The 57671-nt window shown below is 33.3% G+C and carries 56 protein-coding genes, 1 tRNA gene and 1 pseudogene (1 of these 58 running past the window's edge); 40 read left to right on the top strand and 18 right to left on the bottom strand.

Annotated elements, in window-relative coordinates; genetic code table 11:
- Nucleotides 1-720: pseudogene (locus tag AAC084_RS11695) on the top strand (TonB-dependent receptor); it begins 2058 nt to the left of the window's first position.
- Between the two features lie 191 nt (nt 721-911).
- Here the strand turns inward: AAC084_RS11695 and AAC084_RS11690 are convergent.
- Nucleotides 912-1262, bottom strand: coding sequence for a 4Fe-4S dicluster domain-containing protein (locus AAC084_RS11690; protein WP_339840378.1), 351 nt, complete (start codon nt 1260-1262; stop codon nt 912-914).
- An 89-nt stretch (nt 1263-1351) separates the two neighbouring features.
- Here AAC084_RS11690 and AAC084_RS11685 point away from each other — a divergent pair, with 89 nt between their 5' ends.
- The 8 genes from AAC084_RS11685 (at nt 1352) to AAC084_RS11650 (ending at nt 8841) form a co-directional block, all read left to right on the top strand.
- Complete coding sequence (locus AAC084_RS11685) at nt 1352-2416, top strand: acyl-CoA reductase (protein ID WP_339840377.1); 1065 nt, start codon at nt 1352-1354, stop codon at nt 2414-2416.
- 71 nt (nt 2417-2487) lie between these two features.
- Entirely contained in the window at nt 2488-3552 is a 1065-nt protein-coding gene (gene serC, locus AAC084_RS11680) for a 3-phosphoserine/phosphohydroxythreonine transaminase (RefSeq protein ID WP_339840376.1), read from the top strand.
- Nucleotides 3553-3614: 62 nt separating this feature from the next.
- Entirely contained in the window at nt 3615-4565 is a 951-nt protein-coding gene (locus AAC084_RS11675; protein ID WP_339840375.1) for a D-2-hydroxyacid dehydrogenase, read from the top strand.
- A gap of 68 nt (nt 4566-4633) precedes the next feature.
- Nucleotides 4634-5266, top strand: a complete 633-nt coding sequence (locus AAC084_RS11670) for a DUF937 domain-containing protein (RefSeq protein WP_339840372.1) — start codon at nt 4634-4636, stop codon at nt 5264-5266.
- A gap of 65 nt (nt 5267-5331) precedes the next feature.
- The gene (locus tag AAC084_RS11665) at nt 5332-5802 is read left to right on the top strand and encodes a DUF6146 family protein (protein ID WP_339840371.1); all 471 of its coding nucleotides are present in this window, start codon (nt 5332-5334) and stop codon (nt 5800-5802) included.
- A gap of 30 nt (nt 5803-5832) precedes the next feature.
- Nucleotides 5833-6150: a DUF6787 family protein gene (locus AAC084_RS11660; RefSeq protein ID WP_339840370.1), complete on the top strand. Its 318-nt coding sequence runs from the start codon at nt 5833-5835 to the stop codon at nt 6148-6150.
- A 53-nt stretch (nt 6151-6203) separates the two neighbouring features.
- On the top strand, nt 6204-6530 hold the full coding sequence (locus tag AAC084_RS11655; RefSeq protein WP_339840368.1) for a hypothetical protein: 327 nt from the start codon (nt 6204-6206) through the stop codon (nt 6528-6530).
- 49 nt (nt 6531-6579) lie between these two features.
- Complete coding sequence (locus AAC084_RS11650) at nt 6580-8841, top strand: TonB-dependent receptor (protein ID WP_339840366.1); 2262 nt, start codon at nt 6580-6582, stop codon at nt 8839-8841.
- 77 nt (nt 8842-8918) lie between these two features.
- Here AAC084_RS11650 and AAC084_RS11645 read toward each other — a convergent pair whose 3' ends face one another.
- From AAC084_RS11645 to folE, 4 genes are all read right to left on the bottom strand, one after another.
- Entirely contained in the window at nt 8919-9365 is a 447-nt protein-coding gene (locus AAC084_RS11645) for a monoheme cytochrome C (RefSeq protein ID WP_339840364.1), read from the bottom strand.
- Entirely contained in the window at nt 9365-10585 is a 1221-nt protein-coding gene (locus AAC084_RS11640; protein ID WP_339840362.1) for a sulfite oxidase, read from the bottom strand. Before AAC084_RS11640 ends, AAC084_RS11645 begins: the two co-directional genes overlap by 1 nt.
- A 54-nt stretch (nt 10586-10639) precedes the next feature.
- Nucleotides 10640-10939: a hypothetical protein gene (locus AAC084_RS11635; protein ID WP_339840360.1), complete on the bottom strand. Its 300-nt coding sequence runs from the start codon at nt 10937-10939 to the stop codon at nt 10640-10642.
- Between the two features lie 84 nt (nt 10940-11023).
- On the bottom strand, nt 11024-11623 hold the full coding sequence (gene folE / locus AAC084_RS11630) for a GTP cyclohydrolase I FolE (protein ID WP_339840359.1): 600 nt from the start codon (nt 11621-11623) through the stop codon (nt 11024-11026).
- A 231-nt stretch (nt 11624-11854) separates the two neighbouring features.
- Between folE and AAC084_RS11625 the strand changes: the two genes are divergently transcribed.
- From AAC084_RS11625 to AAC084_RS11610, 4 genes are all read left to right on the top strand, one after another.
- Complete coding sequence (locus AAC084_RS11625; protein WP_339840357.1) at nt 11855-12535, top strand: ABC transporter ATP-binding protein; 681 nt, start codon at nt 11855-11857, stop codon at nt 12533-12535.
- Between the two features lie 11 nt (nt 12536-12546).
- Nucleotides 12547-13104, top strand: a complete 558-nt coding sequence (locus AAC084_RS11620) for a CPBP family intramembrane glutamic endopeptidase (protein WP_339840355.1) — start codon at nt 12547-12549, stop codon at nt 13102-13104.
- The gene (locus AAC084_RS11615) at nt 13101-13865 is read left to right on the top strand and encodes a TIGR02757 family protein (RefSeq protein WP_339840354.1); all 765 of its coding nucleotides are present in this window, start codon (nt 13101-13103) and stop codon (nt 13863-13865) included. Before AAC084_RS11620 ends, AAC084_RS11615 begins: the two co-directional genes overlap by 4 nt.
- Nucleotides 13866-14009: 144 nt before the next feature.
- Nucleotides 14010-15494, top strand: coding sequence for a carboxypeptidase (locus AAC084_RS11610; RefSeq protein ID WP_339840353.1), 1485 nt, complete (start codon nt 14010-14012; stop codon nt 15492-15494).
- A gap of 9 nt (nt 15495-15503) precedes the next feature.
- Here the strand turns inward: AAC084_RS11610 and AAC084_RS11605 are convergent, their stop codons facing one another.
- Nucleotides 15504-15959, bottom strand: coding sequence for a hypothetical protein (locus AAC084_RS11605; protein WP_339840352.1), 456 nt, complete (start codon nt 15957-15959; stop codon nt 15504-15506).
- Between the two features lie 149 nt (nt 15960-16108).
- Between AAC084_RS11605 and AAC084_RS11600 the strand changes: the two genes are divergently transcribed.
- Genes AAC084_RS11600 through AAC084_RS11585 form a run of 4 tightly spaced genes read left to right on the top strand, consistent with a single transcriptional unit; the run spans nt 16109 to nt 19318 of the window.
- Nucleotides 16109-16531, top strand: a complete 423-nt coding sequence (locus tag AAC084_RS11600) for a hypothetical protein (protein WP_339840351.1) — start codon at nt 16109-16111, stop codon at nt 16529-16531.
- 13 nt (nt 16532-16544) lie between these two features.
- Nucleotides 16545-17234: an SGNH/GDSL hydrolase family protein gene (locus tag AAC084_RS11595; protein WP_339840349.1), complete on the top strand. Its 690-nt coding sequence runs from the start codon at nt 16545-16547 to the stop codon at nt 17232-17234.
- 30 nt (nt 17235-17264) lie between these two features.
- Nucleotides 17265-17696 (top strand): nuclear transport factor 2 family protein, encoded by a 432-nt coding sequence (locus AAC084_RS11590; RefSeq protein ID WP_339840348.1) that lies wholly within the window; start codon nt 17265-17267, stop codon nt 17694-17696.
- A 56-nt stretch (nt 17697-17752) separates the two neighbouring features.
- A complete protein-coding gene (locus AAC084_RS11585; RefSeq protein ID WP_339840347.1) occupies nt 17753-19318 on the top strand; it encodes a M28 family peptidase in 1566 nt (521 codons plus the stop codon).
- A 128-nt stretch (nt 19319-19446) separates the two neighbouring features.
- Here AAC084_RS11585 and AAC084_RS11580 read toward each other — a convergent pair.
- Nucleotides 19447-19522: transfer RNA gene (locus AAC084_RS11580), tRNA-His, on the bottom strand.
- Between the two features lie 203 nt (nt 19523-19725).
- On the opposite strand from AAC084_RS11580, the gene AAC084_RS11575 reads away from it, so the two are divergent.
- Nucleotides 19726-21726, top strand: coding sequence for a tetratricopeptide repeat-containing sensor histidine kinase (locus tag AAC084_RS11575; protein WP_339840346.1), 2001 nt, complete (start codon nt 19726-19728; stop codon nt 21724-21726).
- Nucleotides 21727-21930: 204 nt separating this feature from the next.
- Nucleotides 21931-24021 carry a tetratricopeptide repeat-containing sensor histidine kinase gene (locus AAC084_RS11570; RefSeq protein ID WP_339840345.1) on the top strand — a complete coding sequence of 697 codons (2091 nt, stop codon included), beginning with the start codon at nt 21931-21933 and terminating at the stop codon, nt 24019-24021.
- On the opposite strand, the gene bshB1 is transcribed toward AAC084_RS11570, so the two are convergent.
- Both bshB1 and AAC084_RS11560 read right to left on the bottom strand, forming a co-directional pair.
- The gene (bshB1, locus tag AAC084_RS11565) at nt 24018-24734 is read right to left on the bottom strand and encodes a bacillithiol biosynthesis deacetylase BshB1 (protein WP_339840344.1); all 717 of its coding nucleotides are present in this window, start codon (nt 24732-24734) and stop codon (nt 24018-24020) included. The genes AAC084_RS11570 and bshB1 overlap by 4 nt on opposite strands.
- Before the next feature lie 26 nt (nt 24735-24760).
- Nucleotides 24761-25921, bottom strand: a complete 1161-nt coding sequence (locus tag AAC084_RS11560; protein WP_339840343.1) for a PLP-dependent aspartate aminotransferase family protein — start codon at nt 25919-25921, stop codon at nt 24761-24763.
- 148 nt (nt 25922-26069) lie between these two features.
- Here AAC084_RS11560 and AAC084_RS11555 point away from each other — a divergent pair, with 148 nt between their 5' ends.
- Nucleotides 26070-27335 (top strand): M14 family metallopeptidase, encoded by a 1266-nt coding sequence (locus AAC084_RS11555; protein WP_339840342.1) that lies wholly within the window; start codon nt 26070-26072, stop codon nt 27333-27335.
- Between the two features lies 1 nt (nt 27336).
- On the opposite strand, the gene ccsA is transcribed toward AAC084_RS11555, so the two are convergent.
- Complete coding sequence (gene ccsA, locus AAC084_RS11550; RefSeq protein ID WP_339840490.1) at nt 27337-30522, bottom strand: cytochrome c biogenesis protein CcsA; 3186 nt, start codon at nt 30520-30522, stop codon at nt 27337-27339.
- 138 nt (nt 30523-30660) lie between these two features.
- Between ccsA and AAC084_RS11545 the strand changes: the two genes are divergently transcribed.
- From AAC084_RS11545 to galK, 8 genes are all read left to right on the top strand, one after another.
- Complete coding sequence (locus AAC084_RS11545) at nt 30661-31425, top strand: DUF2520 domain-containing protein (RefSeq protein WP_339840341.1); 765 nt, start codon at nt 30661-30663, stop codon at nt 31423-31425.
- Nucleotides 31409-31936, top strand: coding sequence for an HAD-IIIA family hydrolase (locus tag AAC084_RS11540; protein ID WP_339840340.1), 528 nt, complete (start codon nt 31409-31411; stop codon nt 31934-31936). The genes AAC084_RS11545 and AAC084_RS11540 overlap by 17 nt, the downstream gene beginning before the upstream one ends.
- Nucleotides 31937-31938: 2 nt before the next feature.
- The gene (locus AAC084_RS11535; protein ID WP_339840339.1) at nt 31939-32526 is read left to right on the top strand and encodes a Maf family nucleotide pyrophosphatase; all 588 of its coding nucleotides are present in this window, start codon (nt 31939-31941) and stop codon (nt 32524-32526) included.
- A 30-nt stretch (nt 32527-32556) separates the two neighbouring features.
- A complete protein-coding gene (locus AAC084_RS11530; RefSeq protein ID WP_339840338.1) occupies nt 32557-33504 on the top strand; it encodes a septum formation inhibitor Maf in 948 nt (315 codons plus the stop codon).
- 4 nt (nt 33505-33508) lie between these two features.
- Nucleotides 33509-34087, top strand: a complete 579-nt coding sequence (locus tag AAC084_RS11525) for a mechanosensitive ion channel domain-containing protein (RefSeq protein ID WP_339840337.1) — start codon at nt 33509-33511, stop codon at nt 34085-34087.
- Nucleotides 34088-34167: 80 nt separating this feature from the next.
- Complete coding sequence (locus AAC084_RS11520) at nt 34168-36699, top strand: PIG-L family deacetylase (RefSeq protein ID WP_339840336.1); 2532 nt, start codon at nt 34168-34170, stop codon at nt 36697-36699.
- A 111-nt stretch (nt 36700-36810) separates the two neighbouring features.
- Nucleotides 36811-38547 carry a sodium:solute symporter gene (locus tag AAC084_RS11515; protein WP_339840335.1) on the top strand — a complete coding sequence of 579 codons (1737 nt, stop codon included), beginning with the start codon at nt 36811-36813 and terminating at the stop codon, nt 38545-38547.
- Nucleotides 38548-38573: 26 nt separating this feature from the next.
- Nucleotides 38574-39731: a galactokinase gene (galK, locus tag AAC084_RS11510; RefSeq protein ID WP_339840334.1), complete on the top strand. Its 1158-nt coding sequence runs from the start codon at nt 38574-38576 to the stop codon at nt 39729-39731.
- 72 nt (nt 39732-39803) lie between these two features.
- On the opposite strand, the gene AAC084_RS11505 is transcribed toward galK, so the two are convergent.
- Together AAC084_RS11505 and AAC084_RS11500 are read right to left on the bottom strand one after the other, a co-directional pair.
- Nucleotides 39804-40649 (bottom strand): DUF2911 domain-containing protein, encoded by an 846-nt coding sequence (locus AAC084_RS11505; RefSeq protein WP_339840333.1) that lies wholly within the window; start codon nt 40647-40649, stop codon nt 39804-39806.
- Nucleotides 40650-40740: 91 nt separating this feature from the next.
- A complete protein-coding gene (locus AAC084_RS11500) occupies nt 40741-41997 on the bottom strand; it encodes a hypothetical protein (protein ID WP_339840331.1) in 1257 nt (418 codons plus the stop codon).
- 174 nt (nt 41998-42171) lie between these two features.
- Here AAC084_RS11500 and AAC084_RS11495 point away from each other — a divergent pair, with 174 nt between their 5' ends.
- The 3 genes from AAC084_RS11495 to AAC084_RS11485 are packed head-to-tail and all read left to right on the top strand — an operon-like array spanning nt 42172 to nt 44673.
- Nucleotides 42172-42669: an SRPBCC family protein gene (locus AAC084_RS11495; protein WP_339840330.1), complete on the top strand. Its 498-nt coding sequence runs from the start codon at nt 42172-42174 to the stop codon at nt 42667-42669.
- Complete coding sequence (locus AAC084_RS11490) at nt 42670-43359, top strand: SDR family oxidoreductase (protein WP_339840329.1); 690 nt, start codon at nt 42670-42672, stop codon at nt 43357-43359. It begins immediately after the preceding gene.
- Entirely contained in the window at nt 43360-44673 is a 1314-nt protein-coding gene (locus AAC084_RS11485) for a deoxyribodipyrimidine photo-lyase (protein WP_339840328.1), read from the top strand.
- 3 nt (nt 44674-44676) lie between these two features.
- Here AAC084_RS11485 and AAC084_RS11480 read toward each other — a convergent pair whose 3' ends face one another.
- Nucleotides 44677-45726, bottom strand: a complete 1050-nt coding sequence (locus tag AAC084_RS11480; protein WP_339840327.1) for a DUF6340 family protein — start codon at nt 45724-45726, stop codon at nt 44677-44679.
- A 264-nt stretch (nt 45727-45990) separates the two neighbouring features.
- On the opposite strand from AAC084_RS11480, the gene AAC084_RS11475 reads away from it, so the two are divergent.
- The 4 genes from AAC084_RS11475 to AAC084_RS11460 all read left to right on the top strand — a co-directional run bounded on the left by AAC084_RS11475 (nt 45991) and on the right by AAC084_RS11460 (nt 49388).
- The gene (locus tag AAC084_RS11475; protein ID WP_339840325.1) at nt 45991-47418 is read left to right on the top strand and encodes an amidohydrolase; all 1428 of its coding nucleotides are present in this window, start codon (nt 45991-45993) and stop codon (nt 47416-47418) included.
- Nucleotides 47419-47502: 84 nt separating this feature from the next.
- Nucleotides 47503-47946 (top strand): VOC family protein, encoded by a 444-nt coding sequence (locus tag AAC084_RS11470; RefSeq protein WP_339840324.1) that lies wholly within the window; start codon nt 47503-47505, stop codon nt 47944-47946.
- 29 nt (nt 47947-47975) lie between these two features.
- A complete protein-coding gene (locus tag AAC084_RS11465; RefSeq protein ID WP_339840323.1) occupies nt 47976-48974 on the top strand; it encodes a pirin family protein in 999 nt (332 codons plus the stop codon).
- Nucleotides 48975-49388, top strand: a complete 414-nt coding sequence (locus AAC084_RS11460) for a hypothetical protein (protein WP_339840322.1) — start codon at nt 48975-48977, stop codon at nt 49386-49388.
- On the opposite strand, the gene murA is transcribed toward AAC084_RS11460, so the two are convergent.
- The 3 genes from murA to AAC084_RS11445 all read right to left on the bottom strand — a co-directional run bounded on the left by murA (nt 49378) and on the right by AAC084_RS11445 (nt 51733).
- A complete protein-coding gene (gene murA / locus AAC084_RS11455) occupies nt 49378-50685 on the bottom strand; it encodes a UDP-N-acetylglucosamine 1-carboxyvinyltransferase (RefSeq protein ID WP_339840320.1) in 1308 nt (435 codons plus the stop codon). The genes AAC084_RS11460 and murA overlap by 11 nt on opposite strands.
- A gap of 16 nt (nt 50686-50701) precedes the next feature.
- Nucleotides 50702-51364, bottom strand: a complete 663-nt coding sequence (locus AAC084_RS11450; protein ID WP_339840319.1) for a DUF4290 domain-containing protein — start codon at nt 51362-51364, stop codon at nt 50702-50704.
- A gap of 81 nt (nt 51365-51445) precedes the next feature.
- The gene (locus AAC084_RS11445; RefSeq protein WP_339840318.1) at nt 51446-51733 is read right to left on the bottom strand and encodes a DUF493 family protein; all 288 of its coding nucleotides are present in this window, start codon (nt 51731-51733) and stop codon (nt 51446-51448) included.
- An 87-nt stretch (nt 51734-51820) separates the two neighbouring features.
- Here AAC084_RS11445 and AAC084_RS11440 point away from each other — a divergent pair, with 87 nt between their 5' ends.
- The 5 genes from AAC084_RS11440 to AAC084_RS11420 all read left to right on the top strand — a co-directional run bounded on the left by AAC084_RS11440 (nt 51821) and on the right by AAC084_RS11420 (nt 56345).
- The gene (locus AAC084_RS11440) at nt 51821-52390 is read left to right on the top strand and encodes an ATP-binding protein (protein WP_339840317.1); all 570 of its coding nucleotides are present in this window, start codon (nt 51821-51823) and stop codon (nt 52388-52390) included.
- Nucleotides 52383-54278: a RecQ family ATP-dependent DNA helicase gene (locus tag AAC084_RS11435; protein ID WP_339840316.1), complete on the top strand. Its 1896-nt coding sequence runs from the start codon at nt 52383-52385 to the stop codon at nt 54276-54278. Before AAC084_RS11440 ends, AAC084_RS11435 begins: the two co-directional genes overlap by 8 nt.
- A 1-nt stretch (nt 54279) precedes the next feature.
- A complete protein-coding gene (gene fmt, locus AAC084_RS11430; protein WP_339840315.1) occupies nt 54280-55227 on the top strand; it encodes a methionyl-tRNA formyltransferase in 948 nt (315 codons plus the stop codon).
- Nucleotides 55228-55401: 174 nt separating this feature from the next.
- Nucleotides 55402-55674, top strand: coding sequence for an HU family DNA-binding protein (locus AAC084_RS11425; protein ID WP_027066835.1), 273 nt, complete (start codon nt 55402-55404; stop codon nt 55672-55674).
- Nucleotides 55675-55784: 110 nt separating this feature from the next.
- On the top strand, nt 55785-56345 hold the full coding sequence (locus AAC084_RS11420; RefSeq protein WP_339840313.1) for a YqgE/AlgH family protein: 561 nt from the start codon (nt 55785-55787) through the stop codon (nt 56343-56345).
- Here the strand turns inward: AAC084_RS11420 and AAC084_RS11415 are convergent.
- Together AAC084_RS11415 and AAC084_RS11410 are read right to left on the bottom strand one after the other, a co-directional pair.
- Complete coding sequence (locus AAC084_RS11415; RefSeq protein ID WP_339840312.1) at nt 56342-57190, bottom strand: aminotransferase class IV; 849 nt, start codon at nt 57188-57190, stop codon at nt 56342-56344. The genes AAC084_RS11420 and AAC084_RS11415 overlap by 4 nt on opposite strands.
- 52 nt (nt 57191-57242) lie before the next feature.
- On the bottom strand, nt 57243-57626 hold the full coding sequence (locus AAC084_RS11410) for an START-like domain-containing protein (protein WP_339840311.1): 384 nt from the start codon (nt 57624-57626) through the stop codon (nt 57243-57245).
- Nucleotides 57627-57671: the final 45 nt, after the last annotated feature.

Genomic DNA, 57671 nt, shown 5'->3' with positions numbered 1-57671 from the left:
GATAGAATTGTATTAGGTTCTGAAATTGGCCCTAGTGGAGATGCAACAAACCCACTTGATATTCTTTTAGCGAATAACAACTTAACTGATGTAAGTTTCTTTTCAAATGCGATAGATACTAAAACTTCTGGTATTGATGTTGTTCTTGCTTATAAAGGAATAGAGATAGGAGAAGGCAATCTTGATTTGAATTTATCAGGAAACTACACAATTCAAAACGAAAGAGATGGCGATGTAAAAGATGTACCATTAGTAGCAAACTCTGGACAGTCTGTTGTTAATGAAACTCAAGAAGCTTTATTCTTTACTTCTAGACCAAAAACAAAGTGGATTCTAGGTGCTAATTATGACATCAACAAATTCGGTTTTTCCTTGAATAATACATACTTTGGAAAAACAACCTTTCAACAACAAGGTTTAGATAATAATTTATTCACCGAATTCACTCCAAAAATTGTAACTGATTTAGGTATTAACTTTAGTGCTACTGATAAATTGACCCTAGCATTAAACATTAATAATTTATTGAATGTTCTACCTGAATGGAGTTTCCAGTCTAAAAATGCTGCTGGTGATGCTATTTTAGCAGACGCAGCTCAGACTCAAAACCAGTCTAATCTAATTACCTTTAACCAACGTTATTCGCAAATGACGTATGATGGTTATCATTTTAGCCAATTAGGTACAATGTTCAACCTTTCGTTGAATTATAAGTTCTAGTTTGATTTAGTTTGTTTGAAAAAAGCTACCTATTTGATTAGGTAGCTTTTTTTTTATGCTTTTAAGTAAATGAGAGTATATTCTAAAAACTGCGCTGTAAATTATAAGAAAACAATGCATCTATAATTTAAGAATTATAAAAAACCACAGCAAAACTGAATAGATATTAATTCAATAATATAAAAACAACCTTATTCAGGGTGCATAAACTTTTGCTTAGCTAAGAGCACTTCTTCGGTCTCTACATGATCATCATCTGGTACACAACAGTCAACAGGGCATACAGCGGCACATTGTGGTTCTTCATGAAAGCCCACACATTCTGTACATTTATCTGGTGATATATAGTAAACTTCATCACTTATGGGTACTTGTACTTCATTTGCGTCTACTTCTTTACCATTAGGCAAAACTACACTACCTTCTAAAGAAGTGCCATCGCTGTAACGCCATTCATCAGCCCCTTCATAAATTGCGGTATTCGGACATTCTGGTTCACAAGCCCCACAATTAATACATTCGTCAGTTATTATAATTGCCATAATTTCTTCTACATTAAAATGCCCAAAAAAGAACGGGCATGCTTATTTTTGCACAAAGGTAATTCCTAGTGAATTAGTATACAAATATAATGACCCATCGTAACCTTACCATAGAAGCTTTTGTTAAACTTGGAGATTTTCTAAGAACATTTTGTGAATATATCACCTCAGGCACCAATTCTGAATTAATAAATAACGCGTGGATTACTTCATTTGAGGCTGAAATAGAAATGGCCCAACATTATAATGGATGGTTTACAAAAGAGAATTGCATTCATGCCTTTCGAGAATGGGGGAATTTATTAACTAAAGAAAATTTAGAGAATTGGTTAAAAGATTATGACTTAACCACTAATAAAGAAAAAATTGTTGCTCTTATTATGGCTGGTAATATTCCACTAGTTGGGTTTCATGACCTTTTATGTGTATTAGTTACGGGCAATAAAGCATTGGTAAAGTTATCTAGTAACGACCAAAAGTTAATTCCTTTAATTATCGATTATGTAAAAAGTATAGAGCCATACTTTGAAGGAAGGGTGATTTTCACAAACGAAAAACTTGACCATTTTGATGCCGTGATTGCAACTGGTAGTAACAATACGGCAAGATACTTTGAATACTATTTTGGTAAAAAACCTAATATCATTCGAAAAAACAGGAATTCTGTTGCCGTTTTAACTGGTAAAGAATCTAAAGATGAGTTAATTGCTTTAGGTGAAGATATTTTTAGATACTTCGGTCTTGGTTGTAGAAGTGTATCAAAAATGTTTATTCCGGTCAATTATGACATTGACACTTTCTTCAAGGCAATGTTTCTTCATAACGACATTATAAATCATAATAAATATGCCAATAATTATGATTATAATAAGGCGGTTTACCTCATGAGCGAATTTAAAATATTGGATAACGGTTTCCTTGTTTTAAAGGAAGAAGAAAGCTACGGTTCCCCAATTGCATCACTATTCTATGAGCATTATGAGAATGTAGAAGAATTGAAGTCAAAACTCATATCAGAAGAAGATAAAATACAATGTATTGTATCCTCAGGGTTTATAGATGATGAAATCTCATTCGGTGAAACTCAAAAACCATCTTTAAATGATTATGCTGATGGAATCGATACAGTTAATTTCCTGTTGAGAACATCCTAGAATTAAATACCATTCTGTATCGCAAAATCTTCAAAAAATACTGACATTTGTATCCTTAATTAACATTCAAAATGAAAAAGCATAATTTTAGCGCAGGCCCTTGTATTTTACCGAAAGAAGTATTATTAAAGGCTTCTGAAGCCGTTATGGACTTCAATGGTTCTGGACTTTCACTTATTGAAATTTCACACAGAAGCAAAGATTTTGTTGCTGTAATGGAAAACGCAAGATCATTAGCATTAGAATTGCTTGACCTGAAGGATAAAGGTTACCAAGCACTTTTTCTACATGGTGGCGCAAGTCTTGAATTTTTAATGGTAGCCTATAATCTTTTAGAAAATAAAGCGGGTTATTTAAATACTGGCACATGGAGTGACAAGGCAATTAAAGAAGCTAGGTTATTTGGAGAGGTTGTTGAAGTTGGCTCCTCTAAGGACGAAAATTTTAAATATATACCTAAAGGATATTCTGTACCTGAAGGTCTTGATTATCTACATCTTACTTCAAACAATACTATATTCGGAACTCAATTCAAGAAGTTTCCAAAAACGGATGCTCCATTAGTGTGCGACATGAGTTCTGATATATTCTCAAGAAGTTTAGATTTCTCTCAGTTCGATTTAATATATGCTGGTGCTCAAAAAAATATGGGTCCTGCAGGTGTAACTTTAGTAATCGTTAAAGAAGATATTTTAGGGAAAGTATCAAGAAAAATTCCTTCTATGTTAGATTATCAAGTACATATTAGTAAAGACAGTATGTTTAATACACCTCCTGTTTTTCCTGTTTATACTTCGATGCTTACCTTAGAATGGCTTAAGAATCTTGGTGGTATTGCTGCCATTGAAGAGATAAATGAAAAGAAAGCCAGGTTATTATATTCTGAAATCGACTTAAACCCTGTCTTTGAAGGGTATGCCAATATTGAAGATCGTTCATTAATGAATGCAACTTTTAATATAACCAACGAAAGTTTGAAAAGTACTTTCGAAAACATGTTGAAAGAAGCAGGAATTAACGGGTTAAACGGTCACCGGTCTGTTGGCGGGTATAGAGCTAGCATGTACAATGCACTTCCATTAGAAAGCGTAGGCGTATTGGTAGACGTAATGAGTGAAATGGAACGAAAAGGATAGTTAATAAACTGTTTATCACCCCATTCCCTATTTCATTCAATCATTAAACAATAAATAAAATTATGAAGATTTTAGCTAATGATGGTATCTCCACAAATGGCATTGCCGCAATGGAAAAGGCCGGATTTGAGGTATTAACTACCACTGTGGCTCAAGAGCAATTAGCCCATTATATAAATGAACATAAAATAGATGCTTTATTAGTTCGTAGCGCCACTAAAGTTAGAAAAGAACTAATTGATGCTTGCCCTACCTTAAAGCTAATTGGTCGTGGAGGTGTTGGTATGGACAATATAGATGTTGCCTATGCAAAATCTAAAAATATTCATGTAATCAATACTCCTGCAGCATCATCAGAATCTGTTGCAGAATTGGTATTTGCTCATCTTTTTGGAGGTGTTAGATTTTTATATGATGCCAATAGAAATATGCCTTTAGAAGGAGATAGTAATTTCAAAGAATTAAAAAAATCCTATTCAAAAGGAACTGAACTAAGAGGAAAAACACTAGGCATTTTTGGTTTTGGAAATATTGGTCAAGCTACTGCAAAACTTGCCATTGGTGCCGGAATGAATGTAGTTTATTGCGACCCAGAGGTAGCGAGTTCAAATATTGAACTTTCATTTTTTGACGGACAAAAAGTAAACTTTGCCCTGAATAATACTGATAAGTCTGAATTAATAAGAAATGCTGACTATATATCTTTACACATACCTGAACAACAAAACTACGTACTTGGTAAAGAGGAGTTTTCTCAAATGAAAAAGGGTGTTGGTATTGTAAATGCAGCTCGAGGTGGTGTTATTGATGAAGTTGCCTTAGTAGAAGCATTAGAAAATGGTACGATTTCTTTTGCAGGTCTTGATGTGTATGAATCAGAACCTAACCCAGAAGTAAAGATTCTTATGCATCCGAGCATATCTCTTTCTCCACATATTGGTGCTGCCACTTTAGAAGCGCAAGAGAGAATTGGCTCAGAATTAGCTGAGCAGATTATAACATTATTAAAATAGGTGCTTTATAACATATTTTACTAACTCTTTTCGTATTTTACAGCATAAACATTAAATTAACTATTATAATGGCAGGATTATTAGATTTATTAAACAGCCCAATGGGCAAACAATTAATTAGTGGTGTTGCAGGTCAAACAAATCAACCTGAAAACAAAACCGCTGATGTATTGAGCATGGCTATGCCCTTAATCTTAGGTGCAATGAAAAAGAATGTTTCTTCCCCAGAAGGTGCTCAAGGCTTAATGAGCGCTCTATCAGGAAAACATAATGGAAGTATCTTAGATAACTTAGGTGGTCTATTTGATGGTGGTGTAGATGACAATGTAATGCAGGACGGTGCTGGTATCTTAGGACATATTTTTGGCGGTAAACAAGCAAATGTTGAAAATGCCCTAAGTCAAAAATCTGGACTTGATGCAGGTTCAATAGCTCAAATACTTAAAATTGCCGCTCCAATTGTAATGGGTATGATTGGTAAACAAACAGCGCAAAGTAATGTAAGTGATGGATCTGGCATGAATGCTTTATTAGGTAGTATGTTAGGTGGGCAACCACAAGAAAACCAAAGTTTGATTACTACACTCTTAGACGCTGATGGCGATGGTAGTATTTTAGACGACGTTGCTGGCATGGTAATGGGAAGTAACAAAAAGTCAGGTGGCTTAGGTGGCCTATTAGGAGGTCTTTTCGGTAAATAAACGATTTTTATAATTTAACATAAGCCGCTTGCTAACGCAAGCGGCTTTTTTGTATCTTATATTTCATGAAAAAGTGTACTAATTACGAAGCAATATTTAGTTTGATTATCGCCTGTTTTTTTGCACTCACCCTAGTTAATTGTGGTGCAACAAAAGAACCGCTATCTATTTCCAGTGATGAAAAAATAGCATTTGAACAAATAGAAGGTGATACCATAACTATTTCTAGTGATAAAACTGAATATGAAATTATAATCATTGAACCCGGTTTTAATACTTGGTTAAATTCAATAGCCAAACCAGAAGGCTATTACTCACAGAGTTTTCTTGAAAATCGAAATTATTTAATGGTCTTGGAATGGAATCGAAGAGTATTACAACCGATGCGTTATAGCTCAAATTTATATGAACTTCAGATTGACTATACCCAAAATATTGATTATGGGTATGAAGTAAATTATAAACTCTACAATTACTTTATCTATTTTCAAAGAAAACACAATCAACGGCTAGGTCCTTTTATCCCACGCATATAAAAAGTATATTTACGGGCTTTAAAAATTTTTATGCAAAAGTTAAAAGAACGCTGGGGTATTTCTGGCAATTTTCAATTAATAATCATTTTTTTCGTATTTGCTATAACAGGCTCATCTTCAGTATTTGTAGCGAAACCATTTCTAAATCTCATAGGTTTACAACAATCTAATTTTCCAGATGCTTGGTGGGGCACAACAATCTACTGGGTTTTAAGAATAATGCTAATTTTTCCTTTTTATCAAATCCTACTAGTGATATATGGTTGGCTATTAGGTCAATCAAAATTCTTTTGGGCTTTTGAAAAAAAGATGCTGAAACGAATAGGCTTAGGTTTTTTATTTAATTAATTTAATACTTCTTTAACAGGTCATAGCTACCTCCATTAGTTAATTTTGTAGATATGAGTTTTGTGAAAGACAAAATAGTATTTCCAATAGTTGCCATAATTTTAATGGCGAGTTTATTGGGACCTTATTTTGTAAAAATTTCACATGCGTTAAACGAGCACGAAGAATTTCACTGTATATCTAAAGAATTACATGTACATGCAGTTGAGTTCGATTGTGATTTTGAGCTTTATCAATTATCATCGTTTTATTATCCAGAATTCGATTATCCTCAATTTATTGAGGTAGCCACTATTACCGAGGCTATTATTAACAATTACTACTTTCTAAGTAAATATCAACAACTTCATTTTGTTTTAAGAGGCCCACCTTCTTGTTAATTATTTATTTCTAACAAGTTAAAGTCTAAAAATCTTAATACAATTTTATATGAAAAATATTTATATAACAATGCTATTGGCATTGTTAGTACAATTTGCATTTGCACAAAGCACATTATCAGGAACCATCAATAGTCAGGAAGACAAAGCACCTTTAGAACAGGTTTCTATATATTTTCCGCAATTAGAAAAAGGTACAATTACCAATGCTGACGGGTTCTATAAGATTAATAATTTACCTACAGGAAAGTTTAAGATAGTAATATCCTATATTGGCTTTCAAACCTATTCGCAAACCGTTGACCTTTTAGAGCCAACAAACCAGCTATCACTTGAACTTTCGCCTAGTGCCATTGAAATGGAAGAAGTAATTGTTTCTACTCCCTTTCATAAATTACAACGCGAAAATGTAATGAAGGTTGAAAGAGCAAGCATAAAAGATTTGAAATCAACCGGAGCTGTAAACTTGTCTGAAGGTCTCACAACGATACCTGGTGTTGAAAGTGTTTCTACAGGTGTAGGTATAGGAAAACCAGTTATACGTGGTCTTAGCTCTAATAGAGTGTTGACTTACACGCAAGGTATCCGTTTAGAAAACCAACAATTTGGGGATGAACACGGATTAGGAATCAGTGATGCGGGAATCGAAAGTGTTGAAGTTATAAAAGGACCTGCATCTTTGCTCTATGGTTCAGATGCTCTAGGGGGAGTGTTATATTTAAATCCTGAAAAATTTGCTAACTCTAATGAAGTAGAAGGTGATGTGAACTTAAATTATTTCACTAATACAGAAGGGTTTAACGGAAATGGAGGATTTAAAGTTTCATCTGAAAAATTAAAATTCTTAGTTAGAGCAGGCGGAAGCTCTCATGTCGATTATAAGACTGGTAATAATGAACGTGTCACCAACTCTAGATTTAATGAAAAAGATTTAAAAACCGGTTTGGCATATCAACTGACTAATTTCAAAACCGAATTACGCTACAACTACAATAACTCTGAATTGGGCATACCAGAAGAAATAGGAGAACAATCAACCGATCGTTCTGCCATTGAGCCCTTTCAAGATATTACTAGCCATATATTAAGTTCGAAATCAAATATCTACTTCAATAACTCTAGCTTACAAGCCATCATAGGTTTTACTAGAAATGACAGAAAAGAGTTTGAGGATCATCACCATGGCGAGGAAGGACTTGAAGAAGAAGAACATGAGGAAGAGGAAGAAGGACCTGCATTAGACATGAAATTAGAAACCTTTAGCTACAATCTTCAATATAACTTAGCTAAAATTGGAGCTGTAGAGACTATCGTTGGTTTACAAGGCATGAATCAATCTAATAGTAACTTTGGTGAAGAGGTTTTAATACCAGATGCTACTACGAATGACATTGGGCTTTTAGCCACATCACATATACACTTAAATAAAAGTGATTTTCAACTTGGTGTGCGTTATGACAGAAGAACTATTGATGCGGATGAGAGTGGCATTATTGGTGAAGAAGGCTATATTACTTCAGTCGATAGAAGTTTCAACAGTTTTAATATTGCTGCAGGTTATAAATTAGATGTTTCAAAAAACTTCATAACTCGCCTAAATATTGCTTCAGGATTTAGGGCTCCAAATTTGGCTGAATTAACCTCAAATGGCGCACATGAAGGAACAAATCGATTTGAAATTGGAAATTCAGATTTAAATAATGAAAGAAATGTTCAGACCGATTTGTCTCTAGAATTTAAGAATGAACATTTTGAATTTTATATAAACGGATTCTATAATTCTATTTCAGACTATATTTATTTAGAACCAAATGGCACTTCATTAGATGGTGATGCCGTATTTCTATATCAACAACAAGATGCTAATTTGTTCGGGGGTGAAGCTGGGCTACATTATCACCCACATCCATTAGATTGGTTACATATGGAAAGTAACTTCTCTACCGTTACTGGTGAATTAAAAAGCAGCGGTAATCTACCATTAATTCCTGCGAATAATTGGGCTAATACTTTAAGATTCGAATTTAATAAAATCAATAAAAGCTTTAATAGTGGTTATGGTTTTCTAACATTGAAATCTTACTTCGCCCAGAATAATGTGAGCGAATTTGAAACTTCTACAAGTGGGTATTCTCTTTTAAATTTAGGTTTTGGGGCTACAGTTACAATTTCTAATCAACCTATTGATTTTATATTAAGTGCTAATAATATTTTGGATAAGGAATATATTTCCCACTTATCTAGATTAAAGACTGATGGAATATCTAATATCGGACGAAATATTAATCTTGGAATAAGCGTACCTCTCTAAATAATTAGAGGTTAAAATGTGAAAATCCCTGTGTATTTACTTAAATACACAGGGATTTTTTAATGCTTATAAGCTATTTACTTTTCTAATGAATACCAATCTATGTCAGTCAATGGCGGTCTTCTTCCTTTTTCTAATAAAGGATAATTAGTAGTCAGATAATCTACAATTACCTTTTGATTTTCTCCTAAAGGCCATAATCCCTGAGTTTTCTGCATCCAACGTATGGTTGCATTCCATTGCTCCTCCCCCATTCTATTCTGAATTATCAACTTTGATGAATGACAAGTAATACAATTTGTAATTACTGTTTGCAATCCGTCGGCCTCAATTAAACCTGTACGAACATGAATACCATTCTCTATTAGTTCTGGATCTACTTCGGTTAATTCTACTTGCGTTTGCCTAGGTCCGTAAAAAATAATTGCTAAGGCTCCAATTAGAATGAAGCCTGTAAAAATTAATAACATGACCTTAAATATGGGCTTAAAAACGATTCCGTCTTTATTTTCTTTCTCCTGCATTACACGACTTTTATAGCAATTCTATGGCAGGCATTATTCAAATAACCTTTTGGGTTCCAACCTGGTAAAACCATAGGTTGTTTATTCTCATTAGAATCAGTTGCACGTGCCCAAATTTCATAATAACCTTTATTTGGAAAATTAACTGTAGCATTAAAATGCTGCCAAGCCAATCTATTTTTAGCTTTTTCTATACTAGCTGGTTTCCATGAGGTTCCATAATCAATAGAATACTCCATCGAATTTATTTCTAATTCTCCTGCCCAAGCATGACCATTAATTTTCAATGATTTTCCCTCTTTAATAATTGCACCCGATTTAGGGTACGTAATTAACGACTTAACAGGCATAGATTCAATAATACACATATCTTCATCGGCAACTGTTTCACCTGGTGCTACAGTTTCGCAAGGTACTCGGTAAGAACTACCTTCCATTTTTGCACCATCATGTACTTTATTTCTAATACTAATGGTATTTAACCATTTCCCCGAAGTCGAAGCTGGCCAACCACCGCAAATTAAACGTAAAGGAAAACCATGCACTAAAGGAATAGCTTCACCATTCATAGAGAACGCTAATAAAGTTTCTTCTTGCAATGCTTTTGACATTGGCACTCCTCTAGAAATAGGTTCTTTAGTGGGGTTTCTGCTCAAATGCATATCTGCAGCATGATATCCTATGTACACTGCATCATCTTTAATTCCCGCATCAGCTAAAACATCTTTTAAACGAATACCAGTCCATTCTGCACTAGAAACTGCTCCAATGGTCCATTGATTTCCCTTCGCTGGTGGGTTGAATTCGCTTCTACCATTACCACCACATTCTAACGTAAGCTGATACGTATGATGTTTAAATTTTGTTTTTAAATCTGAAAGTGAATATGTTTTCGATTCAACCACCGATTCACCATCAATCTTAAGTTCCCAAGAACTTTCATCAATTTTTTCAGGTAGTAGTCCATTATTACGAACGAACATATACTTGTTTGGAGTAACTCGATCATTAAGCAGATGTGCCTGTGCCTCCATATTCCATGGTTTATCGTTTAGAACGACCATAGCCTCATCTTTATTAAATAACTTAAATGGATCTGTCTCTTGTAATGCCAAAGGCGTATAACCCTTGGGCATCAACTCTTTATAAACAATATCAACACCAAGTAAGGTAGCGAGCGTACCTAAACCTGATTTTGCAACAAAACTTCTTCTCTTCAAAACGTAATAGATTTGAGATAAAGTTAAGTTATTTGGTACTAAATTATGTGTTATTTACACTTCAATAGTCTGACCTTTTTTAACACCTTTAAAAACATAGGTATACAGCCACATTAAGGTAAATGAAGGAATGATATCAAAACCAGGTACAATTTCCTCTACAAAAGTAAAGATACCTGCAGCCTGCCCTATTTTACCTTTATACATTCTTGTCATTAAGTAACCAGAGAGTGGCGCCCATACAATATCTGAAAATTCACCTACAAATGGTATTACAAATGAAAGCATGCCTATACCATCAAAAAGCAACCCCATTAATAGCTGTTTATATTTTTTGTTCTTTAAAATTGACATACTGAAAAATTAGTTATTCTTTAGTTGGAATGCAACAAAGATGCCAAAATTTAGAAATAAATGATCGCTAAATATGATGCTTAATTAAGAAAGTTTTGCACTAATTAATTTAAGAAATTCATTTCTGGTCTCAATTTTTTCAAATTGCCCCCTAAACCCTGAAGTAGTGGTAACTGAATTTTGTTTTTGAACACCACGCATCATCATACACATATGTGAAGCTTCAATAACGACAGCAACACCCTTTGGTTTTAATGTGTTATTGATACATTCTAAAATATCATGTGTTAAACGCTCTTGAACCTGCAATCTTCTTGCAAAAACATCAACAACTCTTGGTATTTTACTTAAGCCCACTATATGACCATTTGGAATATATGCGATATGTGCCTTCCCAAAAAATGGAAGCATGTGATGTTCACATAAAGAATACAATTCAATATCCTTTATTATAACCATATCATCATAAGATTCTTTGAACATGGCCCCTTTTAATATCTCTACAGCATCTTGTTGATATCCTTGTGTTAAGAATAGCATTGCTTTCGCTGCACGTTCTGGTGTTTTCACTAATCCCTCTCTACTAACATCTTCGCCTATTTCATTGATAATTGAAGAATATCTGCTTTTAACTTCATCAGTAATTTCTAGATTGTATTCTTCTAAATTTTTATAAGGGGACATACTCTTTATTTAATGTTTAATATAATCTTATTTATCTTGAACAAAATTAATGCTTTCTTTTAATAACAACATTAAAGTTATCATAAATACGAAGCACAAAACTAGTGAATTTGAATTTTACTCAGTTTTGTTGATTCTAACGTTAAAGTAAAACGGGAATACTATTTTTACCGTGATCCTTTTTCATTAATTTTGAAAATAATAAAACCTAATTAACATATTCCATTCCTAATGATAAAAGCTTCTAACATTCATAAGTATTACGGTAAGTTAGAAGTTTTAAAAGGTGTTGACCTGCATATAAAGAAAGGAGAAATTGTTTCTATTGTTGGTGCTTCTGGAGCGGGTAAAACAACCTTATTACAGATTCTCGGCACTTTAGATGTACAATCGAATAAAAGTGACAGTACACTTCTAATTAATAATATAGAAACTACTAATCTTAGTGATAAAGATTTAGCCAAGTTTAGAAATGAACATATTGGCTTTATATTTCAATTTCATCAATTATTACCTGAATTTACGGCCATTGAAAATGTCTGCTTACCTGCATTCATTAAAAAAACGCCTAAATCTGATGCAGAAAAAAGAGCCAAAGAACTTTTAGACTTTTTAGGATTATCTCACAGATTCAATCATAAACCTTCTGAATTATCAGGAGGAGAACAACAACGTGTAGCTGTTGCACGTGCTTTGATCAACAACCCTTCTATTATTTTCGCCGATGAACCAAGTGGGAATTTAGATTCTGAAAGTGCAGATAATCTTCATAAACTATTCTTTGAGCTAAGAGAAAAATTCGGACAAACCTTTGTCATTGTAACTCATAATGAAGAACTAGCAGAAATGGCAGATCGTAAATTGACTATGGTAGATGGTAAAATTGTAGATAAAGAAAAAATAGAGGCATAACCCAGATTATTATGCTTGATGAACTACTCGCATTTGCTAAAAACCCTATTTATCAACAAGATACAAATACCGAAACCTCAGATAGACTAAGGAAATTCGTTAAATTATTGATTTTGGCGCTTTGCTCAAGTATTCTTTTACTAATCATAGCAAGTATAATACAAAACATATTTAATATTGAAGTAGGTAAACATGCTATTGATGATTTATTTGAGAATAATTCAGAAATAAAAATCTTTGTATTAGCCGTTTTAGCAGCTCCTTTTTTTGAAGAATTAATTTTTCGTGGACCATTAATCTTCTTTCAACACTCAAAATATTTTTTAATTGCATTGTACGTTTTTACCATTGCTTTTGGCTTGGTTCATATTAGCAATTTTGAATTGACAACACAGGTACTGTTTCTTTCGCCGTTATTAGTAGCACCACAAATAAGTGTAGGTTTTCTTCTAGCATTTATCCGTGTCAAATTTGGATTATTATGGTCTATGGCATTACATGCTTGCTATAATATGGTATTATTACTGCCTTTATTACTACTGAAACTATTAGATATTCCTATAGAATGACAAAAACTGAATTAAAGATATTTCTAGATGAAAAGGTTATTCAATATAATAATCCCAAATTTTTAGAGACAGACCCTATTCAAATACCACACCTATTTACAAATAAAGAAGATATAGAGATTAGTGCATTTTTAACTGCCACTATAGCCTGGGGTAATAGAAAAAGTATCATTAATAATTCTCATAAATTAATGGGTATGATGGGGCAGAGTCCTTATGACTTTATCATTAATCATAGCAAAGAAGATTTAGACGATTTGGCCTATTTTGTTCACAGAACCTTTAATGGTATAGACCTAAAATATTTTATACATAGTCTTAAAAACATATACACACATCATAATGGATTAGAGGGAATCTTTACAACCCATCAAGAAAAAAATTCTTTACAACCCACTATTTCGAAATTCAAAGAACTGTTTTTCGAATTACCTTATGATCAAAGAACAACGAAGCACGTGTCAAATCCCTTAAAAGGTTCAGCTGCTAAAAGAATAAACATGTTCTTACGGTGGATGGTGAGAGATGCAAACACTAGCGTCGATTTCGGACTTTGGAAAAATATAAGTACGGCTAAACTATCTTGTCCATTAGACGTGCATTCTGGTAATGTTGCTCGCAAGCTTGGTTTATTAAAACGAAAACAGAACGATGCAAAAGCATTAGCTGAACTTGATGAAAATCTAAGAAAACTGGATCCGATGGACCCAGTTAAATATGATTTTGCCTTATTTGGATTAGGTGTTTTTGAAAAATTCTAATAAATATTTTAAATGAATCTTATAATCATTTAAAATATTTATTAGAATTAATGATATCATATTTTTAGGTGATTCAATAATTATAAAACCAAGATTAATGGTATTATTCTTATTTTCGTTTATCAACAGAACCTTTAAACTACCATGAAAAAAATTCTACAACTATCCATTTGTTTGGTAACTACTATTGCCCTATCACAATCTAGGACATTACCAATTGACACCGTTATTACGACAGAGCATAATGCTACAATTAACGGCACTACCTTTTCCTATACAGCACAAACAGGTACACAACCGGTTTGGGATGAAAATGCAAAACCAATTGCGTCGTTACATTACACTTATTACACAAGAAACAACATTAAAGACCGTGCCGCCAGACCTCTATTAATATCCTTTAATGGTGGACCAGGTTCGGGTTCCGTCTGGATGCACCTTGCCTATACCGGCCCAAGGATATTGAAGATTGACGATGAAGGATACCCTGTTCAACCTTATGGCGTAAATGAAAATCCGCATTCCGTCTTAGACATTGCTGATATTGTATATGTAAACCCTGTAAATACTGGATATAGTAGAACAATACCGGCAAGTGGAAAAGATGTTGACCGAGAAAAATTCTTTGGTATAAATGCCGATATAAAATACTTAGCAGAATGGCTAAATACTTTTGTGACAAGAAATAATAGATGGCGCTCACCAAAATATATCGTTGGTGAAAGTTACGGTGGCACTCGAGTTATGGGGCTTTCATTGGCTTTACAAAACCAACAATGGATGTATTTAAATGGAGTAATCATGGTTTCACCGGCAGATTACAAAGTAATACGTAATAGCGGACCGGTTGCCGAAGCAATTAACCTACCCTATTTTACTGCTGCGGCTTGGCATCATAAAGCATTACCACAAGCGCTTCAAAGCCAAGACTTACTAGATATTTTACCAGAATCTGAGGCGTATACTATAAATCAATTAATACCTGCATTAGCTAAAGGCGGATTTTTAGATGCCTCTGAAAAAGATGCCGTTGCAGATAAAATGGCTTATTATTCCGGATTAAAAAAACAAGATATTCTTGAGCAAAATCTAACGGTACCAACTTCTTTCTTCTGGAAAAACCTTCTAAAAGATAAAAACGGATATACGATAGGTAGATTGGATTCTAGATACTTGGGTATAGATAAACAATTAGCAGGTATGCAACCAGATTATAATTCAGAACTTACTTCTTGGCTCCACAGCTTTACCCCTGCTATCAATTACTATTTACAAGAAGAATTGAATTTTAAAACAGATGTAAAATACAACATGTTCGGCCCTGTTCACCCATGGAATAATGATGATGACAATACAAGGGAAGATTTAAGACAGGCAATGGCCCAAAATCCGTATTTGAATGTAATGATACAATCTGGGTATTATGATGGTGCAACAACCTACTTTAACGCCAAATATACGATGTGGCAAGTTGACCCAAGTGGTCGAATGAAAGATAGATTCAGTTTTAAAGGGTACCGTTCAGGCCATATGATGTATTTAAGGCGTGAAGACCTTAAAACTGCAAATGATGATATTCGCGATTTCATTAAAAGAACCATGACTAATGTAAAAAGTGCTAAATACTAAAGAGTAAGTTTACTTTTCCATTACCGTTTTAGACATTCCTAATAAAGACAAAGAAGTAATTTCAACAGTTTTTATTGGGAATGTTTTTTTTATTTCAGAATCAGAAAATCCAACAGCATCTCTAAAAATCTTATCCCGTTTACGCTGCTTTCTTTTTTTGAAGATATTGATGGTAACCCCAACGGTTGCTCCACCTAAAACTGTAGCTAATAAATCGGCATTGTCCCAACCTCCATATTGCTTTTGATCAATACTTTCTTTCGCTAAGCCAATAAGTAAACTACCGCCTATTGCCCCAATAAACGTCCAAGTTCTATCACCATCTGAAATTTGGCTAGCTACTCCTGCCCCTACCAAACCATATAGGTTTCCACCTAGAAAATGAAGAACCTTATCTTGCTCTATTTGTCCATATGTACTTTGAAGGGATACTAAAATAAAGATAACGGAAACTATTTTTTTCATAGTTGGCAAAGATAGAAATTCTAATACAGTGATTGATTTTAAAATAAAGTACAATTATTGATCTAAATTCTTATTGGTTTTAATTTATAGTATCTTAGAAATTTAAAAACTATATGGAATTAAAGAACTTTATTAAAAGCCTAAAAATCATGCATTTATTTTTAGTTGCCGGTCTTAGTATTTTTACAATTTGGGTCATATTCCAAATTAACAGCTTTAATACCAGTACTAATGGGGAGAGTATCTATTTATATCTAGTTCCTGTTTTTGCATTATTGGGGTATTTTGGAAGTCAGATGGTTTTTAAAAAAATGATATCAAGAATAGATTCTAAGAATCGATTAGAAGATAAATTGAAGAAATACCAATCTGCATTACATCTTAAATATGCTCTTATTGAAATTCCTGCTTTTTTAGGTCTTTTTGTTTATTTCAATTCAGGCAATGCCCTTCCTCTAATAATTACGATATGTTTATTGGCATATTTATTTGTACAAAAACCAAATAAAGAAAGTATCGTTAAAAGCTTACCATTAACAATCGAAGAAAAATCGCTTATTCAAAATTCATAACCTTATACTAAAAATGAAAAACTTTAATAAATTAATTATTGCTTGTATGCTATCGCTATTCGGATTAACCAATTTACATTCGCAAGATTGGGCCGACTTAAATCAATTTAAAGAGGAAAATTCCAAACTTCCAGCTGTACAGGAAAATGAAGATCGCATTTTGTTTATGGGAAATTCTATCACCATTGGATGGTTAAATAATAGACCGGAATTTTTCAAAGACAAACCCTATATAAATAGAGGTATTAGCGGGCAAACTACTCCGCAAATGTTAGTGCGTTTTAGACAAGATGTAATTGATTTAAAACCAAAAGTAGTAGTTCTTCTAGCTGGCACTAATGATATTGCCGGTAATACGGGACCTTCAACTTTAGAAATGATAATGAACAATATTAAAGGGATGTCTGAAATGGCAAAAGCAAATGACATTAAGGTCATATTATCTTCTACCCTACCTGCTTATGATTACCCATGGAAACCAGGTTTAGAACCAGCTGGCAAAATTATCGCTTTGAATAAAATGATTAAAGAGTATACAGAATTGAATGGTCATATTTATTTAGACTATTTCTCTGCTATGGTCGATGAACGCAACGGTCTACCTAAAAAATATGCAAGAGATGAAGTACACCCTACAGTTGCTGGGTACAAAGTAATGGAACCTTTAGTAGAAGCTGCTATTGTTAAGGCGTTAGACCAATAGTAGTATTATATACAATCAATATTTATGAATATGAAAGCTATATTATTACTTTTTTCTATAGCCGTAATATGTTCTTGCTCACCAATGAGTACTATTGAGCAAGACCATAGAGCGATTATGGCCATCTTAAATCAACAAGAAAGAGATTGGAATAATAATGACTTAGAGGGGTTCATGAAAGGCTATTGGAAATCAGATTCTCTCTATTTTTATAGCGGGAAAAAACTTAAATCCGGGTGGCAGACTACGCTGGATAGCTATTTAAAAAATTATCCGGACAAGTCCTATTCAGGCACTTTAAAATTTAATATCGTAAAAATTTCTGCTATTACTACTAACTCCTATTTTGTCATGGGTGAATATAACCTAACAAGAAATATGGGTAATGCAACTGGTACTTTTATGATAATTTTTAAGAGAATTGATGGTGAGTGGAAGATCATTGCCGATTCTTCCTGTTGACATCCAAAAGTAGATATCTTTTGATTATTTTTGGGAAATTTTGATTACAAAATAAAATGAAAAAAGCACTAACCTTATTGGTCACATTGGCCTTATCATGTAACTCATCGCAAAAAACAGTTAATGAATCAACTACTGATACTGTTTCAACAGTACCCTCTGAAATCACCTTTGCCGAATCTATAACAGAGAGTGAATTAAAAGAGCATTTATATACTTATGCTTCAGATGAATTTGAAGGTAGAGAAACCGGTGAACCGGGTCAAAAAATGGCTATTGCTTATTTAAAAGCAGAATATGAAAAATTAAAAATTCCTGCGGCTAAGGCTGACGGTAATTATTTTCAAGAAGTTCCTTTAGAAATAAGTAAACTTCCTATCGGCAAATTAAGCTTAAAAAGTAAAGATTATAGTATTGGAGAACATGTGTTAACTTTTTCTGCTGCGAATACTTCTGCCAGTGAAATAGCTTATGTAGGGTATGGTATTGAAGATTCTTCATATTCCAACTACAATGAAATTGATGTGGAAGGTAAAATAGTTTTACTCAAATCAGGAGAGCCTAAAAATTCAGATGGAACTTACAAAATTTCAGGATCTAGCGAAACTTCGATTTGGAGTAATATGTCTGAATCTCTTACAAAAAGAATACAAATAGCAGTTGATAAAGGTGCTACAGGTATTCTTTATTATGATACCGACAATTTCAATAGATTTAAGCGAAGGTTTGAATCTATGAAAACGAATGACAATGGCCGAATGGAATTAGTTGACAATAGTGCTACTGAATTTTACAGCCTATTTATAGATCAAGTACTAGCTAAAGATTTACTTTCCTCAATTGAAACTGACGAAGTTTCTAAGATAATTACTGAAAATTTAGAGTTGAGTTTTGAAAGTTCCAACGATAAAATTACATCAGAAAATGTAGCTGCATTCATTAAAGGAACTGAGAAACCAGATGAGTATTTAGTAATATCTTCACACCTAGATCATATTGGTATTTCTGCAGATGGCGAGATAAATAATGGAGCTGATGATGATGGATCAGGTACAGTTGCATTATTAGAAATAGCAGAAGCATTTAAATTAGCTGCAGATGCAGGAAACGGACCTAAAAGGTCTGTTATATTTTTACATGTTACTGGTGAAGAAAAAGGACTCTTAGGTTCTCAATATTATACTGATGTTGACCCTATAGTGCCTTTAGCGAATACTGTAGCAAACTTGAATATTGATATGATTGGTAGAATTGACCCCAATCGAGAAGGAGACCGTAACTACATCTATCTAATAGGGTCAGATAAATTAAGTACGGAACTTCACAATCTCTCAGAAGAAGTAAATAATAAATTCGCAAATATTGAATTAGATTATACATATAATGACGAAAACGATCCTAATCGATTTTACTACAGAAGTGATCATTATAACTTCGCTAAGAACAATATTCCTATAATATTTTATTTTAACGGAACACATGATGATTATCACAGACCAAGTGACACTCCTGACAAAATAAATTATGACTTATTGCAGAATAGAGCTAGACTTATTTTTTATACTGCTTGGGAAATTGCAAATAGGGATCAAAAAATTACCGTTGACAAACCTATTAACTAAAATACCATAAAAAATAAGCCTGTTAACTAACTGTTTAACAGGCTTTTTATATCAATAATATTTTAATTCAATAAGATATTAAAACAAAAAAGTCTTGGAATAAATCCAAGACTTTTTATTTGCTTTTAGGGTGGAAGACCGGGTTCGAACCGGCGACCCTCGGTACCACAAACCGATGCTCTAACCAGCTGAGCTACAACCACCATTTGTAAGCGAGTGCAAATGTAATTTTTTTAAATAGTACTCACAAATAATAAATGATATTTGAATAAATATTTCAATTTTTCTTTTGCTTAATTTGTTCTAGTTAAATTGATAATTATATTTAAATAACCTACTTATAAAACACATCACGTTAAATGCTATTTAATTCCCCTCTAAAAAACAGCTTATTTCTTTTCACTTTTATGTGTATAAACTTTAATACGGTCATTGCACAAGTAGATAGTATTCAGTTTTATAAAAATAAGATTCAAGAATTTTCAGAGAGTTCAAGTAACGTTGATAATAGCACAACATACATTGACCTCTTAAATAATCTATCTTATCAATTAAGATTTTCAGGCCGAGATACAATCTTGATTATATCTAAGAAAGCCTTAGAGTTGAGTAAACTAAATGATTATAAAGAAGGTGAGCTTGAAGCCTTAATAAACTTCTCTGCATTTTACCTTTATACAGGAGATACTGAAAACAGTATAAAATACAACCAAGAGGTTTTAAATGACAAAGAATTAATTGATCATCCAACAAAAGAAATGAAAGTCTACAATCATTTAGGTCAAGCATATTTCATTAAACAAATTTACCCATTAACTTATACATTCTTTTTAAAGGGCTTGTCATTAAGTGAACAACATAATAATGAGTATTTTACTTTTTTAATGAACATGAATTTAGGCACCATGTTCAATCTATTGGAAGATTATGATGAAGCGCAAGCTTATTATTCATCGGCAAGCAAATTTTCTAAAAAATCTAAAGATGCAAACTCAGATGCCATGCTATCTAGCAATTTAGGCTTTCTCAATATTAAGACAGGTAATTTTGACAAAGCACAAGACTATTTAAACAACAGCATTATTTACTTTGAAAAAACAAAAAACAAACCATGGTTAGCATTTTCATTGTCAACCTTAGGAGGGCTTAATTTGAAATTAAAAAAGTATAATAATGCCTTAGACTCGTATAAAAAAGCACTTAGTACTCACAGTTCAGACGTTGATATAAAAGGTAGGGCAGATATCTATTATGGTCTTGCAAAAACTCACATGGCACTTAAAAATATACCAGAAGCCGAAGTAAATATTAATGAAAGTCTAAAACTATATACATCATTTAATTTGAATACAGGGTTAGAAAAATGTTATAGGATATTATACAAAATTAAAAAAGAAAAAAACCAAATTTCAAAATCTTTAGAATACTTAGAATTAACAGAAAAATTGGCAAATGATATTTCTATAGAAAAAAATAGAAGGAATTTTAATATGCTTACTGCAAAGATAAATTTTGAGAAAGAAAAAGAAGCTCTTAAGGTTAAAAATGAATTAGTATTGGCGCAGCAACGTAAATATGTAAAATGGTCTTTAGCAGCGCTATTCACTTCATTAATAGTAGTCTTGATTATTTTAAACTCTAATAAGAGAGAAAAATTATTAAATAAAAAACTAGAGAATCAAGCAATAGTTTTAAATGAAAATCAAAATACACTTTCTATTATCAATAAAAATCAGGATCGCCTTTTCTCTATAGTAGGTCATGATCTTCGTGGACCAATAATTTCGCTAAAAGAACTACTTACTTTTTACATTGAAGAAGTTGATGGTAAAAAGTATTTTGAGAAATTCGCTCCACAATTAAGAGATGATTTAGAACAGGTTCAATTTACTATGGATAACCTATTACATTGGGGGAAAACCCAAATGACTGGAAACTCTATAAACTTAGAAAGAATTACTGTCAAACAAGAAATAGAAGATATATTACATTTATTTAGTAAAGAAATTAAAAATAAATTTATAAAAATTGAAAATCAAGTGGCTCGCAATCATCATGTTTTTGCAGATTTAGACCAGTTTAAAGTAATCTTTAGAAATTTAATCAACAATGCCATTAAATACACACCTAATGAAGGTAAGATTACCATATCAAGTAAAATTAAAGACACTAACTTATTAATTTACGTTTCTGATACTGGTGTGGGAATGAGTGAATTGACAATTAGTAAATTATTTAAGGACACCGAGCATATATCAACAGTTGGCACCAATTTAGAAAAAGGTACCGGTCTAGGATTACGATTGGCAAAGGAAATGATAGTAAAAAACCATGGCGAAATATCTGTCAAAAGTAAAATCAATAAGGGAAGTCATTTTATTGTAAAGCTTCCATTACCATTCGCATAAAATAAATTATTACTTTCTTATACTAAAAGAACTAACTATAGTCAAGTTATATTTTAGCTAATATTTGGAACATAATTTAGAAAATCATCGACGAAATACACCTTTTAAACGTTAAAACACATAATAATTGAGGTTTCACAACAATTAATGCCAATCCTCTACGTTCTACTCTAAATTTACCTTTTTCATTTGTAGAACTTATCAATGAATATTAATTTTTCAAGAATAATTTTATCAAGCAACCTTACTAGAGGCTGTCTTCTTGTGTTATTAGTATTCTGTTTTTCTTCAGGGTCACTATGGGCTCAAAATACTAAAAGAGACAGTCTATTAAGACTGGTAAATCAAACTAGTATACCATCAAATATCTACTCTAAGGATACACTCTATATTCATAATCTAACAATGCTTGCAGCTGAATATCGATATCAAAATTCAGATAGTTTACTTGCACTAAGCCAAGAAAGTCTCAAATTAAGTAAAGAAGCACATTTTTTAAATGGAGAAATCATCTCTTACAGTAATATTGGTGCATATTATTCAAATATGGGACAAATAAAACAGGCTATTTCTTATTTAAAAAAAGCATATAATTTAGCAGATCATAATAAAGTTCAAGATTTAAAAGTAGAAACACTTAATGAACTATCATTAGAATATAGTTATCAAGGTAATTATTCACTAGCCTTAAAAGGCTATTTAGATGCCATAGAGATTGCAGAAGAATTGGGCCTCAAAAGCTTACTTTCGATTATAAATGATAATATAGCACAATTATATCGTTCTCATGAAGACTTTAACCAAGCTATGGTTTTTTATAAGAGATCAAAATCTCTAAATGAAGAAATTGGTGATCCAATTTTTTCGGCCGAAACATTGTGTAATATAGCATCTACTTATGTAGAAATGAATGAATTGGAATATGCCATGTTTAATGTAAATAACGCTATTTCTATTTTCGAAAAAGAAAAAATTTTAGATTGGTTAGCTTATTGCTATGAGGTTAAAGGGAATATTTATCTAAACAAAGAAAAAAATACTTGGGCGCTCTATTGGTTTAAACAGAGTGAGTTGTTGCATAAAGAACTTGAAGATGATCGTGGTAAAATCGGGTTATTTAATGGTATGTCGGAAGCATATTCTAATATAAAAAAAGACAGCATAGCAGAAATATATTCATTAGAAGCTTATCAATTATCTAAGAATCTAGAATACCGATCTGGTATTAAGAATAGTGCTTATCAGTTATTTAAGATTTACAAAAACAAAAATGACTATGAAAAATCTCTTTGGCACCTTGAATTATTTCAAAGTACCTCAGAGTCTTTAACAAAAAAAAGTAATGAACAAACGTTGAGTTTGCTAAAAGCTAAAATGGAATATGATCAGCAAAAACAACAATTAATATCGCAAAATGAAAAAACACTGGCGAAGCATAATATCTATATCTATGTCTTTATAATCATTTTAATAATCTTCTTTATTATTGTTCTTATCGTCCGAAGAAATGAGCGAATTCAGAAAAAATTAAATTTAGAATTACTTTCTAATAAAAAAAATCTAGAAGAAAAGCAAGAATATCTAAACGAGTTAAACCAAACTAAGAACAAGTTGTTTTCTATTATTGGTCACGATTTAAGAGGGCCAATAGGTGCTTTTCAAGGTCTTCTAAAGTTATTTAAAGAAGGTGAGATGACTAAAGATGAATTTTTAGATTTTGTACCAAAACTTAAGGTAGATATCGATTCTATATCTTTCACTTTAAATAATTTATTATCATGGGGACAAACCCAAATGAATGGTTCTACCACCAGACCTACAACAACAAACTTAGATGAAATCGTTGAAGACAACATGGCGCTTTTATCTGAAATCGCAGAATCTAAATCTATTAAATTAATCAATCGAGTTGAAGCAGATTGTAAAATTTGGTCTGACACGAATCAGATTGATATTATCATTAGAAACTTATTAAGTAATGCTTTAAAATTTACACCTAATAATGGTCAAATTATTATTGGTGCAATTCAAAAGTTAAAAACTTGCGAAATTTACGTGAAGGACAATGGCATGGGCATGACCGAAGAAACCATAGGTAAAATATTCCAAAAAGATTCTAACCATACTACTTACGGTACAAATGCCGAAAAAGGGACAGGACTAGGTTTATCATTATGTAAGGAAATGATAGAGAAAAACAAAGGGAAAATATGGGTACATAGTGCTCTTGGTAAAGGATCGAGTTTCTATTTCACAATGCCAAGAGTTATAGAGCCTATTAAAAAATCTGCCTAAATTAAATGATCTAGCGAATCTACCGCTATCATTCTTTCAACCGTGAACCCTTCACCATAATCTACACCAACTAAACGGCCTAAGTCTTTAGCTCTATAATGTACACTCTCAATAAAAGTTTTACTGCTTATAGGTGTCTCTGGCTCATTACTAGTAGGGTCATGAAATTGAGAGGTATAAGCTAAAATCGCATCTGTTTTAACTTCGATATAATCACTAATATCAACCACAAAATCCGGTATCAAATTTTTCCATTGTATGTAGTGGTAAACTAGTTTAGGCCTCCATTCAACTTGATTCTCCTCTCCTATTTTGGTTTCAATACGCCTTAATCCACTTAAAAAACATGCGTCACTAACTAGTTTGCTTCCCTTACCGTGATCGATATGTCTATCATCTATAGCATTGCACAAAACCGTATGAGGCTGGTACTTGCGAATCATTTTAATAATTTCTAATTGATGGGTTTCATCATTTATAAAAAAACCATCTCTAAATCTTAAATTTTCTCGTACCGCAACACCTAAACCTTTTGCAGCAGCAGCAGATTCCTTATCCCTAATTTCCGCAGAACCTCTTGTACCTAACTCACCTCGGGTTAAATCAACTATTCCAACTTTTTTACCTAAGGCTACCTCTTTGGCAATAGTACCACCTGCTCCAAGTTCTGCATCATCAGGATGCGCTCCAAAAACTAAAATATCCAACTTCATGTTTCCAAATTTGTATGTAATGATGCTTATGCTTTCTTTTTAATAGCCGCTAAGGCCTGTAAAATATCTTGTTTTAAATCCTCAGGTTCCTCAATCCCAACTGAAAAACGAATCAATCCGTCAGCAATGCCTTGTTCTGCACGTACCTCTGAGCTCATTAAAGCATGAGAAGTTTTTGTAGGTGATAACACCGTACTTTCTACACCTGCTAAACTCATAGATGATTTTATTAGCTTAAGTTCCTTTTGAAATTGTGAAGCGTCTAAACTTGAGTTTAATTCGAACGAAAGCATGCCTCCAAATCCTTTCATTTGTTTTTTTGCAATTTCATGATCTTCATGTGTAGGTAAACCTGGGTAATATACCTTGTCAATTTCCTTATTCTCCTGTAAAAAATACGCCATAGTAAGCGCATTCTCGTTTTGTGCCTTAACCCGTATGCCCATAGTCTTCATACTTCTTTCTAACAACCAAACCGTATAATCACTTAGGCTACCACCAAAGTTTTTTGCCAAATGAAAAATACGCTCCATATTCTCAGCAGTAGAAGCAACTGCACCTGCACATATATCAGAATGACCACCCATATATTTTGTGGCACTATGAATTACAATATCAATACCAAAATCAATCGGGTTTTGATTAACCGGACTTGCAAAAGTATTATCAATCATAGAAATCAAGCCATGTTTCTTAGCTATCGTTGCGATTGATTCTAAATCGGTTATCGTTAATAACGGATTAGAAGGTGTTTCTATGTAAATCACCTTTGTATTTTCTTTTATTTGAGATTCAAAAGCTTCAGCCTTCCATCCTTCGGTAAAGGAATACTCAATCCCATATTTACTAAATTCTTCATTTACAAGATTATAGGTGCCACCATATAAGGTTTGTTGCAATACAACATGGTCACCAGCTTTTAAAAAAGCAAATAAAGATGTACTTACAGCTGCCATGCCGCTACCAAAAATTAGAGCAGCTTCTGCATGTTCTAATGCCGCCACTTTTTTACAAAGGCCTTCTTGATTAGGGGTATTAAAATATCTTGGATAACGCTTAACATCTACATCTTCAAATGCATAAGAAGTACTCATATATAGCGGAGATATTGCTCCACGATGTTGTTTGTCTTCTAATTCACCAACATGAGTACATATGGTGTTCAACCCTTTATTCTGTGTCTTCATTCCAAAAAATTATAAACAATAAAGGTAACGAAATACAAATTAAAGAAGCTCATTTAAAATATTGTTCATAGTTTTACTTGTATACAGATTACTTAAATTCAACGCATATATTCAGTATAATTGCAACTATCTACAATAGTCCATCATAATGAAAAAATTACTTTTAATCTCTTTAATATTTACACTATTAACAGCCTGTAAGAATCAGCAACCAATAGCTACAGGATATCAAGGTCAAGGTAAGAGTGCCATTGTTTCTACTTTGACAAAACCAGTGCAAAAACAATGGAAAGGTATTTGGTCTTTTGAAAATGACAGTATATTCTTTAGCAATGATTTTGAAAGTGGTCGTTTAAATGGTATTACTACAGACGGAAACAATCACTACACAACCTTAATTACGGCTGAAAACACACCAGTTAATGTGAGTCCGTGGTATGCTTTTAAGGTTTGGTCAAAAACTCCAAAAACTATTACCATTAAAATGACCTATCAAGATTCTCGTAGTAGATACTACCCGAAAATAAGTACAGATGGTGAGAATTTTAAAGCTTTAGATAGTACTAACTATACAGCCTTAAATAAAGGTAAAGGTGATTTTGGTATTAACGCAGCGCCAGAATTTGTAGAAATAAAAGTTGATATAAGCGAAACGCCAACCTATATTACTGCTCAAGAACTTTATGGGTCTACCAGAGTAAAAAAATGGATTGATTCTTTATCCACAAAAGATTATATCACCACTTATGAAATTGGTAAAAGTAGAGAGAAGAGAACAATGAATTTAATGGAGGTCAGTAATGGTTCTCATAAAAAGGCCGTTATGGTGATTTCTAGACAACACCCGCCTGAAGTTACTGGTTTTCTTGCCATGAAATCTTTTATAGAAACACTTGCTGGAGATTCAGCTAAGGCACAAAAATTTAGAGATAATTTTGATTTGTTCGTAGTACCGTTAATGAATCCTGATGGGGTAGATAATGGTAATTGGCGTCATAATATGGGCGGAATAGACCTTAATAGAGATTGGCAAGATTTTAATCAGCCCGAAACTAAAAGTGTACGAGATTTCCTTGTAAAAAAGGAAGCTGAAGGATATGAATTTATCTTTGGAGCAGATTTTCATTCTACTTGGGATGATATTTATTACCCAATAGATTCTACCATAATTGGTAAAAAAGGTGACATTGTTTTTAATTGGATTGATAATATAACCAAACGATTGCCGCAAAAACATACGAACATAAAACCATCAACAGAGATAAAACCTACCATGGTATCTCGTAATTATTTTTACGTTAACCACGGTATGCCTGCAATTGTTTTTGAATTAGGCGATAATACCCCAAGAGATTTTCTTAAGCTAAAAGGTAAAGTTGCTGCAGAAGAACTTATGGATTTATTATTGGAATAAATTATTTACCAAAATTGACTTTATAACGCCAATAACTTATTCCTCCTAAAACTAAAACTCCTGCTACTAGGTAATAAATGAACATAGGCGTAATTACCTGTGCTCCACTAGCGTAACTATGCAAACCTGCCAAGTAAAAGTTAACCCCGAAATAAGTCATCATAATACTACCAAAAGCTACGACACTCATAAAATTAAAAGTCCATTTTCCTCTTAAACCAGGCACTAATCTTGTGTGAATCACAAATGCATAAATCATTATTGAAATAAGCGCCCAAGTTTCTTTTGGATCCCATCCCCAATAGCGACCCCAACTTTCATTGGCCCATTGTCCTCCTAAGAAGTTCCCAATAGTCAACATGACTAACCCAGTGGTAATGGCTAATTCATTTATAATGGTCAATTCTTTTATATTAATTGCCATACGTTCTTTATTCTTCTTGGTAGTCAGAATCATTAGAATTAAAGAAACAAGCCCCAGTATCATACCAACGGTTAATGGGCCATAACTACCCACAATAACAGCAACGTGAATCATAAGCCAGTAACTATCTAAAACAGGTTGTAAATTGGCAATTGATGGATCTATCCAACTTTGGTGTGCAATCCATAACAACATCGCAGTAACGAAGGCAGAAGCTGCAAAAGTCATATCACTCTTACGCCCAAGAGCCAAACCGATACCCATGGTTGACCAAGCAACATATAAAATACTTTCATACGCATCACTCCAAGGTGCATGACCAGAAATATACCAACGTAACGCCAAACCAGCTGTATGCCATAAAAAGAACATAATAATGGTTCCTTTAAAGAAATAAATAGCCACACGCCAAATAGAGCGATCTTTAAATATTTGAAAAATAAGCGTAAAAAACATTAATAAGCCAACAAAAGCGTAGTACTTATATAACCTATTAAAAATATCTAATCGATTATAAATTACCTCAGTATTAACTTTCTGTTTAGAAGGTAAAACCTCGCTACCATGATTCAATTGATTCTGTTCAAACGCTGCCAGTAATTTATCAGCTTGTGTATAATCACCACTTTCTTGAGCTTTACCTAAAGTCATTAGATAATAAGGCATCGCATTCTTAACGAAGTTGGCATAAAGAGAATCTCTAATTTCGTACTGTCCTCCCCTATATTCTATCGCCGAAATCCATTTATTATTTTCATCATCTAATAATGGAAAAATCTTTACGATATCTTGACCCAATGCTTGGTTCAGTAAACCCAAACGAATATTGGCATCTTTAAAATCTTGTTGAAATTTATTCGGATTGGTTGTAGACGTTGCTTCAACCAAAAAAGGCTCTAACTTATACTGTCCTTTATCATCAAAAAAATCGGTTGCTTTTACATATTCCTGTCCAGATGGAATTCCAATTATTTTCCTGATACTATCATTTTGAGCTTTTTTATCCAATGCGATGAACTCCGTGTTATACCAAACAGCAGGGTTCATCATCATAGAAAGCAAAATCTGGTCAGAATTATACTCTAAATAGGTATCCTTCAGGCTTAATTTACGAAGTAACTCTGATGAAAAGGTATTAATTGGCTTCATTCGGCCACCATCATCTTGTATAACCAGTTTCCCAAATTTATCTGCATGTTCTTTACCTATCATACTTGCTTTCAGCAAAGAATCGATTTGCATTTTAGTAGGCGTTGGTTGATGCCCGTGACCATCATCATCAGAATGCTGCTCTTGAGCATACGATGAAAAGGAGAATGCCATTAAAAGCGCTACAGCGCCAAACATCTTCTTCTTTTTTATCTTTATTTTGTCTAAAGAATCAGCCAAATCTCTGAAACGTGTCTTTCCAAAAAACATAATACCCATTAAACCTATGTACAATAGAAAATACCCAATGTAAGTTATCCAAGTTCCCCAAAAATCATGGTTTACAGATAACGTAGTTCCTTTTTCATCAGGATCAAAGCCCGATTGAAAAAAGCGATACCCTTGATGGTCTAAAACGTGATTCATAAAAATATCATAATCAAAAGGGCGTTCATCTTCAATGGTCACCCTACTCATAAATGAAGCATAACCTTTTTCTGTACCTGGATATTTTTCAGCAATAAAATCATTTAGTTTAATTCCGAAAGGCAATTCATGAACTTTAGAACCATAACGTATCATAAAATCGAGTCCGCCAACGTTTATTTTATCACTAAAATCAGAAGGTCCTTTACCTCCTAGAACTTTAACCTGTTTGGTTTCACCATTTGCCGACACATCAAAAACCATGGCATCTTGGTCTATTTTAGTTTTCTCGGCTTCAGGAATTTCAACAATGCCATATGAACCACGTGTTAAGGAATCTGGCAATACGAATTGCATACCCGCTGTATTATACAGCGAACGTAACTGCAATGGCTGTAGGCTATCTTTCACCAAAACACCTTGAAATTGGTCTGCCATACGCATATAACTACCTTCGAAAGGCGCATATATTTGATAAATAGAATCTGTCGTTTTTATATTTATAGCTCCCTCCGTATTGTTATTCAACGCAAACAAGACATTATGTATACTAGCTACCTTACCATCTTCTAAATAATGTTCATGACGTTGACCATCACCTGCTTCTACAATTTTTAAGTAATAGCTACCTTCAGTATCGGGTAATAAACCTTCTTTAGCACCAGCGATAAAATCAACATAAGAAACTTTAAAATCCTCTCCATTAAAATCTTCATTCCAAGGTAGGTTGGACTTTATAGCTTCTGAAGTAACAATTAAATCATCTTCTAACACCTTTCTACGTGGTTCTCCTTCTATATCACCATCAACATAAACCGTTAAAAATGTTTTATCCGAATAGAAAACCTGTTCCGTTTTACCTTCACGAATTGGCATCATACCTTCAAAACTAATATAACGAGTTACAAAAGCACCGATTATAATCAACACCCACGATAGGTGAAGAACTAATACGGGCCATTTTTCTAATCGAAACAAACGATATCTAGAAATGTTACCAATAAAATTGATAACAAAGAATACCATTATGACTTCGAACCATAATGCATTATAAATCCAAATGCGTGCAGTTTCTGTGCTGTACCAACTTTCTATGAAAGTACCGAATGCCATTGCGGTTGCAAAAACAATAAACAGAATTGACATTAAACGAGTAGAAAAGAATATTTTTTTGAACATTTCCGTCATTGAAGAAAGGCGTTGATTTTCAAGAAGCAAAAATAAGGTCTTTTCATCATTTATTAGCGCCTTTTATTACTTTAAAACATGATATAAACTGTTAATATTAATACAACAGTACTTCAATAAACTTTGTATTTTTGCGACATGATATCAGTAGTTATAGTTGGCACAGGTAATGTTGCTCAAAATCTTTTCCAGGCTTTTGAAAAAGTAACCGATGTGGAGATAAAACAAGTGATAGGTAGAAACGAGAATCATTTATCTTTTGTCAAGAATAAAGCACCTATAAATACCGATTTTAATAAAATACCAGCTGCTGATATATATATATTAGCAGTATCAGATGATTCAATTGGTTTAGTAGCAGAAAAATTCAAAGATTGTAAAGGAATATTAGTCCATACTTCTGGTGCTACCTCTTTAGATATTTTAAGTACATATGATAGAACAGGAATTTTCTATCCACTTCAAACATTTACAAAAGGTAAAATTATTTCCTTCAAGGACATTCCAATTTGTCTAGAAGCGAAGAACCTAAAGGATTTAGAACTATTGCAAAAACTAGGAGAAACACTGAGTAATACTGTTATCAAAGTGAGTTCAGAGCAACGGAAAGTACTTCATATTGCCGCAGTATTTGTAAATAATTTCACTAATTACATGTATACCATCGGTGAAGAAATCTGCACAGAAAATAATGTCGATTTTAAATTATTAAAACCCTTGATTAAAGAAACTGCAGCTAAATTAGATGATTTAACTCCTTATGAATCACAAACAGGACCAGCTAAAAGAGCGGACCAAAAAACCTTACATAACCATTTACAATTAATTAAAAATACACATCACAGGGAACTTTACACCCTATTAAGCAACGCAATTAAACATAAACATGGAAAAGAGTTATAAGGAGTATTTGAAAGACATTACGACATTCGTTTTTGATGTTGATGGTGTATTCACAGATGGTAGTCTTTTGATTACTACAGATGGTGAAATGCTTCGTAAAATGAGCGTAAAAGATGGTTACGCTTTAAAAGTTGCGCTTAATAAAGGATATAATGTTTGTATTATTACGGGTGGCACTAATGAAGGTGTTCGTAGTAGATTAAAAGCATTGGGTGTTACAGACATCTATATGGGTGCACACCATAAAATTGATGCCTTAGAAGAGTATATGGACATCTATCATATTGATGCTGAAAACGTATTATATATGGGTGATGATATACCAGATATACCACCTATGAAAGAGGTTGCCTTGGCTACCTGCCCTCAAAATGCCGTTGCTGAAGTAAAAAGCATTAGCCACTATATATCTCATATTAATGGTGGTCATGGTTGCGTTCGTGACGTTATAGAACAAGTTTTAAAAGTACGAGGCGATTGGATGAGCCATTTTAGTGCTGCAAACGATTAATTATGCTTAAAGAAAAACTGAAAGACTATACGATCATTTTAGCTTCTGGCTCACCACGAAGACATCAATTCTTCAAGGAAATGGAATTAGATTTTGAAGTACGATTAAAATCGGTCGAAGAAATTTATCCACCTGAATTAAAAGCTGCTGAGATATCAGATTACCTAGCTAAATTAAAGGCAGAGGTATTTAAAAATGAACTAGTAGAAAATGATATTTTAATCACTTCAGATACTGTTGTTTGGTATAAAAATGAATCTTTGGCAAAAGCTGCAGACAACTTGGAGGCCGAATCAATGCTTAAAAAATTGTCTAATGATTGGCATCAAGTGATAACTTCTGTTTGTTTTACGACAAGTGAACGACAAATTATATTGAATTCAATAACGGAAGTTAAGTTCAAAAATTTATCACATGAGGAAATCCAATATTATATTGAAAATTTTAAGCCTTATGATAAAGCAGGAGCTTATGGTATTCAAGAATGGATTGGATTAATTGGTATCGAAGAAATAAAAGGGTCATATACTAATGTAGTAGGACTACCAACCCAATTGGTATATGAAACACTGTCTAACATGGCAAAATAACATATATTAAAATCTAAAAACATGGTAATTATGAAAGGCATAAAACTCAATTCAACACTTTATTGCATTTTCGGAATAGTACTGTTATTTACTTCTTGCAAAGGGAAATCAGAAGATAGCAACAATGCTATAGCCAATGGTACCACTAAAAATGAAGTAAAAGAACCTAAAAAACAACTTTCTCAAGAATTCAAAGATTATTGGTACAATGGAACCGCAGAAATTACCTCATACACTTTAAAACAAGCTAGGTATGGCGAAATGAGAGAAGGAACTGCTGTTATGATATATGTAACTGAACCATTTCTGCCCGGATTACAAGTAAAGGCTGATACGAACGATAATGATAACATACCTGTTCTTAAACTAAATTCTACAAAGAATTATATAACAGGCATTTACCCGTACTCTATAATGACAAGTAGTTTTTATCCTGTTCATGATAATCAACATTCGTTAAAACTTTCATTTTCCTCTCAGGAGTGGTGTGGTCATGTTTATGCGCAACTAAATAATAGAGAAGATTTTGATATTATATCGCACTCCTATTTTGGTTCAGAAGCAGACCAAGAATATCATTTAGAAAAAACAGATCTTGAAAATGAAATTTGGAATAAAATCCGAATCAACCCTACTAATTTGCCTATAGGTGACATTACTATGATTCCTTCTTTAGAATTCATAAGACTTACTCATAAAGAGTTTAAGGCCTATAAGGCGACTGCTTCTTTAACTAAGGTTGAAGATTTAAATTCATATGAAATCACCTATCCTGAATTACAACGCACTTTAAAAATTAATTTTCAAAACGAATTTCCTTATACCATTGAAAGCTGGACAGATACTTTTCATGATGGTTTTGGAGATGATGCAAAAATTTTAACTTCTACTGCCACAATAATTAACAGGATTACAACACCTTATTGGCAACAGAAATCGAATAAGGATTTATCTTTGCGCGACAGTTTAGGATTATAATCTTATGAGAAATTTTATCGCCAATCATAACAATGAGCTAATCTATAGTCTTGTTGTTTTTATTGTTATCCTTATTTTGAAATTTCTTTTTACCACAGCGGTAAGAAAGGTTAGTAAAATCAGTGATTTCAATCCTGTTCGCACCAACTTAATTATCAAGTTTATTAATATAGCACTTACTATAATTGCCGTAGTTGCACTTACTTTAGTCTGGAGTGTAAACTATCAGGATTTAGGCGTTATGCTCTCTTCCGTTTTTGCTGTCATAGGTGTTGCTCTTTTCGCGCAATGGTCTATTCTTAGTAATATCACAGCAGGTGTTATCATTTTCTTTTCTTTTCCTTTTAAAATAGGAAACACCATTCGTATTTTAGACAAAGAATTAATCGACCCAAATAATGCTGCTTTAGACACCTTCGTAATTGAAGATATTAGAGCTTTTCATCTTCATTTAAGAAGAAATAATGGTGAGATTCTTACCTATCCAAATAACTTGGTATTACAGAAAGGCGTAATTCTAATTTCTACATATCAACAAGGTGAATTTTTCAATACAGAGGAAGAGGAAGAACAAACGATGTGATTTTGTTAAAGAACTCGTAAAAAAGCCCTGTTAGGTACTAATCTTATTATATTTGGATCTACTACAAAAACCATCCAAAAATGCGCCATATATTAGGGCTAATAACCTGTTGTCTGTTAATATGCAATACTATTACTTCCCAGACACCAAAGAATAGTTCTCCCGCAGATATCTACCACTCTATTGAAAAATTAAATTTTTTAGGTTCCGCTTTATACATTGCCGCCCACCCTGATGACGAGAATACTAGATTAATATCATACTTATCAAATAGCACTAATGCCAGAACGGGATATCTTTCATTGACGAGAGGTGATGGAGGTCAAAATTTAATCGGCTCTGAATTACGTGAACTTCTAGGCGTTTTACGAACACAAGAATTGCTTGCAGCTAGACGGGTTGATGGTGGTGAACAATTCTTTACACGTGCTAATGATTTTGGATATTCAAAACACCCTAGCGAAACTCTAGAAATATGGAATAAAGAGGCCATTTTAGGAGATGTAGTACAGGCAATTCGTAAGTTTAAACCTGATGTAATCATTAATAGGTTTGACCACAGAACTCCAGGTAGCACACATGGTCATCATACTTCATCGGCTATGTTAAGTTTTGAAGCCTTTGACCTTGCGAATGATGAAACTGCTTACCCTAATCAGTTAAAAACTTCTAGCACTTGGCAACCTAAGCGATTGTTTTTCAATACATCATGGTGGTTTTATGGAAGTGAAGAAAAATTCAAAAAAGCCGATAAATCCAAAATGCTTAATATGGATGTCGGTGTTTACTACCCAATGTTGGGCATGTCTAATAATGAAATAGCATCATTAGCCAGTAGTCAGCATTTATGCCAAGGTTTTGGAAGATTAAGTTCAAGAGGTTCTGAAAATGAATATATTGAGTTATTAAAAGGTGACTTGCCAGAAGATAAAAACAATATTTTTGATGGAATAGACACTAGTTGGTCGAGAATAAAAGGAGGTAAAGCTATTGGGGAAATTCTTTATGGGGTACAAGCTAACTTTAATTTTAAAAACCCAACGACACATTTACCTTCCTTATTAAAAGCATACCAGTTACTACAAAAAACTACCGATGAGCATTGGAAGGAGCTTAAGACAAAAGAATTAACTAATATAATAACTGCTATATCTGGCTTGTATTTAGAAGCTACAACAGAAACATCGTATACGAACCCAGGCGAGATGATTACTATTCAAATACAAGCTCTAAATAGAAGTTCTGTAAATGTCAAAATAAAATCATCTTATATTAATAGTCAAGATATAGCTATTAACGATATTGTTTTAAAGAATAACGAATCATTTGAGAAAAAAGCAAGTCTCAATATACCAACCTCTACTGAATTTACGAGTCCGTATTGGCTAATGGAAAAAGGAACACTTGGCACATATACTGTAAACAATAGCGCTTTAATAGGTAAGCCAGAAACACCAAGAGCTTTTAAAGTAACATTTAATCTAGATTTTAATGGCGTTGTAATACCAGTATCTAAGGCTGTAGTTTATAAGTATGCTAAACCCGAAAAAGGAGAAATATATCAACCTTTTGAAATAATACCAGAAGCTACTGCAAGTTTTGCTGATAAGGTTTTAATATTTGCTGATGCCTCTGAAAAAAGAATTCCTGTAATTATAAAGGCACATAAAGACAGTATTTCAGGGACTATCGAATTAAAATATGGTTCAGGGTGGAAAGTTGACAAAACATCTCAACCCTTTTTTATAGCTAAGAAAGGTGATGAAAAAACAGTTTATTTCAAATTAAGTCCACCAGCTTCTGAAAATGAAAACACTATCTCCCCTATCATTAAATTAAATGGTAATGAAATTACGAAGGAGTTAGTAACTATTTCTTATGACCATGTTCCTACCCAAACAGTACTACTGCCGTCAGAGGCAAAAGTAGTACGCCTAAACATACAAAAGGCAGGAGATAATATTGGCTATATTATGGGTGCTGGTGATGAAGTACCCACTAGTTTAGAACAAATTGGGTACAATGTTCAAATAATCGACCCAACTACAATTACAGCAGAATCATTGGCAAAATATGATGCAGTTGTACTAGGTATACGTGCATATAATGTTGTAGATGCCTTAAAATTCAAACAACGTTTTATACTTGATTATGCTAAAAATGGTGGCACTGTTATTGTGCAATATAACACAGCAAGTAGATGGGGTAATCAATTTGAAAATATAGCACCATATGAACTAGAAATTTCTAGAGATCGTGTTACTAATGAAAATTCTGATGTAGAAATTATAGCTAAAGATAATTCGTTAGTTAATTTTCCTAACGAAATTAATCAAGATGATTTTAAAGGATGGGTTCAGGAGCGAGGATTATATTTCCCTAATAAATGGAGTTCAGAATTCACTCCTATTCTTAGCATGCACGATAAAGACGAAGAAATTACAAAAGGTAGCCTATTAATTGCCCCTTACGGAAAGGGAAACTATATTTATACCGGACTTAGCTTTTTTAGAGAATTACCTGTTGGTGTACCAGGAGCTTATAAATTATTCTCTAATATGCTTTCGGTAGGCAAGGATAAAGTGGAAGTTAAAGGGAAAATAAAAGGATGAAAACAGAACGCGACGAAAACACAACTTGGAAAAAAGAGTACACTATCCTACTGGTGCTCAACACAATATATATTCTTATTTTCTATTACATTATGACATCATTCAACTAATATGGGAGGATTAGATTGGATTATTCTGGCCAGCACCTTACTCTTTATAGTTATATACGGAGTGTGGAAAACTAAAGGAAGCAAGAACGTCGACGATTACGTACGTGGTGGTAACGACTCTAAATGGTGGACCATTGGTTTATCTGTAATGGCCACACAAGCAAGTGCAATCACTTTTTTATCGACACCAGGTCAAGCATTTCATGATGGAATGGGCTTTGTGCAATTTTACTTTGGCCTTCCTATTGCCATGATTATTATATGTTTGGTATTCGTTCCGTTGTACCATAAAATGAAGGTCTACACGGCATACGAATTTCTTGAAAATAGATTTGATCTTAAAACTAGATCCTTAACTGCTGTTTTATTTTTAATTCAAAGAGGTTTAGCCGCCGGTATTACAATTTTCGCTCCTTCTATAATTCTCTCTGCCGTATTGGGTTGGGATTTGCGTACCCTAAACGTTATTATAGGAACCCTAGTAATCATATATACTGTTTCGGGAGGAACAAAAGCTGTTAGCGTTACGCAAAAGCAGCAGATGTTCATTATTATGACCGGTATGTTCATCACTTTCTTTTTCATTTTAGGTTATCTACCATCAGATATAACCTTCAGTAAAGCAATGAAAATAGCAGGCGCCAGTAATAAACTTGACATTTTGAATTTCGATTTAGATACTTCTAGCCGATATACATTCTGGAGTGGTATTACAGGTGGTTTGTTTTTATTTCTAGCATATTTTGGCACTGACCAAAGTCAAGTACAACGCTACTTATCCGGTAAATCCGTTAGAGAAAGTCAATTAGGCCTTGTTTTCAATGCCATTTTAAAAATTCCGATGCAGTTTTTCATTCTATTGGTCGGTGTTATGGTATTTGTATTTTACCAGTATAATCCTTCTCCATTGAACTTTAATCCATCAGCTACGCAAGCGGTAATGAAATCGCCTTATGCAGATGATTATAAGCTTTTGCAAGAAGGACAAGTTGCTTTAGAAGCTGAAAAAAGAATTGCTCAAAACAAATTTTCATCGGCTCTGGAAATAAAAGAATATACTGCGGTTGAAGAAGCGAAGCAACAAATAATTCGTATCAATCAAAAAGATAGTACCAATCGTATTGCCGCTAAATCATTGATAAGCCAAGCAAATGATGTGGTAGAAACAAATGATAAGGATTATGTTTTCATCCATTTTATACTAAATAATTTACCGACCGGTTTGGTGGGGTTATTATTAGCCGTAATACTTTCTGCTGCCATGTCATCCACAGCGTCTGAACTCAATGCACTCGGCACCGTCACAGCTTTAGATTTATATAAGCGAAATATGACCCGTAATTTAACTGAGGCCCATTATGTTAAGGCATCAAAGTACTTTACGCTATTATGGGGTATAGTGGCAATTTCCATAGCTAGTGTTGCCAATCTATTTGATAATTTGATACAATTAGTAAATATCATAGGCAGTATCTTTTATGGTAATGTATTAGGCATTTTTCTAATTGCTTTCTTTTTTAAATTCATAAAAGGAAATGCCGTATTCTTTGCTGCTGTTGTTACTCAAATTATTATTTGTATAATCTATTATTACTTAATTCACATATACCCTTCTGGCCAAGAAAAACTAGGTTATTTATGGCTTAACTTTATTGGCGCCGCAATGGTAATACTTATTTCATTTGTGTTTGAAGCGTTTGATAGAATGTTGAAAAAACCACTTCCTACAGTTCAATGAAACAAGTTTATTTTACCTAAAAATTAATGGTACATAAAACAATTATTTCTTTTTTTAAAGAGAACTATAATAGCAACCCACTTTTATTTAAAGCTCCGGGTCGTATAAATCTTATAGGTGAGCATACCGATTACAATGAAGGTCTTGTACTACCAGCTTCTATCGAAAAGGGTATCTACTTTGCAGTTTCAGGTAACAATGATGATACAATTAGAATAGAAGCTTTTCTCACCCAAGCGGAGAAAATAGAATTCGCCTTAAATGGTACTCATAAAAAGTTCAATTCTTTTTGGGGAAATTATTTTAAAGCAATCATAGAAATTCTTATTTCTGAAAATTACCCTATAAAAGGGATGAATTGCGTTTTTGGTGGTGATATTCCTATTGGCTCAGGACTTTCCTCATCTGCTGCACTCTGTTGTGGTTTTATTTATGCCTTAACAAAGATTTCAGGTAAAGAAATTTCACGTGAAGATATTGCCTTAATAGCACAAAAAGCAGAACATAAAATCGGACTAAATTGTGGTTTGATGGATCAGTATGCTGTTCTCTTTGGAAAAAAAGGAAATGCATTCTTCTTAGACTGTAAAGATTTAAGTCATAGTTATATTCCTATAAATTTGAATGGGTATAGTTGGGTATTGGTGAATTCGAATATAAAACACAACCTTGCTGTAGATTCAGAATATAACAAAAGACGTATTTCTTGCGAAAACATAGTTAAAGAGGTAAAACTGTTAAAGCCCGAAGTTAATTCGCTTCGTGATGTTACACTAAAAGATTTACAAAGCGTTGCTGAAAATAGCGATGCTATAGATATTAAAAGGGCCAAATACGTAATCGAAGAAAATGAGCGCGTACACCAAATGATGAAAGCCTTAACAGAGGGCGATGCACAAGCCGTAGGAAGAATTTTGAAAGAAGGTCATTGGGCAATGTCAACTCAATATGAAATAACCACTCCAGAATTAGATGCTCTAGTAAAAATTGGAGAAGATTTAAATGGTATTCTAGGCTCTAGAATGATGGGTGGCGGCTTTGGAGGTTGTACCATTAACCTTATTGAGACTACTAAATTAGACTCAAGCATTTCTTCATTACTAGAAGCTTATAAAAAAGAAACTAATATCGAAGCCGAGTATTACCATTTAGCTATTGATGATGGTGTTAAAGTATTTTCATAATATTTATTTTTTTACAAAAAAAGTCCGTGTATAAATTATACACGGACTTTTCATATATCTAAAGGTTACTAATTACTTAGAACCCCACTCTTTTAATGAATCATTGTTCATTTTAATATAATCATTGTTACCTGCTTCAGTAGCACCTGCTAATGATTTTTTAGCAGCCTCAATGGCTCCCTTTTTATCACCTGCTTTTGCTAAAATTAAAGATTGTTGTCTAAACTGCCAAAATGCTGGTTTTTCAGTCATTGATATTGCTTTGCCCATCCATTCTTTAGCTTTGTTAATATCCTTACCTTCACTTGAATAATAAACTGCAGCTGCATAATAATCATCAGCTGTAGGTCCGTTTAAAGCTTTATCAATACTTTGCATAACCGTAGCGTCTGTAGGCACAGTGAAAGGAACAGCTACATAAGTATTCTCCCAAATAATTCCGATACTCGCACCATTGCTCATTACGTCGTCAACCGTTATAGTAAAAGTTTCAACTGGCATATCCATTTTATAAACAGGTACAGATAAACTTGCGACTACTTTACTTTCTTCCCACTTGCTTGGCGTACCACCACCAACGATATCTGTGTAAAAGAAAACTTCCCAATTAGAAGCTCCTGGTTTTGTGAATATTGAATAAGTGCCGGCTTTTACTTCTTTACCACCAATAGTTACATCGGTATCAAAAGTAATTTTAGTGTATGCATTTGCACCAGTTCTCCATAATTTATCGAAAGGAACTAGGTTACCATATACTTCTCTACCTCTCATGTTAGGTCTAGAATAATCTATCATCACCTCTGTTAAGCCCACAGTTTGCATCAATTTAGCAGATGGACTTGGGGCAGGTGTATTTATTTGTGCCTCAACAGTAAGTGAAGCTACAATTGCCAATAAAAAAAGTACTACTTTGTTCATAATTTTTGTTGATTAGTTTATAATGGTAAAACTAATTATAAACAATCTGCAGAAATGTTAATAAATTCTTAAATACCTAAGGACCTTTATTCTAATAGACTGCGAAAGGTTTTGCTATTACGCCATCCTCAAGATATAATGCCAAATAATAAATCGAAGTCTCCAAATTTTTCGATATAATACCTTTCTTTCCAATCTCACCATCGTTTTTCCAAACTTGCCTACCTAAAACATCAAATATTATTTGCCCATATACTATCTTGTTGGTAGATAAAGTATAGTGATATTGATTCGTAGAGTTATCCTTAAAAATAACAAGCTTGTCATTTTCTTCTGTATTCTCAGGATTAGGAGTTTCCGGTTCAGGATTCTCAGGTTCTTCTGGTGTCTCAGGCTCTTCAGGAATACTAGGTTCTTCTGGCACCTCCGGTTCCTCAGGGTTACCAGGTTCTTCTGGTTCTTCTGGGTTTTCAATTTCTGTGTCAGGAATTTGAAATGAAAACAATCTTGAAGATGACTCTATGGTCGGGCTTTGTCTCGAGTAATATTCTGAAGAAAAGAAATAGTTATTTGCATTTGTTTGAGTTAGTCCTTCAGATTGAACAAAGTTTAATCCCAGTGATTGTTGTGTATATCCATCGAAAATAGAATTAAAATCAAGATGCTCTACAATGCCAATAAATGGACTTAAAATAGATGAGTATCCAATAATAACCAATCTATTCGATTCTGAATCATAGGTTGCATCGGTAACTAATCCTATATTTTCAGAAGCTCCGACCCTACTCGCTACATGTGTTCCCGGAAATTTAGACATTTCATAGGCAACAGAACCGAGGCTCTGCCATTGTTTTGTCAAAATTACTATTCTATCATCGATAACAAAAAATGCTTCAGCATCCCAGTCACTATTTCCATTATTTATGAAGTCTTGTTGGTCTTCGTATGAGAAATTAATGGTGGTGGCAGTAACAATATTAGAGTTCAAATAGTCTTCCTTTACTATTATATGAATTGCTAAATCAGTTCGTGTACCAACATTATTACCAAAATCACCTATGTAAATATATTCATCATCTTGAGAAATTGCTTCCCAATCAATATTGTCAACATTACTTATGGTAACTCTTCTTTGAATAGATAGCGTTAAAGTATCTAACTCATACAAAACAGCTTGATTACCAGAGTCATTATGGGTAACTAAGCGTTCATTAAAATAAATTAAACCCGAAGTTTCAAAAATCTCATTCGTCAACTCACCAACGGTTTGTATATTCTCTTGTCCAGACACTTGATATGACAGAATGAAAAGAAAAACAAGTACGATTTGTTGTAGAATAACTTTCATAGATGCAAAATAAACGACAAAAATTATAAATAGCTGTATATAAGCGACCTAAATTAATATTAATCGATAAAGTCTGTCATTTTTGGAGAAAATACACTCCAATTTAATTATTGTTTAACTAATTTTAATTTTAATTAAACAAAAATTGATTCTATCTTTGTTAAAATTACAAATATGAAACTATATCAATTACATTCTAAACAAGCTTTGCCTATTACAAAGAGTGAAGCTTGGGGTTTTCTTTCGAATCCTGCGAATTTAAAAGTTATTACTCCAGAACACATGGGGTTTCATATTTTGTCGGGTGCAGATAGACCAATGTTTCCTGGTCAAATCATACAATATAAAGTTTCCCCTTTCCCAGGATACAGCACAAAATGGGTAACAGAAATTACCCATGTAAATGAAGGCAATTACTTTGTTGATGAACAACGATTTGGCCCTTACGCCCTTTGGCATCATAAACACTTTATTAAAGAAATTGATGGAGGCGTAGAAATGGAAGATATCATTGATTACAAAATTCCTTTTGGCATTTTAGGGCGAATAGCACATCCTATTTTCGTGAAAAAACAATTGTTGGAGATATTCAAACACCGTGAACAAAAATTAAAAGAACTATTCGGAACATTAGAAGGTGTTCCAAATGAACTTACATTAAAATCATTTTAAATGAAAAACATTTTACTTATTGGTGGATCGCACGGCATTGGCCTTTCTATCGTTGAAGAACTTCAAGAAACACATAAAATATATGTTGCATCTCGTACAGATGATTCATTAATACATGACAATGTAATTCATATTCAATTTGATGCCACAACAGATGAATTAGATGTTTCAAAGCTTCCCGAAAAAATTGACGGATTTGTATATTGCCCTGGAAGCATTAATCTAAAACCTTTTAAAATGATGAGTTTAGAGACTATAAAAGAAGATATGGAACTCAATTTCTTTTCATTGGTAAAGGTTGTAAAGGCAATAATAACAAGAATGGATGAAGGTTCTAGTATGGTATTCTTTAGTACCATTGCAGTTGGTACTGGTATGCCATTTCACACGAGTGTAGCTGCCGCAAAAGGTGCTATTGAAGGTTTTGCTAAGTCAATGGCTGCAGAATACGCACCAAAAATAAGAGTGAACGTAATTGCCCCTTCGTTGGTTGATACACCGTTAGCTAAAAGACTATTGAATAACGACAAGAAAAGAGAAATGATGAATGAACGCCATCCTTTAAAAAGAGTCGGTAATTCAGAAGATATTGCCAACAGCGCAGTATTTTTATTAAGTGATAAAAGCACATGGATTACAGGTCAAATTATCGGAGTCGATGGCGGACTTTCTACATTAAATATCAACTAAATGTCAAAAAAAGAAATATCGCTTTTCTGGTTTAGAAGAGATCTTAGGTTAGATGACAATGTTGGTTTTTTAGAAGCATTGAAAAGTGATTATCCAGTTCTTCCTGTTTTTATATTTGATAAGGATATTTTATCTAAACTACCAAAAGATGATGCTCGGGTAACCTTTCTACATAATACTATCCAGACCATGTGTATTCAACTTCAAAAAGAGAATAATAGCTCAATAGCCATGTATGATGGTAAGCCTTTGGATATTTTAAAAAGAATAACTGAAGAATATGATGTAAAACAAATCTTCACCAATAGAGATTATGAGCCTTATGCAAAAAAACGAGATACTCAAGTAGCGGAATTCTCTTTAGAAAAAAATATTGAATTCAAAACTTTTAAAGATCAAGTTATTTTTGAAAAATCTGAAATTGTTAAAGGTGATGGTGAACCTTATGTTGTATTTACGCCGTATAAAAACAAATGGAAAGAAAATTTTAAAGCTAACAATGATTTAAAGATTCACTCTACAAATAAGCATTTATCAAACCTAATAGAAAACAAAAGCCTTCCTAATTTGTCATTACGTGATATTGGTTTTATAAAATCTAAAATTGAGATTCCAGAATACAATGTAACCCCTACTCTTATTGACAATTATGAAGATACTCGGAATTTTCCAGCTAAAGAGAATGGCACATCTCATTTAGGTCCGCATTTGCGTTTTGGAACTGTTTCTATACGCAAAATGATGAAAAAGGCTATTGCGGAAGAAAACGAAGTATTCTGGAGTGAGTTAATTTGGAGAGAATTTTTCATGTCTATTCTTTGGCATTTCCCCCATACTGTCCATAATGCTTTTAGAGCTAAATATGATCGTATTGAATGGAGAAATAATGAAGATGAATTTGAGAAATGGAAAAATGGAGAAACAGGCTATTTATTAGTCGATGCAGGTATGCGAGAATTGAATACAACAGGATACATGCACAATAGAGTTCGCATGTTGGTGGCCAGTTTTCTATGCAAACATTTATTGATAGATTGGCGTTGGGGTGAAACTTATTTTGCCGAAAAATTATTGGATTATGAATTGAGTTCTAATGTCGGTAATTGGCAATGGGCTGCTGGTACTGGTGTTGATGCAGCTCCATACTTTAGAATCTTCAATCCGATGACCCAAGTTGATAAATTTGACAAGAAAAAAGAATACATCAAAAAATGGATTCCAGAATACGATACAACCGATTACCCAGAAAAAATGGTAGATCATAAGTTGGCTAGAGAACGATGCTTAGAGACCTATAAACAGGCTTTGAGTTAAGTTTTATTTTGCCAATTGGCGATCTAACTCTTGTTGACTTACGACTCTTCTTTTAAGTATATTCACATAACTTAATGCTTCCTTATTACCATAGTCGGTATATGCTTTTGAGGCAAATTCAATCGCTTTATTTAGATTTCCATTTATTTCATTGCTTATCGCCATATTATAAAAGGCTCTACCAGCTATTTTGCTTTTTGGATTATTTAGTTCTGAATTCCATAATTCTGCCGCACCATCCCAGTTTCCTGTTTGGGCTCGTCTTTTGGCAATTTCAAAATTGTTACTTCCTTTTACAAAATAATCCCTTGCAATACGTATATGCTCAGGTTTAGTAAAAAGCGCATAATTTGTACCCAAATCAGAACTTACGCTTAAAACTGCTTCTTTTCTATTCACAATAGCTTCTAAAGCCTTAACAGGATTTATCCCTTCACCTTTAGAAAAAACTTGATCATTTGAAACATATTGGTCTACAATAGTCCTGTCCGCAGGATCATACACACGCCAACCATTTTTTATAACTGTATTCAACTTAATTCTATGACCTGGTATTTCTGCCACTATACCTAAATCATTGGGTATCCTAACTGTGGTCATTTCATAATCTGCAGCGGTATCCGTATCATAAAATTCTAAAGAGAATAATACATCTACTCCATTCTCTTTACATATTTGGTCAACAATTTCCCAAGAAAGAGCAGCAGGAAAAACACCTAATCCTTTTTCAAAATCTTTTTGACTTTCAATAATTTTAACAACTTCAAAACGGTTTCCTCGCTCTAGTTCATATCTAAGACCAGAAATTGCATTTACAGCTCCTTCCTTATCCAGATTAAGTCCTTCCAGGGATAATATTTTATCGATTTTATCTAATATTCTATTATTTTCAGAAGCGCTACTCCTATTGATAATACCAATACTTGCTACGTCAGAAGGTATTGAAACTTGAGCTGGTTGGGTTACACCCATTGTCAACCTATTGGTCGAACTACAAGCAATAATTGAAATTGATGCGAAGGTCAACAATGATTTAAAAACCAAATTTTTCATAATTCAAAAAAAATTAAAATATAACGATTTGATTATTAACGAAAAATGAGACTTTAAATTATATAATTGATAAGCTTTTGCTGATTTAATATTTAAATAATTAATATTCAAATTAAAAAATAAAGACATACTAATTAGAGTGAAGCATGTATCAAATAGTACTTTTAATTAAAGCGTGTAATTCGTTATATTTACTCTGATAATATTTCTAACGCTCTACTTCCATAACGAATTAGAGTAATCTACTAACCAACTTTACCTAAAATGAAAAACATCTTTCTATTAACGCTCTGTTTGTGCATGAGTGTTACGGTTTTTTCTCAGAAAATGAGCAAAGACAAAAATTTTATTATTTCTTCCGTTGAAAAGCACAAAGCGGAGCTTATCAAAATAAGTGATTCTATTTGGGCACTTGCCGAAACTGCTTTTGACGAAAATGAATCTTCGAGAATTTTGGCCGATTATGCTGAAAAAAACGGTCTTACGGTAACAAGAGGTGTTGCTGATATCCCAACAGCTTTTACAGCTACTTATGGTTCTGGAAGCCCAGTCATTAGTATACTAGGTGAATTTGATGCTTTGCCCGGTATCTCACAAAAAACAAGTCCAATAAAAGAACCTTTTAAGGAAGGTGCTGCTGGTCATGGTTGTGGTCATAACATGTTCGGTACAGCCAGTCTAGGTTCTGCCATTGCTATTAAAGAGTTAATGGATGCTGGAAAAATAACTGGTACTGTGAAATTTTTAGGTACACCTGCTGAAGAGAAATACTTCGCAAAAGTTTGGATGGTAAAAGCCGGTCTTTGGGATGACGTCGATGTAAATGTAAGCTGGCACCCATCTGCTGGTATTGAGGCTGATGTTCAGAGCGGATTATCGCTCATTGATTTTATCGTTGAATTTTATGGACAAGCCGCACATGCTTCTATGGATCCTTGGAATGGACGTAGTGCTTCAGATGCATTAGAATTATACACTACAGGAATAAACTATTATAGAGAACATATTTTACCAACTTCTAGAATTCATTATCATATACAAGATGGTGGTCAGGTAGTAAATGTGGTACCAGATTATGCTAAACTTTGGGTTCGTGTTAGAGATCCAAAGAGATCAAAAATGTTACCGACTTATGAACGTGTAAAAGCAATGGCGGAAGGTGCTGCTATTATGGCCGATGTCGATTACAAAATATCATTGGTTTCTGGAATATATGAAACCTTGGTAAACCGTTCTGGTGGAGAAATAATGCAGAACAACCTTGAACTGCTAGGGCCAATTACCTATACCGAAGAAGAAACTGTATTTGGTAAGGCAATACAAAAAGCAACTGGCAAACCTGAACTTGGGATGGATGGTACCGTTCACCCTTTAAAGGAAACGGAAGAAAACCCTGGTGGTGGTTCTACCGATGTAGGTGATGTAAGCTGGAATGTACCAAACATTAACTTAGGAGTTTCGGTTGCACCAACAGGTACACCATGGCACTCATGGGCAGTAGTTGCTTGTGGAGGCATGTCAATAGGACATAAAGGTATGATTCATGCATCGAAAGCCATGGCGATGACAATGTTAGACCTTTTTCAAAATCCTAAATTAGTTTCCAAAGTAAAAGAAGAGTTTAAAACTCGAAAAGGAGATGAAGTTTATGAACCAATGATCGAAGGTCCTCCACCTTTAGATGGTGAATAAAATAAGTAATAAAAAAGTAGCTATCTTAATCGATAGCTTCTTTCATTTTTAAGTAACTTGAAAGTTCAAAATCACACTTTAAAAATGAAAAATTTAATATTACTGGTTCTCTTTATATCCGGTTCATTCGCATCTGCACAATCCTTCGATTTTCAATATGACCATTATTCTCTTATTGTAAAAGATTTAGATAAGGTAGGTGCATTTTATAAAAACATATTGAACCTAAAAGAAATTCCGCACCCTTCAGCCCCATCAGGGTTTAAATGGTTTGTAATTCAAGGAAATTCACAATTACATTTAATTGGCAAAGATAGTGTAGCGATGGAGCATAGTAAAAGTGTTCACCTTTGTTTAGCTACACAAAAACTAGATGAACTTATTACTTATCTAGAAGAAAAAAATATAACGTATTGGGATTGGCCCGGTAAAGAGAATTCGGTTACTCTTAGAGCCGATGGTGTTCGTCAGATTTACTTAAAAGACCCTGAAAGCAATTGGGTAGAAATAAACAACGCAGCGCATTAATTTAAGTATAAATTAAATTTCATAACCCTATGAAAAGTGATATCAAGCAAATATTCAAATTAGATTTTCCATGGCAAACTCAAGATCCCTTTCTATTTTGTGTATATCACTTAGACCACTACCCAAAAGGAAACGGAGAGCTTGGTCCTGTTGATTCTTTAGAAGGTAGAAATCTTGGTAATGATTTTATAGTGAAAGATGGATGGCGAATGTATCATGGAACAGCTATACCTGGTTTTCCTGCACACCCACATCGAGGTTTTGAAACAATAACTATTGCAAACAAAGGTTTTTGTGATCATTCCGATTCTTTAGGTGCTGCTGGCCGTTTTGGCGAGGGAGATGTACAGTGGATGACGGCAGGTAGCGGTGTTCAACATTCTGAAATGTTTCCATTGCTACATACCGAAAAGGAAAATACACTAGAACTTTTTCAAATTTGGTTGAACTTACCTAAAAAAAATAAGTTTGTCGATCCACATTTTAAAATGTTGTGGCATGAAGATATTCCTATCTTAAATTTAGAAGGAGGAACAATCAAAATAGTTTCTGGTAATTTCAATAATCAAATCGCACCTGACTCTGCTCCAGATTCTTGGGCTGCAGAGAGCGAAAATGAAGTTGCTGTTTGGTTAATCAAAATAAATGCCAACGGGACAATTAAGTTACCAAAAGCAGGTAATGATACTGTTCGAACCATCTATTTTTATGAAGGTGATTCTTTAAATATATCGGGAGAACTTATTCATCCAAATCATGGTATTGAAGTTGATGCATCTAAGGAAATTGAATTAAAAGCGAGTACAAGTGAAGTTAAAATATTAGTTCTACAAGGCAAACCAATAAATGAACCTGTTGCTAAATATGGTCCGTTTGTAATGAATACCGATAAAGAGTTGCAAGACGCGATGGAAGAATTTAGACTAACACAATTTGGTGGTTGGCCTTGGAGAAACCCTGACCATGTTCATGAGGCAAACCGTGGCAGGTTTGCAAAATATCCTGACGGAACTATAGTAGAAAAGTAAATGCTCGAAAAAATCCGTTTAATATGTGATAGTGGTTTACTGGTTTTGATATGGATAGTTCAACTAATCATTTATCCTAGTTTCTCTTATTATAAACATGAAGACCTATACCATTGGCATGAAACCTACATTAAAAGAATTGCTATAATCGTAATACCCCTAATGTTCGGTCAATTGATTGCGACCGGTTTACAAGTATATTATAATCAAGATTTTTATACGCTAGCCAGTGCTTTATTGGTCATTGGAGTCTGGGTGATAACTTTTACTGTATTTGTACCATTACATAAAAATATTTCCAATAAAAATTCCGTTCAATTATCTATAGAAAAACTAAAACTCCATAATTGGCTAAGAACCATATTATGGAGTTTAATATTTTTATTAACGTTCTATATTACACTTAGATTCTAACAATCTTAGCTCCAATAGCGCGTAATCTTTCATCTATATTCTCGTAACCACGATCAATTTGTTCAATATTATGAATAGTAGACGTTCCTTTTGCAGATAGTGCTGCAATCAATAAAGAAACACCCGCTCTAATATCTGGTGAAGTCATAGTAGTCGCTTTCAATGTCGATTTGAAATCATGACCAATTACGGTTGCTCTATGTGGATCACATAGAATAACCTTAGCTCCCATATCTAACAACTTATCCACAAAAAACAATCGACTTTCGAACATTTTTTGATGAATGAGCACCTCTCCTCTAGCCTGTGTAGCTACAACCAAAATAATACTCAACAAATCTGGTGTTAAGCCTGGCCATGGAGCATCGGCAATGGTTAATATAGAACCATCGATATAGTTTTGTATTTCATAACCATCCTTATGCATGGGTATATAAATATCATCACCCTTACGTTCTAACGTAATTCCTATTTTTCTGAATACAGTTGGTATTTGACCTAAATCATCCCAACTAACATCTTTAATGGTCAATTCACTTTTAGTCATGGCCGCTAATCCAATCCAGCTACCAATCTCAATCATATCAGGAAGCATTCGGTGATCAGTACCACCAAGTTTTTCAACACCATCAATAACTAATAGATTAGATCCTACGCCAGTAATTTTAGCCCCCATTCTATTCAGCATTTTACATAATTGCTGTAAATAGGGTTCACATGCAGCATTATAAATAGTTGTTTGACCTTCAGCAAGAACGGCTGCCATAACAATATTGGCCGTTCCTGTTACAGAGGCCTCATCTAACAACATATAAGTACCAATCAACTTCTCGGCTTCTACACCGTAGAAATATTCTTCACGATTATAGCGAAACTTTGCACCTAATTTTATAAAACCTTCAAAGTGAGTATCTAAACGTCTTCGTCCAATTTTATCACCACCTGGTTTAGGTATATACCCCTTACCAAAACGTGACAATAATGGTCCTACGAGCATAATAGAACCTCGAAGCCCTCTACCGTCTTCCTTAAATTGATCAGACTGTAAATAATCCAAATTAACATCGTCAGCCTTAAAAGTATAGGAGCCTTTGCCTTTCTTTTGAATTTTAACGCCTAAATCCTCTAATAGAGATATAAGCTTATTTACATCAACAATATCAGGAATGTTGTTGATTGTTACTTTTTCATCTGTAAGTAATACGGCGCAAAGTATTTGAAGTGCTTCGTTCTTTGCTCCTTGAGGCGTTATTTCACCAGATAATTGGTGGCCTCCTTCAATTTTGAATGTTCCCATCTAGAGAAGTGGAAATTTAATAGCGTTTCTTACCGCGGTTATTATTATTATTTCTTTGATTTTTCTTGCCAGAACTTGCTGCCCTTGGTGTTTTAGCAACACGATTTTTAAGGAACTGTCCGCTGTCGGTTAAACTTTCACCCTCTGCAGCTAAATCTATACGACCATCACTTAAATCGAATAAATGTTTAAAAATGGCATTATCATCAACCACATCTTTGTTCCAATTCAAATAACATTTTTTCATATGATTGGCGATGGCATATTCCAAGCCAGAGCGTTTATCACCTTTTTCCCATTCTACTGCCACATCAACCATACGCTTGATATTATTTCCGTAAAATCTGTACTTAGGAAAATTCTGTGGATATTCTAAGGGCTCAGGTCTTTCACTCAAACTCTCTTTCGAGGTGATTGGAAATGGTGATTCTACCTCCAATTTAAAATCGGACATAATGAATAATTGATCCCAAAGTTTATGTTGAAAATCGGGCACATCACGTAAATGAGGCTGTAAATTACCCATTACGCTAATTATGGCTTGCGCTACTTTATTACGTTCAACTGGATCTTCTATAGAAACGGCATGATCTACCATTTTTTGGAAGTGACGCCCATACTCTGGTATAATTAAATGCGAACGTTCTGTATTATATTCTAGGTTTTCTACTAATTGCAAATTGATTTTTTTTACTTATTGTATTGAAGAAGTATTCTTATAACGATGCCAATTTAATAAAATTATAGATGAAATGCTATTTTACAAGGAGATTACCCCTTCAATTTCCCCTACTTCCTTATATTTTTTAATGACTTCATCTGGACTACTCAAATTTACTGTAATAGAAACACTCGTATATTTTCCATTTTTCGATTTTTTTGAGTTAATTACTGCTCCCATATTATCGAATATTTTATGAATTTGGTCAACCTTATCCGTATCACTCTTTACAATAAATTTATAAAGATAATTTGAAGGCCATTCGGAGGTAGCCGCTAATTGTTCTTTTAATTTTTTATAAAACTCTACTGGGTTATTTTCGTCCATGACTTCTATTTTACACAAAGATAAGTGTATTGAACCAGTTTTTTAATACTCTTGATTTACGTACTTTTGTCTGAATATTATATGAGTTTGAGCAACAAAAGAATTGTTATAACAGGCGGACCAGGAACAGGTAAGACCGTATTGATTTCATCACTTGAGGAAAATGGTTTTCACTGTTTTCACGAAGTGATAAGAACAATGACGTTAGATGCACTCAACGGCAAACCAGCAGATGAGTTACTTGTAAACCCCATAGATTTTGTCGACGATGCCAAGAGTTTTAATGATGAATTAATAAGTGCACGTTTAAAACATTTTATTAGCGGCGAGAATACAGATAAAAAGCATTTATTTTATGATCGTGGTTTACCTGATGTAATTGCTTACATGAATTACTTCAAACAACCAATTGAAAAAAGATATACTGATTTATGTCTTGATAATCGATACGACGAAGTATTGATTTTACCACCTTGGAAAGATATCTACGTTCAGGATAATGAACGTATGGAAAATTTTGAACAAGCTTGTGGTATTCATGAACATCTTGAAAAAACATACATTAAACTAGGTTATAAACCAATAGAAGTACCTTTTGGAACGATAGACAATCGTTTACAATTTGTAATAGACCTTATAGAAAAAATAGGTGAATAATACACCGAAAGACATCTTATCAGAATATTGGGGCTATGATAGTTTTAGAGGCTCTCAAGAAGAAATCATCAACGCTATTGTTAATGGTCAAGATGTTTTAGGATTATTACCAACCGGTGGCGGTAAATCTTTATGTTTTCAAGTACCTGCATTAATGAAAGATGGTATTTGCATTGTCATCTCCCCTTTAATTGCATTAATTGAGAATCAGGTAGATAATCTTCAAAAACGAGGTATAAAAGCCTTAGGGCTAAAAGGCGGACTCAAATTCAGCGAGGTCGATAAATTACTTGATAACTGCATTTACGGCAACTACAAATTTTTGTATTTGTCACCAGAACGGCTACAGCAAGAATTGGTTCAAGAAAGAATAAAAGGAATGAATGTTTCTTTATACGTTATCGATGAAGCACATTGTATTTCTCAATGGGGACATGACTTCAGGCCTGCATACTTAACTTGTTCCATATTGCGTGATTTACATCCAAATGTACCCATGGTAGCACTAACTGCTACAGCAACTAAAAGAGTTAGTGATGACATTATTGCGTCTCTAAATCTTCAAACCCCCTTAATTAAAAAAGATTCTTTTTTTAGAAAAAACATAGGTTTTGCAGTAATCCTGACCGAAGATAAAAACAATCAACTTAAGCAGTATTGTCGCCAAATAAATAACAGTGCAATTGTTTATGTTAGAAGCAGAAGAAAAGCTGAAGAAATATCTAGATATCTTTTAAAAGACGGACTAAAAGCAACTTTTTATCATGGTGGAATAGACCAAAAAACTAAAACCGAACGTCTAAATTTATGGTTGCACGATAAAGTGAATATTATGGTAGCCACAAATGCTTTTGGAATGGGAATAGATAAACCAGACGTTGAGCTGGTAGTTCATTTTCAAATACCAGATAGCATAGAGAATTACTTTCAAGAGGCAGGTCGTGTAGGTAGAAATGGGGCATCTTCAAAAGCAATTCTTTTAACCAATACCACTGATAAATTATTGGTTAAAAGACAATTTTTAGAAGTTTTGCCAGATGTAGCATATATAAAAACGATATATCGAAAACTGAATAACTACTTTCAAATTGGATATGGTGAATTTACCGAAACAAAATTTCAATTGAATTTCAATGAATTCTGTACTATATATAAATTGAATACATTTCTTACCTACAATGCTTTACTAATTTTAGACCGTAATTCAGTTATATCTTTATCTGAGAATTTCTCAAAAAAACATACAATTAAGTTTAAAACAGGTAAAGAGTCGCTTTATAGATACATTGCCCAAAATCCTAAATTAGAAGATTTTATAAAGGTAGTTCTTAGAACCTATGGTGGCCTTTTCGAATTTGATACGCAGATAAATACCTATCTATTAGGAAAAAAAATACACTTATCAGAAGCAAAAATACATTTGAATTTTGAGCAACTAGCAAAAGATGATATTATTGATTACACAAGTTCTACAAGCGATTTAGAGATATTGTTTCTAGTTCAAAGAGATGATGACCGAACCATAAACCGGTTTGCAAATATAATTGATGAACAAAATCAACTTAAAATTGAAAACGTTTCTAATATGCTTGCCTATATAGAAAATGTTACGATTTGTAGAAGCGTTCAACTATTACAATATTTTGGGGAAACTCAAAAAGGTGTGTGCGGTATTTGCGATGTGTGCATCAATAATAAACTGGGTAGTCACGATGTAATAAACACCAAATTAAAAATAATTCAATGCTTAAGAAACAATAAAGCAAATTCAAGAGAACTACAAGTACAATTAAATATTAATCAAGAAATAGTAATCACTGCTTTACAAGAATTGTTAGAAGAAAAGTACATTACCATAAATTCAATTAACGAATACGAACTTACATAACATGGAAGCATTAAGAATTATATTTATGGGCACTCCCGATTTTGCTGTAGGCATTTTGGATATGCTGGTAAAAAATGAGTATAATATCGTTGGAGTAATCACTGCCCCCGACAGACCAGCTGGTAGAGGCAGAAAATTAAATGAGTCTGCAGTAAAAAAATATGCTGTTGAAAATGATATCAATGTACTTCAGCCAACCAATCTGAAGAATGAAGAATTTCTTGAAACCTTAAAATCATTAAATGCCAACTTACAAATTGTTGTAGCCTTTAGAATGCTACCTAAAGTGGTATGGAATATGCCTAAATATGGAACTTTTAATCTTCATGCTTCACTTTTACCTCAGTATCGTGGTGCAGCACCGATAAATTGGGTTATTATTAATGGCGAAACAAAAACAGGTGTTACAACCTTCTTCATTGATGAGAAAATAGATACGGGTGCTATCATATTACAAGATGAAACTTCAATTGAAAAAACTGATAATGCAGAAGACCTTCACGATAGATTAATGCATTTAGGTGCAAAAACAGTTTTAAAAACTGTAGAGCGAATTCAAAACGATAATTTTGAAACTACCAAGCAATCAAATAATGAAGATTTAAAGGTTGCTTATAAGATACATAGAGAAACGTGTGAAATAGATTGGAACAAACCTATTGAAGACATTTATAACTTTATTCGAGGTCTTAGCCCATACCCTGCAGCGTGGACCACTTTAGAAAATGCTGATTCGAAAATCATTACTAAAATTTACAAAGCCAACATATTACTTGAACACCATAATTTAGAAATTGGAACGTTAGTTTTCGACAAAAAAGAAATGAAGGTTGCTGTTCAGGAAGGATACTTGAATTTAGAAGAAATTCAGCTTCAAGGAAAAAAAAGAATGCAAGTGAAAGATCTACTTAATGGCTTAAATTTAGAAGAAAATGCCAAAATGAGGTGAAGCCCCGTTGTCATTGGGCTGCGAGAAATGTAAAAAAACACCTACTTTATCAACAAACACGCTGAGTTATCAACAAAACAAGGGATTTCCCCTTGTTTTACTTGTGTTCGTCATAAATCCATATAAATTTGTTAGTAGGTATAAATTTTTTAATCACAATTAATTAATCACATTATGAACAAAACAGAATTGATCGATGCAATGGCAGCTGACGCTGGCATCACAAAAGCTGCGGCTAAAAAGTCATTGGAATCTTTCTTGGGAAATGTTGAAAATTCCCTTAAAAAAGGAGATAGAATTTCTTTAGTAGGTTTCGGTTCTTGGTCCGTATCTAAAAGAAATGCAAGAGAAGGTAGAAACCCATCAACTGGAAAAACTATCCAAATTGCTGCTAAAAATGTAGTTAAGTTTAAAGCAGGTGCTGATTTAGGCAAAGCTGTAAACTAATTTTACATAGATAATTTAATAAAAGCGCCTTTTTTGGGCGCTTTTTTGTTTCTAAGTTTTTGCATTTAAGAGGATTTGTCTTACTTTAGAAATATAATCCTATATAATTAATGATCATTTTAAAACCAACCAAAGGTAAATTACTTATTGCTGAGCCTTCGCTAACAGGTGATGTTTCTTTTAATAGATCTGTAGTTTTGTTGGCAGAACATAGTAATGAAGGTTCTGTAGGTTTTATTTTGAATAAGCCATTAGAATATCTAATTAATGAATTGGTGACTGAAATTCAAATACCCTTTCAGGTATATAATGGAGGCCCAGTTGAACAAGACAATTTATATTTCATACATAAGGTACCTCACTTGATAGATAACAGCGTTGAAATATCTGATGGGATATATTGGGGTGGAGACTTTGAAACTACCGTAGAACTCATTAATAAAGAAATTATTTCTGAAGATGATATTCGATTTTTCTTAGGATATTCAGGCTGGTCATCACTGCAACTCGACGAAGAACTCTCTTCAAGATCATGGATCGTGATTGAGAATGAGCATGAAAGTAGAATTATACAGAAGGCAGCGAATGCCTTTTGGAAAGAAAACATGATACAATTAGGAGGAGATTATTTACTTTGGTCTAACGCTCCAGAAAATCCTAGTTTAAACTAAACAGTTTTACTTATAGACATTCTTGCAGCCGCATTTAACTTGCCTATTAATTTTTTCACAATAGAATTGGTAAAATATTTCTTTCTATATTTTGTAATAGAAATTATCCCTTCAATACTATTGACCGCAAACAATTCGTCTGCTTTTTGAAGTTCAAAAGGTGAAATACTTAGTTCTTGCAATTCATAATCTTCTAGTTTTATAATAATATCCATCAATTTTTTTCTAAGAATACCATTTAAACAACCATCGGATAATGGTGGAGTTTTAATTACATTTTTATTTACAAGAAAGATATTTCCCTTTAACGTCTCAACAACTTGTTTTGACTCATTTAAAAGTAAACAATCTTGATAATCATTTTCCTGAGCATAAATACCCCCAACAACATTTAAAATTTTATTGTTCGTATCTAGATTAGAAAGCATGCTAGAATTCTTATAAAAATCTTTGAACAGCTCTATTTCATAGTCCTCTTCCTCTAAAATATAGAAAGGATTCGGCAATATTGAAGTTGTAATGATATAAGAAATACTATTATTAGCTAGTACGTCATTGTTTCTAAATACAGTAAATTTTACACGCTTGGTTTGTTTTAAATCTACATTTGAGACCGTTTTAAGTATCTCTTCTTCCATAAATTCCATGGTAAAATTCATTGGTATTTCCATTCGAAGAAGACGCATAGATGACATTAATCTTAAATAATGTTCTTCTAAAAAAATAACATCACCCGTAACTACACGTAATTCTTCAAAAACGGCATCACCCAACTGCAAACCTCTATTCTTTGCATCTAGAATTTTATCATCCTCATTAAGAAGTTCTCCATTAAAATTAAACATAAAAAAAGCCTTAAAAAATTAAGGCTCAAAGATACTGTAAATTAGAGTATTTCTAAGAAGAACCCAGCACCTGCTTTAAATCAGATACTTGATTGGTCCAAAGCATTTTAGATTCCTCAACCTCATCATCTTCGGCAAAATCTGTTATGAACAAAGAAACATCTTTTGTGATTTCGTCGACAATTATTTTCATTTCAAAATAAGTATCGTCTTCTGCTTCTTCCCAAGCGAAACGAACAAAATCGTCGGTTTTTCTTTTTAATAATTTAGCTTCTTCTTCAGCTCCGTCCCAAATAAAGGTAAACTTCTCACCTCTGGAATTAACATTATCTGCAAACCATTCTGATAAGCCAGAAGGTGTTGCCAAATATTGATATAACATTTGTGGTGAAGACTGTATTACAAACTCTATTTCAAATTTTATTTTATCGCTCATTTTCCTACTACTTTAGGCCGAGCAATATATATATTTCTAAATGAT

Origin of the sequence: uncultured Maribacter sp. (genome assembly GCF_963977385.1) — a bacterium.
GTDB lineage: Bacteria > Bacteroidota > Bacteroidia > Flavobacteriales > Flavobacteriaceae > Maribacter.
The sequence above is the reverse complement of the archived record's forward strand: the minus strand, read 5'-3'. Positions and strand labels throughout refer to the sequence as shown.

What these genes read in the sequence shown, in the direction of transcription:
- AAC084_RS11690 (WP_339840378.1), bottom strand. Translation starts at nt 1,262, where the DNA reads ATGGCAATTATAATAACTGACGAATGTATTAATTGTGGGGCTTGTGAA.
- AAC084_RS11685 (WP_339840377.1), top strand. Translation starts at nt 1,352, where the DNA reads ATGACCCATCGTAACCTTACCATAGAAGCTTTTGTTAAACTTGGAGAT.
- serC (WP_339840376.1), top strand. Translation starts at nt 2,488, where the DNA reads ATGAAAAAGCATAATTTTAGCGCAGGCCCTTGTATTTTACCGAAAGAA.
- AAC084_RS11675 (WP_339840375.1), top strand. Translation starts at nt 3,615, where the DNA reads ATGAAGATTTTAGCTAATGATGGTATCTCCACAAATGGCATTGCCGCA.
- AAC084_RS11670 (WP_339840372.1), top strand. Translation starts at nt 4,634, where the DNA reads ATGGCAGGATTATTAGATTTATTAAACAGCCCAATGGGCAAACAATTA.
- AAC084_RS11665 (WP_339840371.1), top strand. Translation starts at nt 5,332, where the DNA reads ATGAAAAAGTGTACTAATTACGAAGCAATATTTAGTTTGATTATCGCC.
- AAC084_RS11660 (WP_339840370.1), top strand. Translation starts at nt 5,833, where the DNA reads ATGCAAAAGTTAAAAGAACGCTGGGGTATTTCTGGCAATTTTCAATTA.
- AAC084_RS11655 (WP_339840368.1), top strand. Translation starts at nt 6,204, where the DNA reads ATGAGTTTTGTGAAAGACAAAATAGTATTTCCAATAGTTGCCATAATT.
- AAC084_RS11650 (WP_339840366.1), top strand. Translation starts at nt 6,580, where the DNA reads ATGAAAAATATTTATATAACAATGCTATTGGCATTGTTAGTACAATTT.
- AAC084_RS11645 (WP_339840364.1), bottom strand. Translation starts at nt 9,365, where the DNA reads ATGCAGGAGAAAGAAAATAAAGACGGAATCGTTTTTAAGCCCATATTT.
- AAC084_RS11635 (WP_339840360.1), bottom strand. Translation starts at nt 10,939, where the DNA reads ATGTCAATTTTAAAGAACAAAAAATATAAACAGCTATTAATGGGGTTG.
- folE (WP_339840359.1), bottom strand. Translation starts at nt 11,623, where the DNA reads ATGTCCCCTTATAAAAATTTAGAAGAATACAATCTAGAAATTACTGAT.
- AAC084_RS11625 (WP_339840357.1), top strand. Translation starts at nt 11,855, where the DNA reads ATGATAAAAGCTTCTAACATTCATAAGTATTACGGTAAGTTAGAAGTT.
- AAC084_RS11620 (WP_339840355.1), top strand. Translation starts at nt 12,547, where the DNA reads ATGCTTGATGAACTACTCGCATTTGCTAAAAACCCTATTTATCAACAA.
- AAC084_RS11615 (WP_339840354.1), top strand. Translation starts at nt 13,101, where the DNA reads ATGACAAAAACTGAATTAAAGATATTTCTAGATGAAAAGGTTATTCAA.
- AAC084_RS11610 (WP_339840353.1), top strand. Translation starts at nt 14,010, where the DNA reads ATGAAAAAAATTCTACAACTATCCATTTGTTTGGTAACTACTATTGCC.
- AAC084_RS11605 (WP_339840352.1), bottom strand. Translation starts at nt 15,959, where the DNA reads ATGAAAAAAATAGTTTCCGTTATCTTTATTTTAGTATCCCTTCAAAGT.
- AAC084_RS11600 (WP_339840351.1), top strand. Translation starts at nt 16,109, where the DNA reads ATGCATTTATTTTTAGTTGCCGGTCTTAGTATTTTTACAATTTGGGTC.
- AAC084_RS11595 (WP_339840349.1), top strand. Translation starts at nt 16,545, where the DNA reads ATGAAAAACTTTAATAAATTAATTATTGCTTGTATGCTATCGCTATTC.
- AAC084_RS11590 (WP_339840348.1), top strand. Translation starts at nt 17,265, where the DNA reads ATGAAAGCTATATTATTACTTTTTTCTATAGCCGTAATATGTTCTTGC.
- AAC084_RS11585 (WP_339840347.1), top strand. Translation starts at nt 17,753, where the DNA reads ATGAAAAAAGCACTAACCTTATTGGTCACATTGGCCTTATCATGTAAC.
- AAC084_RS11575 (WP_339840346.1), top strand. Translation starts at nt 19,726, where the DNA reads ATGTGTATAAACTTTAATACGGTCATTGCACAAGTAGATAGTATTCAG.
- AAC084_RS11570 (WP_339840345.1), top strand. Translation starts at nt 21,931, where the DNA reads ATGAATATTAATTTTTCAAGAATAATTTTATCAAGCAACCTTACTAGA.
- bshB1 (WP_339840344.1), bottom strand. Translation starts at nt 24,734, where the DNA reads ATGAAGTTGGATATTTTAGTTTTTGGAGCGCATCCTGATGATGCAGAA.
- AAC084_RS11560 (WP_339840343.1), bottom strand. Translation starts at nt 25,921, where the DNA reads ATGAAGACACAGAATAAAGGGTTGAACACCATATGTACTCATGTTGGT.
- AAC084_RS11555 (WP_339840342.1), top strand. Translation starts at nt 26,070, where the DNA reads ATGAAAAAATTACTTTTAATCTCTTTAATATTTACACTATTAACAGCC.
- ccsA (WP_339840490.1), bottom strand. Translation starts at nt 30,522, where the DNA reads ATGACGGAAATGTTCAAAAAAATATTCTTTTCTACTCGTTTAATGTCA.
- AAC084_RS11545 (WP_339840341.1), top strand. Translation starts at nt 30,661, where the DNA reads ATGATATCAGTAGTTATAGTTGGCACAGGTAATGTTGCTCAAAATCTT.
- AAC084_RS11540 (WP_339840340.1), top strand. Translation starts at nt 31,409, where the DNA reads ATGGAAAAGAGTTATAAGGAGTATTTGAAAGACATTACGACATTCGTT.
- AAC084_RS11535 (WP_339840339.1), top strand. Translation starts at nt 31,939, where the DNA reads ATGCTTAAAGAAAAACTGAAAGACTATACGATCATTTTAGCTTCTGGC.
- AAC084_RS11530 (WP_339840338.1), top strand. Translation starts at nt 32,557, where the DNA reads ATGAAAGGCATAAAACTCAATTCAACACTTTATTGCATTTTCGGAATA.
- AAC084_RS11525 (WP_339840337.1), top strand. Translation starts at nt 33,509, where the DNA reads ATGAGAAATTTTATCGCCAATCATAACAATGAGCTAATCTATAGTCTT.
- AAC084_RS11520 (WP_339840336.1), top strand. Translation starts at nt 34,168, where the DNA reads ATGCGCCATATATTAGGGCTAATAACCTGTTGTCTGTTAATATGCAAT.
- AAC084_RS11515 (WP_339840335.1), top strand. Translation starts at nt 36,811, where the DNA reads ATGGGAGGATTAGATTGGATTATTCTGGCCAGCACCTTACTCTTTATA.
- galK (WP_339840334.1), top strand. Translation starts at nt 38,574, where the DNA reads ATGGTACATAAAACAATTATTTCTTTTTTTAAAGAGAACTATAATAGC.
- AAC084_RS11505 (WP_339840333.1), bottom strand. Translation starts at nt 40,649, where the DNA reads ATGAACAAAGTAGTACTTTTTTTATTGGCAATTGTAGCTTCACTTACT.
- AAC084_RS11500 (WP_339840331.1), bottom strand. Translation starts at nt 41,997, where the DNA reads ATGAAAGTTATTCTACAACAAATCGTACTTGTTTTTCTTTTCATTCTG.
- AAC084_RS11495 (WP_339840330.1), top strand. Translation starts at nt 42,172, where the DNA reads ATGAAACTATATCAATTACATTCTAAACAAGCTTTGCCTATTACAAAG.
- AAC084_RS11490 (WP_339840329.1), top strand. Translation starts at nt 42,670, where the DNA reads ATGAAAAACATTTTACTTATTGGTGGATCGCACGGCATTGGCCTTTCT.
- AAC084_RS11485 (WP_339840328.1), top strand. Translation starts at nt 43,360, where the DNA reads ATGTCAAAAAAAGAAATATCGCTTTTCTGGTTTAGAAGAGATCTTAGG.
- AAC084_RS11480 (WP_339840327.1), bottom strand. Translation starts at nt 45,726, where the DNA reads ATGAAAAATTTGGTTTTTAAATCATTGTTGACCTTCGCATCAATTTCA.
- AAC084_RS11475 (WP_339840325.1), top strand. Translation starts at nt 45,991, where the DNA reads ATGAAAAACATCTTTCTATTAACGCTCTGTTTGTGCATGAGTGTTACG.
- AAC084_RS11470 (WP_339840324.1), top strand. Translation starts at nt 47,503, where the DNA reads ATGAAAAATTTAATATTACTGGTTCTCTTTATATCCGGTTCATTCGCA.
- AAC084_RS11465 (WP_339840323.1), top strand. Translation starts at nt 47,976, where the DNA reads ATGAAAAGTGATATCAAGCAAATATTCAAATTAGATTTTCCATGGCAA.
- AAC084_RS11460 (WP_339840322.1), top strand. Translation starts at nt 48,975, where the DNA reads ATGCTCGAAAAAATCCGTTTAATATGTGATAGTGGTTTACTGGTTTTG.
- murA (WP_339840320.1), bottom strand. Translation starts at nt 50,685, where the DNA reads ATGGGAACATTCAAAATTGAAGGAGGCCACCAATTATCTGGTGAAATA.
- AAC084_RS11445 (WP_339840318.1), bottom strand. Translation starts at nt 51,733, where the DNA reads ATGGACGAAAATAACCCAGTAGAGTTTTATAAAAAATTAAAAGAACAA.
- fmt (WP_339840315.1), top strand. Translation starts at nt 54,280, where the DNA reads ATGGAAGCATTAAGAATTATATTTATGGGCACTCCCGATTTTGCTGTA.
- AAC084_RS11425 (WP_027066835.1), top strand. Translation starts at nt 55,402, where the DNA reads ATGAACAAAACAGAATTGATCGATGCAATGGCAGCTGACGCTGGCATC.
- AAC084_RS11420 (WP_339840313.1), top strand. Translation starts at nt 55,785, where the DNA reads ATGATCATTTTAAAACCAACCAAAGGTAAATTACTTATTGCTGAGCCT.
- AAC084_RS11415 (WP_339840312.1), bottom strand. Translation starts at nt 57,190, where the DNA reads ATGTTTAATTTTAATGGAGAACTTCTTAATGAGGATGATAAAATTCTA.
- AAC084_RS11410 (WP_339840311.1), bottom strand. Translation starts at nt 57,626, where the DNA reads ATGAGCGATAAAATAAAATTTGAAATAGAGTTTGTAATACAGTCTTCA.